Origin of the sequence: Kinneretia sp. DJ1R-11 (assembly GCF_025717595.1) — a bacterium.
In the GTDB taxonomy this organism is placed as follows: Bacteria; Pseudomonadota; Gammaproteobacteria; order Burkholderiales; family Burkholderiaceae_C; genus Paucibacter_A.
Genome location: NZ_JAJIRR010000003.1, coordinates 170,281 through 227,951 on the forward strand (window position 1 = coordinate 170,281; position 57,671 = coordinate 227,951).

Annotated in this window: 41 protein-coding genes and 2 pseudogenes (2 of these 43 only partly in view); 24 read left to right on the top strand and 19 right to left on the bottom strand. The window is 64.2% G+C overall.

From position 1 onward, the window contains the following. Together LNV23_RS07470 and LNV23_RS07475 are read left to right on the top strand one after the other, a co-directional pair. On the top strand, positions 1-999 hold the 3' portion of the coding sequence (locus LNV23_RS07470) for a DNA recombination protein RmuC (RefSeq protein WP_263562399.1). It extends 423 nt beyond the left edge of the window; 999 of the gene's 1,422 nt are visible here — the last part of the coding sequence; its start codon lies off the left edge, out of view; its stop codon occupies positions 997-999. A gap of 28 nt (positions 1,000-1,027) precedes the next feature. Further along, positions 1,028-2,272, top strand: coding sequence for an MFS transporter (locus LNV23_RS07475; RefSeq protein ID WP_263562400.1), 1,245 nt, complete (start codon positions 1,028-1,030; stop codon positions 2,270-2,272). A gap of 9 nt (positions 2,273-2,281) precedes the next feature. Here LNV23_RS07475 and LNV23_RS07480 read toward each other — a convergent pair whose 3' ends face one another. Both LNV23_RS07480 and LNV23_RS07485 read right to left on the bottom strand, forming a co-directional pair. Further along, the gene (locus LNV23_RS07480) at positions 2,282-3,028 is read right to left on the bottom strand and encodes a hypothetical protein (protein WP_263562401.1); all 747 of its coding nucleotides are present in this window, start codon (positions 3,026-3,028) and stop codon (positions 2,282-2,284) included. 126 nt (positions 3,029-3,154) lie between these two features. Next, positions 3,155-4,003 carry a PA4780 family RIO1-like protein kinase gene (locus tag LNV23_RS07485; RefSeq protein WP_263562402.1) on the bottom strand — a complete coding sequence of 283 codons (849 nt, stop codon included), beginning with the start codon at positions 4,001-4,003 and terminating at the stop codon, positions 3,155-3,157. A 111-nt stretch (positions 4,004-4,114) separates the two neighbouring features. Here LNV23_RS07485 and LNV23_RS07490 point away from each other — a divergent pair, with 111 nt between their 5' ends. Beyond that, complete coding sequence (locus LNV23_RS07490; RefSeq protein ID WP_263562403.1) at positions 4,115-6,940, top strand: M16 family metallopeptidase; 2,826 nt, start codon at positions 4,115-4,117, stop codon at positions 6,938-6,940. Positions 6,941-6,960: 20 nt separating this feature from the next. Here LNV23_RS07490 and LNV23_RS07495 read toward each other — a convergent pair whose 3' ends face one another. From LNV23_RS07495 to LNV23_RS07525, 7 genes and pseudogenes are all read right to left on the bottom strand, one after another. Continuing rightward, the gene (locus tag LNV23_RS07495) at positions 6,961-7,347 is read right to left on the bottom strand and encodes a copper-binding protein (protein WP_263562404.1); all 387 of its coding nucleotides are present in this window, start codon (positions 7,345-7,347) and stop codon (positions 6,961-6,963) included. A gap of 61 nt (positions 7,348-7,408) precedes the next feature. Continuing rightward, positions 7,409-8,851, bottom strand: a complete 1,443-nt coding sequence (locus tag LNV23_RS07500; protein ID WP_263562405.1) for a multicopper oxidase family protein — start codon at positions 8,849-8,851, stop codon at positions 7,409-7,411. An 18-nt stretch (positions 8,852-8,869) separates the two neighbouring features. Then, positions 8,870-10,315, bottom strand: coding sequence for a TolC family protein (locus LNV23_RS07505; RefSeq protein WP_263562406.1), 1,446 nt, complete (start codon positions 10,313-10,315; stop codon positions 8,870-8,872). A gap of 9 nt (positions 10,316-10,324) precedes the next feature. Next, positions 10,325-10,735 carry a hypothetical protein gene (locus LNV23_RS07510; protein ID WP_263562407.1) on the bottom strand — a complete coding sequence of 137 codons (411 nt, stop codon included), beginning with the start codon at positions 10,733-10,735 and terminating at the stop codon, positions 10,325-10,327. 127 nt (positions 10,736-10,862) lie between these two features. Then, entirely contained in the window at positions 10,863-11,228 is a 366-nt protein-coding gene (locus tag LNV23_RS07515; protein ID WP_263562408.1) for a hypothetical protein, read from the bottom strand. Between the two features lie 159 nt (positions 11,229-11,387). Beyond that, positions 11,388-14,123, bottom strand: a complete 2,736-nt coding sequence (locus tag LNV23_RS07520; RefSeq protein WP_263562409.1) for a beta strand repeat-containing protein — start codon at positions 14,121-14,123, stop codon at positions 11,388-11,390. A 207-nt stretch (positions 14,124-14,330) separates the two neighbouring features. Continuing rightward, positions 14,331-14,606: pseudogene (locus LNV23_RS07525) on the bottom strand (sterol desaturase family protein); the annotation flags it as partial. 401 nt (positions 14,607-15,007) lie between these two features. Here LNV23_RS07525 and LNV23_RS07530 point away from each other — a divergent pair. Next, on the top strand, positions 15,008-15,445 hold the full coding sequence (locus LNV23_RS07530; protein ID WP_263562410.1) for a response regulator transcription factor: 438 nt from the start codon (positions 15,008-15,010) through the stop codon (positions 15,443-15,445). Between the two features lie 120 nt (positions 15,446-15,565). On the opposite strand, the gene LNV23_RS07535 is transcribed toward LNV23_RS07530, so the two are convergent. From LNV23_RS07535 to LNV23_RS07550, 4 genes are all read right to left on the bottom strand, one after another. Continuing rightward, positions 15,566-17,587 (bottom strand): M3 family metallopeptidase, encoded by a 2,022-nt coding sequence (locus tag LNV23_RS07535; RefSeq protein ID WP_263562411.1) that lies wholly within the window; start codon positions 17,585-17,587, stop codon positions 15,566-15,568. Further along, positions 17,584-18,462 carry a bifunctional methylenetetrahydrofolate dehydrogenase/methenyltetrahydrofolate cyclohydrolase FolD gene (gene folD / locus LNV23_RS07540; protein ID WP_263562412.1) on the bottom strand — a complete coding sequence of 293 codons (879 nt, stop codon included), beginning with the start codon at positions 18,460-18,462 and terminating at the stop codon, positions 17,584-17,586. Before folD ends, LNV23_RS07535 begins: the two co-directional genes overlap by 4 nt. A gap of 164 nt (positions 18,463-18,626) precedes the next feature. After that, positions 18,627-19,250 carry a response regulator transcription factor gene (locus tag LNV23_RS07545; RefSeq protein ID WP_263518486.1) on the bottom strand — a complete coding sequence of 208 codons (624 nt, stop codon included), beginning with the start codon at positions 19,248-19,250 and terminating at the stop codon, positions 18,627-18,629. Continuing rightward, complete coding sequence (locus LNV23_RS07550; RefSeq protein ID WP_263562413.1) at positions 19,247-21,835, bottom strand: PAS domain-containing sensor histidine kinase; 2,589 nt, start codon at positions 21,833-21,835, stop codon at positions 19,247-19,249. Before LNV23_RS07550 ends, LNV23_RS07545 begins: the two co-directional genes overlap by 4 nt. A 259-nt stretch (positions 21,836-22,094) precedes the next feature. Here LNV23_RS07550 and aceE point away from each other — a divergent pair, with 259 nt between their 5' ends. From aceE to LNV23_RS07600, 10 genes are all read left to right on the top strand, one after another. Beyond that, positions 22,095-24,806, top strand: a complete 2,712-nt coding sequence (gene aceE, locus LNV23_RS07555) for a pyruvate dehydrogenase (acetyl-transferring), homodimeric type (RefSeq protein ID WP_263562414.1) — start codon at positions 22,095-22,097, stop codon at positions 24,804-24,806. A gap of 20 nt (positions 24,807-24,826) precedes the next feature. Beyond that, the gene (gene aceF / locus LNV23_RS07560) at positions 24,827-26,533 is read left to right on the top strand and encodes a dihydrolipoyllysine-residue acetyltransferase (protein ID WP_263562415.1); all 1,707 of its coding nucleotides are present in this window, start codon (positions 24,827-24,829) and stop codon (positions 26,531-26,533) included. 15 nt (positions 26,534-26,548) lie between these two features. Beyond that, a complete protein-coding gene (lpdA, locus tag LNV23_RS07565) occupies positions 26,549-28,357 on the top strand; it encodes a dihydrolipoyl dehydrogenase (protein WP_263562416.1) in 1,809 nt (602 codons plus the stop codon). A gap of 692 nt (positions 28,358-29,049) precedes the next feature. Beyond that, the gene (locus LNV23_RS07570) at positions 29,050-30,936 is read left to right on the top strand and encodes a M48 family metalloprotease (protein ID WP_263562417.1); all 1,887 of its coding nucleotides are present in this window, start codon (positions 29,050-29,052) and stop codon (positions 30,934-30,936) included. 755 nt (positions 30,937-31,691) lie between these two features. Continuing rightward, a complete protein-coding gene (locus tag LNV23_RS07575) occupies positions 31,692-32,072 on the top strand; it encodes a DUF805 domain-containing protein (RefSeq protein ID WP_263562418.1) in 381 nt (126 codons plus the stop codon). Then, positions 32,069-34,354 (top strand): FAD-binding protein, encoded by a 2,286-nt coding sequence (locus LNV23_RS07580; RefSeq protein ID WP_263562419.1) that lies wholly within the window; start codon positions 32,069-32,071, stop codon positions 34,352-34,354. Before LNV23_RS07575 ends, LNV23_RS07580 begins: the two co-directional genes overlap by 4 nt. Then, positions 34,354-35,406, top strand: coding sequence for a hypothetical protein (locus tag LNV23_RS07585; protein ID WP_263562420.1), 1,053 nt, complete (start codon positions 34,354-34,356; stop codon positions 35,404-35,406). The genes LNV23_RS07580 and LNV23_RS07585 overlap by 1 nt, the downstream gene beginning before the upstream one ends. Positions 35,407-35,771: 365 nt before the next feature. Further along, positions 35,772-36,836, top strand: a complete 1,065-nt coding sequence (locus LNV23_RS07590) for a hypothetical protein (RefSeq protein WP_263562421.1) — start codon at positions 35,772-35,774, stop codon at positions 36,834-36,836. Positions 36,837-36,988: 152 nt separating this feature from the next. Beyond that, positions 36,989-37,684: a LamG-like jellyroll fold domain-containing protein gene (locus tag LNV23_RS07595; RefSeq protein WP_263562422.1), complete on the top strand. Its 696-nt coding sequence runs from the start codon at positions 36,989-36,991 to the stop codon at positions 37,682-37,684. Between the two features lie 485 nt (positions 37,685-38,169). Then, on the top strand, positions 38,170-42,177 hold the full coding sequence (locus tag LNV23_RS07600) for a Kelch repeat-containing protein (RefSeq protein WP_263562423.1): 4,008 nt from the start codon (positions 38,170-38,172) through the stop codon (positions 42,175-42,177). Positions 42,178-42,640: 463 nt separating this feature from the next. Here the strand turns inward: LNV23_RS07600 and LNV23_RS07605 are convergent, their stop codons facing one another. Continuing rightward, positions 42,641-42,910: a hypothetical protein gene (locus tag LNV23_RS07605; RefSeq protein ID WP_263562424.1), complete on the bottom strand. Its 270-nt coding sequence runs from the start codon at positions 42,908-42,910 to the stop codon at positions 42,641-42,643. Positions 42,911-43,145: 235 nt separating this feature from the next. Here LNV23_RS07605 and LNV23_RS07610 point away from each other — a divergent pair. Beyond that, a pseudogene (locus LNV23_RS07610) lies at positions 43,146-43,372 on the top strand (oxidoreductase dimerization domain-containing protein); the annotation flags it as partial. Positions 43,373-43,531: 159 nt separating this feature from the next. Here the strand turns inward: LNV23_RS07610 and LNV23_RS07615 are convergent. The 3 genes from LNV23_RS07615 to LNV23_RS07625 all read right to left on the bottom strand — a co-directional run bounded on the left by LNV23_RS07615 (position 43,532) and on the right by LNV23_RS07625 (position 46,066). Then, the gene (locus LNV23_RS07615; RefSeq protein ID WP_263562425.1) at positions 43,532-43,792 is read right to left on the bottom strand and encodes a DUF3597 domain-containing protein; all 261 of its coding nucleotides are present in this window, start codon (positions 43,790-43,792) and stop codon (positions 43,532-43,534) included. 149 nt (positions 43,793-43,941) lie between these two features. Continuing rightward, positions 43,942-44,394, bottom strand: a complete 453-nt coding sequence (locus tag LNV23_RS07620) for a YidB family protein (RefSeq protein ID WP_505191013.1) — start codon at positions 44,392-44,394, stop codon at positions 43,942-43,944. Between the two features lie 430 nt (positions 44,395-44,824). After that, entirely contained in the window at positions 44,825-46,066 is a 1,242-nt protein-coding gene (locus tag LNV23_RS07625) for an alkaline phosphatase PhoX (RefSeq protein WP_263562426.1), read from the bottom strand. 316 nt (positions 46,067-46,382) lie between these two features. On the opposite strand from LNV23_RS07625, the gene LNV23_RS07630 reads away from it, so the two are divergent. From LNV23_RS07630 to LNV23_RS07640, 3 genes are all read left to right on the top strand, one after another. Further along, a complete protein-coding gene (locus LNV23_RS07630) occupies positions 46,383-47,390 on the top strand; it encodes a phospholipase C/P1 nuclease family protein (protein ID WP_263562427.1) in 1,008 nt (335 codons plus the stop codon). Between the two features lie 109 nt (positions 47,391-47,499). Continuing rightward, entirely contained in the window at positions 47,500-48,828 is a 1,329-nt protein-coding gene (locus LNV23_RS07635) for a hypothetical protein (RefSeq protein WP_263562428.1), read from the top strand. Beyond that, positions 48,821-49,450 carry a hypothetical protein gene (locus LNV23_RS07640; protein ID WP_263562429.1) on the top strand — a complete coding sequence of 210 codons (630 nt, stop codon included), beginning with the start codon at positions 48,821-48,823 and terminating at the stop codon, positions 49,448-49,450. The genes LNV23_RS07635 and LNV23_RS07640 overlap by 8 nt, the downstream gene beginning before the upstream one ends. 165 nt (positions 49,451-49,615) lie before the next feature. Here the strand turns inward: LNV23_RS07640 and LNV23_RS07645 are convergent, their stop codons facing one another. Next, positions 49,616-50,260, bottom strand: a complete 645-nt coding sequence (locus LNV23_RS07645; RefSeq protein WP_263562430.1) for a hypothetical protein — start codon at positions 50,258-50,260, stop codon at positions 49,616-49,618. Positions 50,261-50,386: 126 nt separating this feature from the next. On the opposite strand from LNV23_RS07645, the gene LNV23_RS07650 reads away from it, so the two are divergent. From LNV23_RS07650 to LNV23_RS07675, 6 genes are all read left to right on the top strand, one after another. Then, a complete protein-coding gene (locus tag LNV23_RS07650; protein ID WP_263562431.1) occupies positions 50,387-51,532 on the top strand; it encodes a hypothetical protein in 1,146 nt (381 codons plus the stop codon). A gap of 14 nt (positions 51,533-51,546) precedes the next feature. Then, entirely contained in the window at positions 51,547-53,214 is a 1,668-nt protein-coding gene (locus LNV23_RS07655) for a vWA domain-containing protein (protein WP_263562432.1), read from the top strand. Positions 53,215-53,225: 11 nt separating this feature from the next. Then, positions 53,226-53,912 (top strand): hypothetical protein, encoded by a 687-nt coding sequence (locus tag LNV23_RS07660; protein ID WP_263562433.1) that lies wholly within the window; start codon positions 53,226-53,228, stop codon positions 53,910-53,912. Further along, positions 53,909-55,117 (top strand): toxic anion resistance protein, encoded by a 1,209-nt coding sequence (locus LNV23_RS07665; RefSeq protein ID WP_263562434.1) that lies wholly within the window; start codon positions 53,909-53,911, stop codon positions 55,115-55,117. Before LNV23_RS07660 ends, LNV23_RS07665 begins: the two co-directional genes overlap by 4 nt. 87 nt (positions 55,118-55,204) lie before the next feature. Beyond that, a complete protein-coding gene (locus LNV23_RS07670) occupies positions 55,205-55,681 on the top strand; it encodes a VOC family protein (RefSeq protein WP_263562435.1) in 477 nt (158 codons plus the stop codon). A 181-nt stretch (positions 55,682-55,862) separates the two neighbouring features. Next, positions 55,863-56,417 (top strand): PEP-CTERM sorting domain-containing protein, encoded by a 555-nt coding sequence (locus tag LNV23_RS07675; RefSeq protein ID WP_263562436.1) that lies wholly within the window; start codon positions 55,863-55,865, stop codon positions 56,415-56,417. Positions 56,418-56,569: 152 nt separating this feature from the next. On the opposite strand, the gene LNV23_RS07680 is transcribed toward LNV23_RS07675, so the two are convergent. After that, positions 56,570-57,671 carry the 3' portion of an FAD-binding oxidoreductase gene (locus tag LNV23_RS07680; RefSeq protein WP_263562437.1) on the bottom strand. 458 nt of this gene lie beyond the right edge of the window, so only the last 1,102 of its 1,560 coding nucleotides appear in the window; its start codon lies beyond the right edge, outside the window; the stop codon is at positions 56,570-56,572.

Sequence of the window (57,671 nt, forward strand, 5' to 3'; positions counted from 1 at the left end):
CAGGACAACGAGAAAAAACTCGAACAGATGCGCGCCACCGTGGACGAAAAACTGCACGCCACGCTGGAGCAGCGCCTGGGCGAGAGCTTCAAGCAGGTGGCCGAACGCCTGGAACAGGTGCACCAGGGCCTGGGCGAGATGCAGGGCCTGGCGCGCGATGTCGGCTCGCTGAGCCGGGTGCTGGGCAATGTCAAAACGCGCGGCATCTTTGGCGAGGTGCAGCTGGCCGGGCTGCTGGAGCAGGTGTTCACGCCCGAGCAGTACGCGGCCAATGTGGCCACGCTGCCGGGCAGCGCCGAGCGGGTGGAGTTTGCGATCCGCCTGCCGGGCCAGCGCCAGGACGGCCAGCCGCTCTGGCTGCCCATCGACGCGAAATTCCCACGCGAGGACTATGAGCGCCTGCTTGATGCCCAGGACCGAGCCGACGCGCCCGCGGCCGAGGCCGCCGCCAAGGCCATTGAGCAGCGCCTGCGCACCGAGGCGCGCAGCATCCGCGAGAAATACATCGCCCCGCCGCACACCACCGATTTCGGCATCCTGTTCCTGCCCACCGAGGGCCTGTATGCCGAGGCCTTGCGCCGGCCTGGCCTGATGGAGGCGCTGCAGCGCGAACACAAGGTCATGCTGGCCGGCCCGACCACGCTGCTGGCCACGCTGAACAGCCTGCAGATGGGCTTCCGCACCTTGGCGCTGGAGAAGCGCTCGGCCGAGGTCTGGGAGGTGCTGGGCGCCGTCAAGACCGAGTTCGGCAAGTTTGGCGAGGTGCTGGCCAAGACCAAGAAAAAGCTGGATGAAGCCAGCCAGACCATCGATGCGGCCGAGACCCGCACGCGGGTGATGACACGCAAGCTCAAGAGCGTGGAAGCGCTGCCGGACGATGCCGCCCAGCAGCTGCTGCGCCTGAGCCTGCCGGGGGACGAGGAGCCGCTCCATGGCGGCGGGGCCGGTGCCGACGAGGCGCCGCGCGGAGGAGGAGAACGACCGCCTTCAGCTGTTTGAAGGCGGGATTCTTCGAAAGCATATTCCTTTGACCCACGAAGCTGAACCCACTGATCCAGACACCCAGGCCCACCGCGCCAGCGCGGCCGCTCTGCGCCGCGCCTTTCCCTGGCTGATCGCCACCCTGATCACCCTGCATGCCTGCATGGCCAGCACCCGTGTGGCGGCCAGCCTCTGGGTACTGGATCAAGGTTACGGTGAGTGGACCGTGGGCCTCTTGCTCAGCCTCTTTGCCGTGGCACCCATGGCCCTGGCCTTGTGGGCCGGGCGCCAGGCCGACCGCTATGGCTTCCACCGCCCGGTGGGCATTGGCGTCAGCATGGCCTTGTTCGGCGCCTGCGTGGCCCTGGCCTGGCAGGGCGTCTGGACGATTGCCTTCAGCTGCCTGCTCAGCGGCGGTGCGCTCAGCGTGGCGGCCGTGGCCATTCAGCGCGAGGCCGGGCTGATGGCTGATGACCCCTCGCAGCTCAAGCGCGTGTTCAGCTGGGTGGCCCTGGGGCCGGCGCTGTCCAATGCACTGGCGCCGGTGGTGGCGGGGGTGTTGATCGACCATGTCAGCTTCCGTGCGGCCTTTGCCCTGGCCGCCTTGCTGCCCTTGCTGTGCTGGCTCATGGCGCGGCGCGTGCCGCGCCACCCGCCCAAAGCCCAGAGCGCGGCCCAACGTGCGCGCCCGGCCTGGGACCTGCTGCGCCAGCCGGCCCTGCGCCAGCTCTTGCTGCTCAATGTGGTGCTGGCTGCGTGCTGGGATGCGCACAGCTTTGTCGTGCCGGTGGTCGGCCATGCGCGCGGCCTGAGTGCTTCCAGCATCGGCGTGGTGCTGGGCAGCTTTGCGGTGGCGGCCACGGTGGTGCGTCTGGCCATCGTGCGCTTCTCGCAGCATCTCGATGAGCTCAAGGCCTTGCGAAGCGCCATGCTGCTGGCCACCGTGGTGCTGGCCGGTTACTACTGGCTGCCGGGCACGGCCGGCCTGATGGCGGGCTCGGCCCTGTTGGGCCTGGCCCTGGGTTCGGTGCAGCCCATGGTGCTGTCCATGTTGCACCAGGTCACGCCGCATGAGCGCCACGGCCAGGCCCTGGGCCTGCGCATGCTGGCCACCAATGGCGCGACTGTGGCCATGCCGGTGGGCTTTGGCCTGCTGGCGGCGGCCAGCGTGGCGGCCGCACCGATGTGGTTGATGGCGGGTTTGCTGCTGCTGGCGCAGTGGCCGGCGCGGGCGCTGAGCCTCGAGATGGCGGAGGTGCCGGCGCCGGCACCCGAAGAGCAGGTGATTTAGCCCCTCAGCTCAACGCCCATCCTGCGGGCCGTAGAGCATGAGGCCGGCCAGCAAGCAGGCCATGGGCTCGCGCTGCTCGGCCGGCAGCTGGCGGTGCTGCCAGATGCGGCCCGGGTGCAGCACTTCGACCGCGGCCAGGCCGCCGCCGCGCAGGCTGTCGACCCGGTAGCCCAAGGCTGGGGATTGCAAGCTTTGCTCCACCACCATGCCGTTCTGGGTGCGGCGCTCGGCGATCTGGCTCATGCGGTACTCGGCGCCGCCGACGTGCATGCGGCCTTCCAGCGGCTTCCATTCGTCCTTGAGCTCCAGGCGCGCATCCTGGTCGCCATGCTGGCAGCTGCAGGACAGCGTGGCCTTGTTGTTCTCCAGCCGGACGCCGATCTTCAGGCCCTGCTCCTTGGTCCGGAATTCGCAACTGCCGTCCCAATCGCGCTGACCCTTGAAACGGTACTGGAAGCCCTGCTTGTGGGTTTTGTTGCTGAAGGGCCCCAGTGACAGGCCCTCGCTGCTGCCCCAGCCGCGCTTGACATGGCTGACCTGGTAGGGGCCCACCTGGAAGTCCTCGGCGGCGAACAGACCCGTACCCTTGGCGCGGGTGCCCACATCGAGCACCTCGGCCGTCTGGCCCAGATCGCCGGGCGCGGCCATGCGGGTGGGCGCGGTGACGCAGCCCGCCAGGGCCAGCAGGCCCATCATGGGCAGAGCGAGCCAGCGGCGCAGCAGGCGGGCGGAGGGCGGGGTGCGGAGCTTCTTCATGGTGCGAGGGGCCGTTCGGGTGTGAGGGCCGCAGTGTCGCTGAGGTCGCGTAAAACGCGCCCCAATTTAAAATTGTCACGAAAAAGTTCAGTGAAACGCGCTCAGTGGGCCTGATTCGATAGGCCTTCAGGGCGCTTGCTGCATGCGCAGGCGCCGGGCGGCGTCCTCGTCGCGCGCGTCGTCGATCTCGCGCAGCACGCCGCGCAGGTCGACCGGACGGTGCTGCTGCAGGAAGCGGCCGCTGAGCGGGCTGTCGGGCGTCAGATTGCCGCGCTCGAACAAGGCCCAGAGTTCGTTGCCAAAGTCGCTGGCCAGCAATTCGGGGGCAAAGCGGCCGAAGAAGTTGCGCAGATTCTCGACGTCACGCAACAGCATGCGCTTGGCGTGGTTGTTGCCGGCGGCGTCGACGGCTTGCGGCAGGTCGATGATCACCGGGCCGTCCTCGGCCAGCAGGATGTTGAACTCGGACAGGTCGCCGTGGACGATGCCGGCGCACAGCATGCGCACCACCTCGCGCACCAGGGTGGCATGGTGGCGCCGCGCCGCTTCCGGCGTGAACTGCACATCGTTGAGGCGCGGGGCTGCGTCGCCATTGGCATCAGCCACCAGCTCCATCAGCAGCACGCCCTCGAAGAAGTTGTAGGGCTTGGGCACGCGCACACCGGCCGCGGCCAGGCGGTAGAGCGCGTCGACCTCGGCGCTCTGCCAGGCGGCTTCCTGTTGTTCGCGGCCGAAGCGGCTGCCCTTGGCCATGGCCCGTGCCGAGCGGCTGTTCTTGACCTTGCGGTTCTCGGTGTAGTCCACGGCCTGGCGGAAGCTGCGCTGGGTCGCTTCCTTGTAGACCTTGGCGCAGCGGGTTTCCTCGCCGCAGCGCACGACGAAGACCTGCGCCTCCTTGCCGCTCATCAGCTGGCGAGCGACGCCGTCGATCAGGCCTTCTTCGAGCAGGATTTGCAGGCGCTTGGGTGTTTTCATGAGCCGATTGTCCCAGCCTCGGCCGAGCTCTGCCGCAGAATGCCGAGGTTTGCCGCCGTCGGCGGCGTGTCTTCCGTGTGTTTGTGCCCCTGGCTGATTGGTTGCCCCACCATGTTTCTGCCCGCCCCCTTCCGACTCTCCCTCGTGCTGCTGGCCTGCAGCCTGGCCTTGGCGCCGGTGCAAGCCGCCACGGCGCCGCCCAGCGCACGCCCGGCCAAGGCGGTGCCCGGCAAGGCCAAACCGGTGGCGCCGGTCGCAGCGCCTGTCGTGACCGCGGTGACCGCGCCGGTGCGCGCTGAGTTCGTGCGCGAGCTCGGCGGCATCGAGGAGTACCGCTTGCCCAATGGCCTGCAGATCCTGCTCTTCCCCGACGAGGCGCAGAGCACGACCACGGTCAACATCACCTACCGCGTCGGCAGCCGCCATGAGAGCCAGGGCGAGTTCGGCATGGCCCATTTGCTGGAGCACCTGATCTTCAAGGGCACGCCCACGCATCGCGACATTCCCGGCGCCTTCGCCGAGCGCGGCGTGCGCTTCAACGGCACGACGACGGCCGATCGCACCAACTACTTCGCCTCCTTCAATGCCAGCGAGGACACCCTGGCCTATGTGCTGGGCCTGGAGGCCGACCGCATGGTCAACAGCTTCATCGCCAAGTCCGACCTGGACAAGGAGATGAGCGTGGTGCGCAACGAGTTCGAGCGCGGCGAGACCGAGCCCATGCAGGTGCTGTTCAAACGCGTGCAGGCGGTTGCCTACGACTGGCACCCCTATGGCAACTCGACCATCGGCCCCAAGAGCGATATCGAGAACGTGCCGATCGAGCGCCTGCAAGCCTTCTACAAGCGCTTCTACCGCCCCGACAACGCCACCGTGCTGGTGGCCGGGCGCTTCGACAAGGCGGCCGTGCTGCAGCGCATCGCCACTCAGTTCGGCCCCCTGGCCCGGCCTGCCCAGCCCTTGCCCGTGCTCTACACCGAGGAGCCGGCCCAAGACGGCGAGCGCACGGTGACGGTGCGCCGCGTCGGCGGCCAACCGACCCTGCTGGCCTACTACCATGTGCCGGCCATCGCCCATGCCGACTCAGCGCCGCTGCTGGTGCTGAGCCTCTTGATGTCCATGCCGCCCAGCGGTCAGCTCTACAAGGAGCTGGTCGAGAGCAAGCTGGCCATCAATGCCGGCCTGTTCGGTCTTGGCAATGCGGCGCCGGGTGGCATCTCGGCGCTGGCGATTCCGGCCAAACAGGACGACTTCGACAAGGTCGAAAAACTGCTGCTCGACCTGGTCGAGGGCCGCAGCGCCAAGCCCTTTGAGGACAGCGAGCTGCAGCGCGTGCGCGAGGTGGCGCTGAACTCTTACCGCCAGCAGATGAAGAACCCCGAGGCCTTGATTCAGCAGATCTCGGGCTTGCTCGGTGCCGGTGATTGGCGCCTGCTGTTCCAGCTGATGGAAGATCTGCCGCGCGTGACCTTGACCGATGTCGAGCGGGTTCGCAAGGCTTACTTGCAGCCGGCCAACCGCACCCTGGGGCGCTTCGTACCGGCCAAGGAGGTGGCGCGGGTCGAGATTCCGGCCGCGCCGCCGCTCGATCAGCGCCTGGCCGAGCTTAAAGGCCCGCCCAAGGTCGAGGACGGCGAGCGTTTTGACCCGACGCCCGAGCATCTGGCCGAGCGCACGCGCAGCCAGACCCTGCCCAGCGGCATCGAGCTGCACACCTTGAGCAAGCGCACGCGCGGCAACAGCGTGCATCTGCAACTGGAGCTGCGCTGGGGCGAGCGCGACGCCACCTTTGCCCGCCGCGGCACCGGCCTGATCAGCGAGCTGATGCTGGAAGGCAGCCGCAGCCTGGACAAGCAGGCGCTGCAGGACCGGCTGATCCGGCTCAAGGCCGGGCTGTCGATCTCGGGTGCGGACCAGGGCGCCGTGGTCAACATCACGGCCGAGTCCGACAGCCTGCTGGAAACCTTGGACATCGTCGCTGGCCTGCTGCAGCAGCCGCTGCTGCCGGCCGATGCCTTCGATCGCATCGTCAAGCGGGGCATCTCTCGCCTCGAGGGTGCGCGCTCGGAGCTGGAGACCCTGCGCCAGGAGGCGGTGCGCGAGCATTACAACTTCGCCCTCGGCGTGGTCCAGGGCCAGCCCGATTACCAGCTCAGCATCGCGCAGCGCCTGGTCGAGCTGCGGGCCATCCGGCTTGATGATCTGCGCAGTTTCCATGCCGATTACTGGTCGGCCAATGAAGCGCGTGTCAGTGCCGTGGGCCCGCTGCCTGCCGGCCTGGCGGAGCGCATCGAGGCCCTGTTCGGTGCCTGGAAGAAGCCGGCGGCGCCGCGCTTTGTGCGCTATGAAGCGAAGCACATCAACATTCCGCCGGCGCGCTTCGATGTGCCGGCCAAGGACAAGGCCAATGCCATCCTGCGCATGCGCCTGGAGTTCCCGCTCAATGAGCTGGACCCCGACTACTTCCCCCTGGTCCTGGCCAGCCAGATCTTTGGCGCCGGCGGCATGGAGAGCCGCTTGGCCAGCCGCGTGCGCCAGCAGGAAGGCCTGAGCTATGGCGTCGGCGCCTCGCTCGGCGTGCCCCGCTGGGGCAATGACGCCACCTTGTCGATCGGCGGCAGCTTCGCGCCGCAGAACCGCGACAAGGTGCTGGCCTTGATCGACGAGGAACTGGTCAAAATGGCCACGGTCGGCGTCAGCGAAGCCGAGCTGGCCCGGGCTAAGAAAGACGTGTTGGAAGGCCGTCTGCAGGGCCGTGCCGACGACGGCCAGCTGACGGCCACGCTCAGCCATCTGGCCGAGCGCGGCGAGGGCTGGCCGGCCGTGGCCCAGCGCGAGGCGCAGATCCGCGCCGTCACGCTGGAGCAGGTCAACACCGCCTGGGCTCGCCACATCAAGCGCGAGACCTTTGTGATCTCGACCGCCGGCGATTTCTGATCGTACCGGCCGGCCCGGCCTCAGCGCCGGGCCGCTTCCAGCTCGGTGATCAGCAAGCTGGCACCCTGGCGCGTGACCTTGAAGCGAACCGGGTCACCGACCTTGAATCGATCGAGCAGTGCCGCCTCCTTGACCGTGAACACCATGGTCATGGGCGGCATGTCCATGCCGCTGATCTCGCCATGTTTGAGGGTCAGCTTTTTGCCGGCGCGGTCGATCTTGCGGACCTCGCCTTCGCCCTGGCCCTCCATCATGTCGGCCGCATGCGTGCTGTGCGCGCCATGTGCAGGCGCGCTGGCGGCCGGTGCTTGCGCTGCGGCCGGTAGGCTGAAGCAGGCCGCGACGGCGGCCAGCACTGCGGCCGAGAGGGTGGCGGTCGAGCCAGAGGCTCGGATCGATGTGTTCATGAGATGTCCGTGAAGAGTCGAATTGAAAGGGTGAAAAGGGTTGGAGCTCGTCGGCTGCGCATCAATGCCCCGAATGGCCGCTGGGCTTGCGGGCGCGCAGCTCAACGGCTGGGCCGGCAGAGGGCTGTTGAGGCTGCTGTTGCGCCTGCTTTTTGGGCAGCGCTGTTTCGGCCGCGAAGCGGGCCGGCTCGGGCAGGGCGCCGGTCCACTCGAAGGCGACTTCGCCGGGCGGGTGGCGGTACCAGCCCGGGTCGCTGTAGTCGCCGGCTTTCTGGTCCTTGCGCACCTTCAGCACCGAGAACATGCCGCCCATCTCGACGCCGCCGAAGGGGCCATCGCCGCTCATCATGGGCAGGGTGTTGTCGGGCAGGGGCATGGTCATTTCGGCCATATCGGCCATGCCGCGCTCGCCCATGACCATGTAGTCGGGCACCAGACGGGTGATCTGGCGGGCCAGCTGGCTGTGGTCGACGCCGATCATGGTCGGCAGGCCGTGGCCCATGGCGTTCATGGTGTGGTGGCTTTTGTGGCAATGGAAGGCCCAGTCGCCTTCCTCGTCGGCGATGAACTCGATCTGGCGCATCTGGCCCACCGCCACATCGGTGGTCACCTCGGGCCAGCGCGCCGTCTTCGGCACCGGGCCGCCATCGGTGCCGGTGACCGTGAACTCATGGCCGTGCAGGTGGATGGGGTGGTTGGTCATGGTCAGGTTGCCGACGCGGATGCGCACCCGGTCGCCCTTGCGCACATTGAGCGTGTCGATGCCGGGGAAGACCCGGCTGTTCCAGCACCAGAGGTTGAAGTCCAGCATGGTCATGATTTTGGGCGTGGCCGCGCCGGGCTCGATGTCGAAGGCATTGAGCAGGAAACAGAAGTCGCGGTCGACCGGTTCGATCAAGCCTTGCTGCTTCTTGGCCGCCGGCGCCGGGTGGGTGACCCAGAGGCCCATCATGCCCATGGCCATCTGCGTCATCTCGTCGGCATGGGGGTGGTACATGAAGCTGCCGGGCCGGCGCGCGACGAACTCATAGACAAAGGTCTTGCCCGGCTGAATTGACTTCTGCGTCAGGCCGGACACGCCGTCCATGCCATTGGGCAGGCGCTGGCCATGCCAGTGCATGCTGGTGTGCTCGGGCAGTTTGTTGGTGACGAAGATGCGCACCCGGTCGCCTTCGACGACCTCGATGGTCGGCCCCGGTGACTGGCCGTTGTAGCCCCAGAGGTGGGCCTTCATGCCGGGCGCCAGCTCGCGCAGCACCGGCTCGGCCACGAGGTGGAACTCCTTGACGCCCTGGTTCATGCGCCAGGGCAGGGTCCAGCCGTTCAGGGTCAGCACCGGCCGGTAGGGGCGACCGGTGCTCGGTTGCAAGGGCGGGGCGCTGTCGGCCGCGCCTTGCAGCACGGGCTCGGGCAGGCCGGCCATGGCCACGCGGCTGACGGCACTGGCCGAGACGGCCGCGGTCAAGGCGCCGGCGCCCTGGAAGAAATTGCGTCGGGAAAGCATGATCGATAACTCCTGAAATCAGTGGGCTGCTGCGGCGGCGCCAGTGGGCGCTGCGCCACTGCTGGCGGAGGCCGCGCTGTCAAGTGCGGGCTTGCCCAGGCGTGCCATCTCGAGGTCGGCCTGGGCCAGCCAGAAATCACGCAAGGCATCGATGGAGGCGCGCACGACGCCGATCTGGGCGCGTGTGTCCGCCAGCAGCTCGAACACGCTTATGAACATGCCGTTGTAGCGCAGCAGGTTTTGCTCGGAAATGCGCTTGGCGGCTGGCAACAGCTCGTCGCGGTGGTGGCGGGCGATGTCGTAGGCCGAGCGGTAACCCAGATAGGCTTCGCGCAGTTCCGAACGGGCGGCGATGGCAGTCTGGGCGGCGCGGTGCACGCTCTGCATATAGACGGCCTCGGCCCGCGCCACCCGTGCATCGCCCCAGTCGAACAGGGGCAGCTCGAAGCGGATGTCGTAGCCGGTTTGCACGGGCGCTTCGTTGGAACTGTTGCGCTGCGCGCCCAGCTCCAGCACGTTGATGAAACCGCGGACCCGGCTCAGCCCCAGGCTGCGTGCGCTGGCCTCGACCTGGCTGCGGGCCGCCTGCACATCGAGCCGGCTGGCCAGACCCGCCTGTTCGATCTCGGGCTGCTCCAGGGCGGCGGCCGGCAGCTCGGGCAGGCGCGCGGGCAAGGTGAGTCGCGCGGTCTGCGCACCCCAGAGGCCGAGCAGGCGAATCAGGCGCTCGCGAGTCGCCAGCCCCGCCGCTTCGGCGCGGGCGGTTTGCAAGGCGGCCTCGGCATAGAAGCCATGTTCGCGCGCTTGTTGCAAGGCATTCCAATTGCCGGCCTGGGCCATGCGCCGGCCGAGCTCGGCGCCGGCCTCGGCGGCCGCCTGGACTTCGCGCGCATAGGCCGCGCTTTGCTGGGCCGCCACAGCGAGGAGGTAGGCCCGGCGGGTGTCAGCGGCCAGGCTCAGCACGTCCAGCGTCAGCTGCTGCTGGCGTGCCGTCAGTCGCCGGTTCTCCAGTTCGCGCGCCCAGGGCAGACCGATCAGATGGCCCAGGTCAAAGGAGGCGCCGCGCTCGATCTCGCGTTCGTCGCCTCGCCGCGTCCGGCCCAGGCTGAAGCCGGGGTTGGGCAAGCGGCTGGCTTGCACGCGTTCGGCTTCTGCAATGCCCAGCTCCGCCAGGCTGGCTTGCAAGCCGCGGTTGTTGAGCAGGGCGATCTGCACAGCGGTGTCGGCGCTCAAGGGTGCGGCCAGCAGCTCGCCGACGCGTTCGGTCACGGCGCGCAAGTCCTCGTCGCTGTTGCTGGGCTGGACGCTGGCGCCGAGATGCTTGCGCGCGGCTTCCTGGACTGGCGCCAGGGCGGCCTCAGGTTGGAGGCTGGTACAGCCTGCCAGTGCCATGGTGGCGGCCAGGGTCAGCAGGCTGCCGATGCGGCGCCGGCCGGGATGATGTTTTTTTTGGCAGGGATTCATGGGCGCGGCTCAGTGGTGGTGGCTGTGGCCGCCGACCTTGGGGGCGGGTTCGGGTTTGGCTTGGCTCGCGGGCGCGCTTGCCTCTGCGTTGGCGGGGCTGGCGTTCGCTTCGCGTGCATAGGCCCGCCAGCCGCCGATGCGCTGGACGCGCTCGTTGCTGGCCTTCCAATCGCCCAACTCGGTGCCCAGCTCGGTGCCCGGATCGGCGCGGTAGCTTTGCAGGGCGGAGCGGTAGCGCAGCGCTGGCAGGGGCACGCTGGGGTCCAGCGGGTCGGCGCTCAGGCTTGTGTTTGGGCTTGGGCTGGTCGATCGTGGCATTTGGGCCGAGGCCGCGGGTGCCAGAGCCAAGGTCAGTGGCGCGCACAGCAAGGCGCACAGCAAGTGGCGTGGGAGCGCCTTGCCCGGTGCAGGAAATTTCATGGTGTTCTCGCGTGAATCAGCAAGGACCGGAGGGAGGCTCCGGGCGTCGACGCAAGCGTCGGGCGCCCCGGAGCCGGGCTGGGTCAGTGGGCTGAGAGTCCGGCACATGCGGTGCCGGCCCGGCCGATCAGCGGGGCGCGCTTCGCGGTGGACGTTCGAGCCCGCCCGGCAGCACGCGGGCGTGGCTGGCGATCAAGTCGCTGGCCTGGGGCAGTTCGCCGGCGACCGGCTCCAGCAGGGGCAGCACGCTCGGCGGCGCGACCGCGTGGCAGCAGGCGGCGCAGGCGCTGCAGCTGCCGGCATGGTCTGGGGAGCTGTCCTCAAAAGCAGCCGGGGCGGTGGGCTCGGCGGATTGCTCTAAGGCCTGCTCATGGCAAGCTGGGCTGGGCTGGGGCAGCGCCATGCACAAGCGCATGGACACAGCGGCCATGCCTTGAATCGGCATGGCCACGGCCAGCAGCCATGCCAAGGTGATGCGCCAGAAGATGCCCATGGCGGCAGTGTATGTCAGGGCCCGGATCGGCCGGACCTGGCTTTGGCCGCTCATACGGGACGGCGCCCCTGCCGCCCCCGACTGACAGGTTGCGGTGGTGCTGCGCCCTGGTTGCCGTGACGGAGACGCAAGCCGGGCTTGCCCGGCTTGCTGCCTCGGTCAGGCCTGGGCTTGGGCGCGCCGGCGGCGAGCGATGAAGCCGATGGCGCCGAGCCCGGCCAGCATCAGCGCATAGGTCTCCGGTTCCGGCACCGCGGTCACGGTGATCGTGCCATTGGTGTAGAGCTGGCTGTAGTCCAGCTTGGTGCCGGCGGCCAGGCTCAAGCCCGAGGCGTCGATGGTCTTGAAGGTGCCGCTGCTGCTGCCCCAGTCGAGCAGATCAAAGCTTTGGCCGGCTTGCGCCACAAAGCCGTTCCAGGATTTCAGCGTCAAGGTGCCGCCCATCCTCAGGTTGCCGCCGACCACCAGCTTGTCGAAGCTGCTGTCCAAGAGGGGTGAACCCAGAGCGCAGCTTTGTGCCGTGCAGGCCGAGGTGCCGCCGATCTCCGCTTCGTAGAAGTTGCTGGACGCGAAGACCACCGAGCCTTGGATGTAGCCGTAGCCCGGCGAGTTGCCGATGTTCAGGCCTCCCTCGAAGAACATCTTGCCGTCACCGTTGATATTGGATCCGGTGCGTTGTTTCACCAGACCGGCGAAGGTGGCGACCGAACCTTCTGAGACACGCAGCTCGGCGTCACTCATCACCTCGACGCTGCCGTAGAAGCTGGTGTTGCTCTGACCCGAGAGGATGATCTCGCTGCCGGCCTGGGCCACGATATCGGCGCGAACGGCCGAGGTGCCGCCGCTCAGCAGGATCTGGCCCTTGTTGCTCAGCGTGCCCGAGCGCAGGGTGCCGAAGCCGTTGATGCTGCCGCCGACTTCGTTGACCAGGGCCCGGCCGTTGTTGTCCAAGGTGCCGCCGCTCAGCTGGATCTGGCCGGCGTTGCTGGCCAGACCCTGGCTGATCAGCAGCTTGCCGCCGTCGCCTGCGGCCAGGATGCCGCGATTGGAGCCGACGATCTGGCCTGCCACGGTCAGCGTGCCGCCTTGGGCCTCGATGCTGCCGCTGCTGTCGGCCTGAGCCACGTTGTTGTTGATCTTGCCGAAGCCTTGGATCAGGCCGCGGTTGTCGATCTGGCCACCCGCCAGGTTGGCTGCATTGCTGTTCAGCAAGACCTGACCCCGGTTGACGAAGTTGGCGTCGATCTGGGTCCGGCCGGCGTCGACGATCAGGCTGCCGTTGTTGCTGAAGCCCGCGCTGATGCGGCCGCTGCCGCTGATGCTGCCTTGGGCCGCATTCACGACGGCAGCCGTGCCAGAAATGAAGCCGCCGTTCAGGTTGAGCTGGCCCTGGTTGTTCAGCTGGGCACCGCTGAGTGTCAACTGCCGCCCGGCCAGGAGGTTCCAACTGCCGCGGTTTTCGTTGACACCAGTGTTGCTGAGAATCAGATCGCCGCCGCTCTGGGTCAGCAGGCCGGCGTTGACAAAGCCGCCCGTGCCGTCGATGCGGCCATGGCCGTTCAGCTCGCTGACGTTGAACAACAGGCCGGCGCCACCCAAGCCACCGCCGGCCAGTTGCAGGCTGCCAAAGTTGCTGAGGCGGGTGGTGCTGGCAAGGGTACTGCCTGGGCCGACGATGACCTGACCCGAGAGATTGGCGCTGCCGACCTGCAGCTGGCCGCCGGCCAGGCTGAGCACGCTGCTGTCGCTCTGGGTCAGCAGGCCGTCGACGCGCAGGCTCATGGCGCCGGTCAGCGTGGTGTTGCGGGCCAGCAGGCTGGCGTCGGCAAAGCTGGCGTCGCCGCTGAAGTGCAGGAGACCGCCGGTCCAGACGAAGTTGCCCGCCTTGATGGAATCGGCGCTGTTGACCAGGTTCAGTGTGCCGCCGGTCTGGGTGAAATCGCCGCCGGCCGTGATGCTGAGGTTGCCTGCGCTCAAGGTCCCGTCGTTCAGCGCATAGCTGCCTGCCTTGCCGACCAGCAAGCGGCCCGCCACCTGGTGGGTGGTGTTGCCCGATTGCGTGAAGCTGCTGGCGCCGCCTCCCACGCCGATATCAACCCAGCGGCTGCTGAGACTGGCCGCGCCGTCATTGCTATTGAGCGTGTAGCTGCCCTTGCCCAGGCTGTCGCCCTGATAGCCCAGCGTCAGCCCGCTCAGGGTGGCACTGCCGCCACTCTGGCTGAAGCTGCCGCTGCCGAACACGCCTATCGTCGTCTGAGCGCTGACGTTGAAGCTCCCGCCCTTGAGCGTTACGCTGCCCGAGGCCTGGGGGTTGTAACCCGCGCGAAACTGGCCGAGCACCGTGGTCGTGCCAGCGCTTTGATTGAAGGCTCCGACGGTGCTGCCACCCCAGCCGATGTCCACATCACCGGCCACGGCGGCGGTGCCGACGTTGAGCGCCCCGCCGCTCAGGTTGTAGACACCCGCGCCCGCGCCCTGATCGCCGACGAACAGCCGGCCGGTGGTGTTTGACCCACCGGACTGGTTGTAGGTGGAGGTCTGCGCCTGGGTGCTGCCAATGCTCTCGGTCTTGGCGATCATCGCGCTGCTGGCCAGGCTCTGATTGAGGGTGGAGCCGTAATCCAGGCTCAGCGAATTCAGGCCAGCGCCGCTGATCACGGAGGCAAAGCTTGCTGTCTTGCTGGCGGCGCCCGAGCTGCCAATCACCACATCGTTGCCGTTGACCGGCACGACTCCGCCGGCCCATGAGCTGGTAGCGCTCCACAGTGCACCGTTGGCGCCGGTGAAGGTGACCGTGGCAGCCTGTGCCTGGCCGACGGCGCCGGCTGCCAGGGCCAGGCTGATCGCCACATGCAGTGGCAGGCGACGGAAGTTTGCTGAGGCAGAGCGATTCATAGGGGCTGGTCCTGTTGAGTGTTTACTTACTGAAAGTAGACAAAATCTTCTCACTCTCTATGGAGTTTTCCTGCGACGTAATGCGACGTAATGCGACAGCACTGTCTCAGTCAAATCAGCTCATTCACAAGCACCCGTTTGTCGAATTGGAAGGATTCAAAGTTTTGGCTTGCCAGCCGGAGGCCCAAAGAGAATTTTTAAACCCTCCTAGCAAATACCAGCTCGCCAAAAGTCGCGGGCCAGCGCCACCCAGGCGTGCGTCGCAATATGCAGCGGGTTGTGGCTGAGTAATGGGGTACTCAGCCCGTAGCGAATCTCAATATCGCTGCGTTCTTCGACAAAGCTGCCGAACAAACGGTCAAAAAGAATGAGCACACCGCCGAAATTGCAGTCGAAATACTCGACATTGCTGCCGTGATGCACGCGGTGGTGCGAAGGCGTGTTGAAAACCCACTCCAGCAAGCCTAGCTTGGGTATCCAGGTTGCGATTGGGTGAACTTATCGCGCCAAGGTGAATGCCCGCAAAGGGCACTTTGCTGCCGCACGGACGCCGGTCGCGACCGTCAGCACCCGCTGCATAGGCGGCACGGGGCACGACAACCGGCTTGAAAAGTTCAGACTTGAATGAACGAACTCCGTAAAAGTTCAGAGCTGAATGAGCAAGGGGTTCAGGACTGGCCGAGCAAGCTCTTCCCAAATACTTGATCTGCCAGTGGGTTGAGTTCAGAACTCAATGAACTTCGACATCAGTACAGCGCATCGCAGTTTCCGAAGATTCGTGCTCGGCGTGTGCGACATAACGCGACGATTCATGACAGCGGCGTCGCATCGGCTGCAGGAAAGTCATGCAGGGATTGCAGCCCAGCGTCTTACGATCGATGGCCTTGTTCACCTCGGCGCGCGGCCGATTTCTTCCAGATCTTTCCAAGGCGGTTTTGATGCCCCGGTCCTCCTTGCTCCTTGTCGACAGTGATGTCGAGCTCTGCGACATGCTGCAGCGTCTCCTGCAGGCTGAAGGGTGGTCGGTGCGGGTGGCTCACAATGCCAAGCAGGCTGAACAGGCCCTGGCGGCGGACCTGCCGGCGGTCGTGCTATTGGATGTGATGCTGCCGGATGCCAGTGGCATGGATTTGTGCCGACGCTGGCGTGACGCTCACCCCGGCTTGGCCATCCTGATGCTGATCGCGCGGAGCGATGCCTTCGACAGAATGGCGGTCTTGCAGGCAGGCGCCGACGACGCGCTGGCCAAGCCCTTCGAAAAGCGCGAGTTGGTGGCGCGTTTGCGGGCTTTGCTCCGGCGACTGGCACCCCCGGGCTGCTGAAGCGTGGGGGGCGGCCCTCAGCGGAGCGCCGCTCCGCGTGAAAGGCCCATCGCTGTCCACTTGAATGCACGCACCAGGCCAGACGGCCTGGGCTGGGGGGCATTGTGCGCCCCCAGAAGATCAGCTCATGCCTTGATGCCGCAGCAAGGCATCGATCTGCGGCTCGCGGCCGCGGAAGGCCTTGAAGCTGTCCATGGCCGGGCGTGAACCGCCGACTTCCAGGATGTTCTGCAGATAGCGGCGGCCGGTCTCGGCGTTGAACACGCCTTCCACCTCGAAGGCGCTCCAGGCATCGGCGCTGAGCAGTTCTGCCCATTTGTAGCTGTAGTAGCCGGCCGAGTAGCCGCCCGCGAAGATGTGCGAGAAGCTGTGCTGGCTGCGGTTGAACTCGGGGGACTTCATCACGGCCACTTCGCTGCGCACCTCGTTGAGTACGGCCTGGATCTGCGCCGCGCTGCCGGTCTCGGCATGCAGGCGCATGTCGAACAGGGCGAACTCGATCTGGCGCAGGGTCTGCATGCCGCTCTGGAAGTTCTTGGCCGCCAGCATCTTGTCGAAGAGCTCGCGCGGCAGGGGCTCGCCGCTGTCGACATGGGCGGTCAGCTGCTGCAGCACCTCCCATTCCCAGCAGAAGTTCTCCATGAACTGACTGGGCAGTTCGACGGCATCCCACTCGACGCCTGAGATGCCGGAGACGCCCAGCTCGTCCACCTGGGTCAGCAGGTGGTGCAGGCCATGGCCGAACTCGTGGAACAGGGTGGTGACGTCGTCGTGCGTCAGCAAGGCTGGCTTGTCACCGACGGGCTGTGTGAAGTTGCAGACCAGCTGGGCCACCGGCGTTTGCTGTGTGCCCTCAGGCCGGGCCCAGCGGCTACGCACCTCGTCCATCCAGGCGCCGGGGCGCTTGCCCGGGCGGGCGTAGCGGTCGAGATAGAACTGGCCGACCAAGGCGCCATCCCGCTCCAAACGATAGAACTTGACGGACTCGTGCCAGACCTCGGCCGGCTGCTCGCTGATCGTCACCTGGAACAGGCGCTCGATGATGCTGAACAGGCCGGCCAGCACGCGCGGCACCGGGAAATACTGGCGCACCGCTTCGTCGCTGAAGGCGTAGCGCGCTTCCTTGAGCTTCTCGGAGGCGTAGGCCGTGTCCCAGGCCTGCAACTCGGCCAGGCCCAGCTCGCGAGCGGCGAACTCGCGCAGCTCGGCCAGGTCTTTCTCGGCAAAAGGGCGGGCACGGCGGGCCAGGTCACGCAGGAAATCGAGCACCTGCTGCGGCGAATCGGCCATCTTGGCAGCCAGCGAAGCTTCCGCGAAATTGGCGAAACCCAGCAGCGCCGCTTCTTCCTGGCGCAGCTGCAGCAGCTCTTGCATGACGGCGCTGTTGTCCTGCTCGGGCTTGTCGCCCAGCTCGCTGGCGCGGGTCACATAGGCGGTGTAGAGCCGCTGGCGCAGGCCACGGTGGCTGCCGTACTGCATGACGGGCAAGTAACTGGGGAAATGCAGGGTCAGTTTGTGTCCGTCTTTGCCCTCTGCCTCGGCAGCAGCGCGCGCAGCCTGCACCGCATCGGCCGGCACGCCGGCCATCTCGTCGGCGCTGGCGTAGTAGGCATAGCCGTCGGTGGCGTCGAGTACATGCTCGGAAAAGGTCTGCGCCAGCTCGGCACTGCGTTCCTGGATGGCGGCGAAGCGGGTCTTGGCCTCGCCCTGCAGTTCGGCGCCGGAGAGCACGAAATCACGCAGCCAGAGCTTGAGCGCCTGCTGGCGCGCTGGGTTCAGCGTGGCCGCAGCCGGGCTGGCGGCGATGGCCTTGTACTTGGCGTAGAGCCGCTCGTCCGAACCCTGGCGGGTGAAGAACTCGGTGATGGCCGGCAGGGCGGCGTTGTAGGCTTCGCGCAACTCGGGCGTGTTGGCCACGGCATTGAGGTGGCCGACCGCGCCCCAGGACGCACCCAGGCGCTCGGTGGCCACGCCGAGGCTGGCGGACAGGGCCTCGTAGTCGGCCGGTGTGGCCTCCGAGGTGGCCAGGGCCAGGGCGGCATCGGCCTCTTTCAGCAGCTGTTCGACCGCCGGGGCGATGTGCTCGGGGCGGATGCTGGCGAAGGCCGGCAGGGCGGCGGTGGACAGGAGCGGATTGCTCATACGGCGCCTGCGGCTTGGGTGGCAGCGGCGGCGCGCTCGGCCGACTCGAGGGTGTTGACCAGCAGCATGGTGATGGTCATGGGGCCGACGCCGCCGGGCACCGGGGTGATCCAGCCGGCCACGTCCTTGACGCCCGCGAAATCAACGTCGCCGCAGAGCTTGCCTTCGTCGTTGCGGTTCATGCCCACATCGATGACCACGGCGCCGGGCTTGACCATGTCGGCGGTCAGCACATCGCGCTTGCCCACGGCGGCCACGACGATGTCGGCCTGGCGGGTGTGCTGGGGCAGATCGGCGGTGCCGCTGTGGCAGACCGTCACGGTGGCATTGGCCTGCAGCAGCATCATGGCCATGGGCTTGCCGACGATGTTGGAGCGGCCGATCACCACGGCATGCTTGCCGCGCAGGTCCTTCATGCCGATGCTTTCCAGCATCTTCATGCAGCCGTAGGGCGTGCAGGCCTTGAAGCCGGTCTCGCCGACCATCAGCGCGCCGGCGCTCTCGATCGCGAAGCCGTCCACGTCTTTGGCCGGCGAGATGGCCTCGATGACCTTGTGGTCGTCGATGTGCTTGGGCAGGGGCAGCTGCACCAGGATGCCGTGGATGGCGGGGTCATTGTTCAGGGCCTCGACGCGGGCCAGCAGTTCGGCTTCGCTCATGGTCGCTTCGTACTTTTCCAGCACCGAGTGCAGGCCGGCGTCGGCGCAGGCCTTGACCTTGTTGCGCACATAGACCTGGGAGGCCGGGTTGTCGCCCACCAGCACCACGGCCAGGCCCGGCTTCAGGCCCAGGGCCGTCAGCGCCGCAGCGCGTTGCGCCACTTCGGCGCGGACTTGTTGGGACAGGGCGTTGCCGTCGATGATTTGTGCGCTCATGGCTGCTCCGTTGAAATGCAACCACAGAGGCACAGAGGCGCAGAGAGTTTCCAAGCCAGTTCTTGAATTGCTCTGTGCCTCTGTGACTCTGTGGTTGCCTTTTGAATTCTTAAATTGAAAAGGCCGCTGATTACGCAGCGGCCTTGGTCGGGGTCAGATGAGGCTCAGGCCTTGGCCGGTGCGCCCAGGGCGATCTTGAGCAGATCAGCCACCGTGTTGGCGTTCAGCTTTTCCATGATGTTGGCGCGGTGCGCTTCCACCGTCTTGATGCTGATGCCCAGGTCGTCGGCGATCTGCTTGTTCAGGCGGCCGGCAACGATGCGCTCCAGCACCTGGGATTCACGCGTGGTCAGGCGCGAGAGCAGGGCGTCGCGGCTGGCGGCTTCTTGGTGGGTGGAGAAGGCGTTGCGGGCTTGGTCCAGCATGCGCTCGACCAGGGCCACCAGTTCTTCTTCCTTGAAGGGCTTTTCGATGAAGTCCATCGCGCCCTTTTTCATGGTCTGCACCGCCATCGGCACATCGCCGTGGCCGGTGATGAAGACCACCGGCAGGGGGCTGTGGCGCTCGATCAGGCGGTCTTGCAGCTCCAGGCCGCTCATGCCTTCCATGCGGATGTCGGCGATCAGGCAGGCGACTTCGCGGGGGTCGTAGCGGCTGAGGAAGGATTCGGCGGAGTCGAAGCACTTGACCCGGTAGTCCTTGCCTTCGAGCAGCCATTGCAGCGAGTCGCGTACGGCCTCGTCATCATCGACGACGTAGACATTGCCCTTCTTCGGAATCAGACTCATGGTGTCGCTTGTTTGTTTACTGCGGATCCTTCGGATCCTGTCGTCGGCCCGAGTGGCCCATTCGCTAGAGGCGGGTCAACTCGGGAGATGTCTACCGGGATGCTGAAGGCGAACCTGCAGCCTACAACAGCCTCGCCATTGTATAAGTTCTCAGCACGGATCCGACCCTGGTGAGACTCCACGATAGACCGGCATAACCCTAGGCCGATGCCCAATCCATCGGCCTTGGTCGAGAAGAAAGCCTCGTACATCCGGGAGATCACCTCCTCGGGCATGCCCGGGCCCATGTCGGTGACGCTGAAGTCGATATGGCCCCCGAGTTCGGGGGTGTGCTTGGGCACCACCCGCAGTTCGATGTGACGGCGCGACACTGGCAGGCCGGCGTTGTCAATCGCCTCGGCCGCGTTCTTGAGCAGATTCATCAAGACCTGCTCGATCAGGATGGGGTCCACCATCAGGGTCGGCAGGCGCTGCGCGATGTAGGTGTGGATGGCCACATTGCGGCGGCGCAGTTCGATGCCTGCCAGCTCGACCGCATCTTCGACGATGTCAAAGGCCTGGGCCGCTTCTCGCTTGGGCTCGCTGCGTTTCACGAAGTTGCGGATGCGGTGGATGATCTGACCGGCGCGCTGTGCCTGCTTGGCGGTCTTTTCCAGCGCGGCCAACAGATCGTCCTTCTGGATGCTGTCATTGCGCACCCGCGAGACCATGCCGTTGCAGTAGTTGGTGATGGCGGTCAGGGGCTGGTTCAGCTCGTGGGCGACGCTGGAGGCCATCTCGCCCATGGTCATCAGGCGGCTGGTCATCTGCGCCTTCTCGGCCTGGTTGGCGGCCTGGGCTTCCGCATGGCGGCGGGTGGTGATGTCGGTGGCGATCAACATCTGCGCCAGGCGGCCGTCGGTCCACTGCAGATAGCGCGAGCGCACGTCGAACCACATTTCCAGCGACTCGACATACACCTCGCGCGGGTCCGAGCCCATTTCGGTCAGGGCCTGGGCGGGCAGGCCGCTGTAGTCGTCCACCTCTTCGTCGGCGTCCGGCCCGCTGCTGCGGCCCAACTGGCTCCCCGAGAGCAGGGCATGGCCGGCCGGGTCGGCGCCGAACCAGAGCCGGTAGCTGCGGTTGGCGAACAGCAGCTCGCCCTGCTGCACCGAGAGCACCGACACGGCGGCGTCCAAGCCTTCCAGCACCGTGGTGAAGCGCTCATGCGAGGCGGAGAGCTGGTCGCGCACGCGCTTGGCCTCGGTGATGTTGGTCATCGAGGTCATCCAGCCGGTCTGCTTGCCCTTGCTGTCCACCAGGGGCGAGATGTAGACGCGGCCGTCGAAGATGGTGTGGTCCTTGCGCAGGATCTTCACCTCGACGCCGCCGGCCGGGCTGCGGCCCTGCAGCTCTTGCTGCAGCAGGCGGGCGTTTTCCTCCAGGCGGTCGGGCGGCCAGAAGGGGAAGGGTGGCTTGCGGCCGATCAGCTCGGCTTCCGAGAAGCCGGTCATGGCGCAGAAGGCTGGGTTGACATAGGAAATGCGCGACTCCATGTCCATGGCGCGCATGCCGGTCAGCATGGAGTTCTCCATGGCGCGGCGGAAATTGGTCTCGCTGGACAGCGCGTTCTGGATGTGCAGGCGCCGGCGCATGTGCTTCCATGTGCCCAGCAGCATCCAGACGGTCAGGACCGAGAGCGCCACCACCATCCAGAACAAGGTGTTGCTGATCAGGCCGATGGAGGTGCGGTAGCCCTCGCCGCGCAGCACCAGGCCGTTCATGGCCGGGGCCAGCGGCACCTCGTGCTGGATCAGGGCGCGCTTGGGGCGCTTGCCCGGCATCTGCGTGACGGTGCTGGCGACGATCTGCTCGCCGGCGTCGAGGATGGCCACCACATGGCGGGTCGCCACCTCGCTGGGCACGTAGTAGCGCAGCAGGGCCTCGATCGAGTACTCGGCGATCAGCACGCCGGCAAAGCCGCTGCGGTCGATCAGGGGCACATGGATCTGGAACACCCGGGCGCCGATGTTGTCGGCAAAGGGCGGAGAGTAACTGGGCTGGCGGCGTTCGCGCGCGGCCTGGAAGGCCAGCTCGGCGGGGTTGCTCTGGTTGGCCAGGGGCATGGAGGGGTCATGGCCCTCGGCCGACATCAGGGATTCGTCCTGGAAGCCGGCGCCGCTGACGCTGGCGCGTGCCTCGCGGCGATTGCTCAGCCAGGTGATGTGGGTGATCTCGGGCCGGTCGCGGGCGAAGGCCTTGGCCTGGGCGCTGAACTCCTGGGTGTCGACCGCGCGCGTGACGATCTCACGGGCGATGCGCAGCAGCTGTTCCTGGTTGTCATTCAGGCGCACGCGGATTTGCTGCTGGGCGATCTCGCTGTCGCGCTTGACGGCCTCCGACTCGCGCTCGATTTCCTCGTTCCGCAGGTACCAGAAGGCCAGGATGATGGCGGTCAGGAAGAGCAGGACGGAGATCAGCGGGCCCAGGGTGGCGAAGCGGTCCTGCCGCGAAGGCGACTGGCTGAGCCACCAGCGCACCAGCACCCGGCGCAGGGGCTGAACCATCTGGCGCGCAGCGCCTTGGAGATCGGTAAGAAAAGACATAGCGGGCGATTATCCGGGTGCGGCTGCGGCTTTTTGGCTGACACTGCGCGGTAACTTGTTTCGCAATATGAAATGCATTCGCACCATTTGAGAGTGGGCAAATCTTGTGAGACACTCGTCGCAAACGCACACGACGTTCAAGCCGTTGCTTTGTCCGGAGCTTTGTCCGGGCAAGGTTTTTTAGCCTGGGGACGGGCAGTGAAGCTGGCGCAAAACCAGCCGCTGCATGCCCCTCGAGTCAAATCTTCGGAGACAAGCCATGTCCGCGCAGCCCCAGTCCTTTCTAGGCGCAGCCGCCAATGACACCGATTCGCTGGAAACCAAGGAATGGCTGGACGCTCTGTCCGCCGTCATTGGTGAAGAAGGTGGTGAACGTGCCCATTTCCTGCTGAACACCCTGATCGAGCATGCCCGCCAGTCCGGCATTGACGTGCCTTTCTCGGCCACCACGGCCTATGTGAACACCATTCCTGCCGAACAGGAAGCGCGTTGCCCCGGCAATATCGAGATCGAGAAGCGCTTGCGCGCCTATATGCGCTGGAACGCCATGGCCATGGTCGTGCGCGCCAATCGCCTGAACCCGGCGGACGGCGGCGATCTGGGCGGCCACATCGGCTCCTTCGCTTCGCTGGCCTCCATGCTGGGCGCCGGCTTCAACCATTTCTGGCATGCCGAGAGCGAGGGGCATGGCGGTGATCTGCTCTACATCCAGGGTCACAGCGCCCCCGGCATTTACGCCCGTGCCTTCCTGGAAGGCCGCCTGAACGAGGCGCAGCTGGACAACTTCCGCCAGGAAGTCGACGGCAAGGGCCTGTCCAGCTACCCGCACCCGAAGCTGATGCCCGAGTTCTGGCAGTTCCCGACCGTGTCCATGGGCCTGGGCCCCTTGATGGCCATCTACCAGGCGCGCTTCCTGAAGTACCTGCATGCGCGCGGCATCGCCAACACCGAGAACCGCAAGGTCTGGGCTTTCATGGGCGACGGCGAGATGGACGAGCCGGAATCCTTGGGCGCCATCGGCCTGGCCGCACGCGAAGGCCTGAACAACCTGGTCTTCGTCATCAACTGCAATCTGCAGCGCCTGGACGGCCCGGTGCGCGGCAACGGCAAGATCATCCAGGAACTCGAAGGCGAGTTCCGCGGCAGCGGCTGGAAGGTCATCAAGCTGATCTGGGGCAAGGGCTGGGACGAGCTGCTGGCGCGCGACAAGAGCGGCAAGCTCAAGCAGCTGATGATGGAAACCGTGGACGGCGACTACCAGGCCATGAAGGCCAATGACGGCGCTTACGTCCGCAAGCATTTCTTCGGCAAGTACCCCGAGACCGCCAAGCTGGTCGAGCACATGAGCGACGAAGAGATCTTCGAGCTGCGCCGCGGTGGCCACCAGCCCGAGAAGGTCTTCGCCGCTTTCCATGCGGCTCACAACAATGACTCCAAGCAGCCGACCCTGCTGCTGGTCAAGACCGTCAAGGGCTACGGCATGGGCAAGGCCGGTGAAGGCAAGAACACCGTCCACCAGACCAAGAAGCTGACCGACGAGGACATCAAGTACATCCGCGACCGCTTCGGCATCCCGATTCCCGACAGCGAGCTGCCCAAGCTGCCCTACTACAAGCCGGCCGACGACACGCCCGAGATGCGCTATCTGCACGAGCGCCGCAAGGCCCTGGGCGGCTACTTGCCGCAGCGCCGCGTCAAAGCCGACGAGAGCTTCAGCGCACCGCCGCTGGACACATTCAAAGCCGTGCTCGAGCCGACCGCCGAAGGCCGCGAGATCTCGACCACACAGGCCTATGTGCGTTTCCTGACCCAGTTGCTGCGCGACAAGGACCTGGGCCCGCGCGTTGTGCCCATCCTGGTCGACGAGGCCCGCACCTTCGGCATGGAAGGCCTGTTCCGCCAGATCGGCATCTACAACCCCGCAGGTCAGAACTACACCCCGGTCGACAAGGACCAGGTGATGTACTACCGCGAGGCCAAGGACGGCCAGATCCTGCAAGAAGGTATCAACGAAGCCGGCGGCATGGCCAGCTGGATCGCTGCGGCCACGAGCTATTCGACGAACAACCGGGTCATGATCCCGTTCTACGTCTACTACTCGATGTTCGGCTTCCAGCGCATCGGTGACCTGGCCTGGGCGGCCGGCGATATGCAGGCGCGCGGCTTCCTGCTGGGCGGCACCTCGGGCCGCACCACGCTGAACGGCGAAGGCCTGCAGCACGAAGACGGCCACAGCCACATCCTGGCCGGCACGATTCCGAACTGCATCAGCTATGACCCGAGCTTCGCGCACGAAGTGGCGGTGATCATGCAGCACGGCCTCAAGCGCATGGTGGAAGATCAGGAAAACGTCTACTTCTACATCACCCTGCTGAACGAGAACTACGCCATGCCCGGCCTCAAGGTCGGCACCGAGGCGCAGATCTTGAAGGGCATGTACCTGCTGGAAGAAGCCCAGGCCGGCACGGCCCTGACGGTCAATCTGCTCGGCTCCGGCAGCATCCTGCGCGAAAGCCAGGCGGCCAAGGTCTTGCTGGAGCAGGAGTGGGGCGTGGGCGCCCATGTCTGGAGCTGCCCGAGCTTCAACGAGCTGGCCCGCGACGGCCAGAACGCCGAGCGCTGGAACCTCTTGCACCCGACCGAGCTGTCCTGCGTGCCCTTCGTGACCCAACAGCTGAGCCGCACCAGCGGCCCGGTCGTGGCCTCGACCGACTATATGAAGAACTACGCGGAGCAGATCCGCGCCTTCATCCCGGCCGGCCGCAGCTTCAAGGTGCTGGGCACCGATGGTTTCGGCCGTTCGGACTTCCGCTCCAAGCTGCGCGAGCACTTCGAAATCAACCGCCACTACATCGTCGTCGCCGCGCTCAAGAGCCTGGCCGATGAAGGCAAGATCCCGGCCGCCAAGGTGGCCGAGGCGATTGCCAAGTACGGCCTCAACGTCAACAAGATCAACCCCCTGTACGCTTGATCGCGCTCGCGGAGACAGACATGGCATTGGTAGAAGTGAAAGTTCCCGACATCGGGGACGTCAAGGACGTGGCGGTGATCGAGCTGCTCGTCAAGGTGGGCGACACGGTGTCCGTGGAGCAAAGCCTGATCACCGTCGAGAGCGACAAGGCCTCGATGGAGATCCCCAGCAGCCACGCTGGCGTGGTGCGCGAGATCAAGGTCGCCTTGGGTGACAAGGTCAATGAAGGCAGCCTGGTGCTGCTGGTCGAGGCTGCGGGCTCGGCGGCGGTGGCCGCTCCTGCTGCGGCAGCTGTTGCTGCACCGGCTCCGGTCGCTGCCCCAGTGGTGGCGGTTGCGCCGGTGGCCGCAGTCCCCGCATCAGCGAGCAGCCTGGTCGAAGTGTTCGTGCCCGATATCGGCGACTTCGAGTCGGTGGCGGTGATCGAGGTCTTCGTCAAGGTCGGTGACAGCATCAAGGTCGAGCAAAGCCTGATCACGGTCGAGAGCGACAAGGCCTCGATGGAGATCCCGTCTTCGCACGCCGGGGTGATCAAGGAATTCAAGGTCAAGCTCGGTGACAAGGTGGCCAAGGGCTCGCTGCTGGCGCTGGTGGAAGTGCAGGGCGCTGCTGCTGCGGCACCTGTGGCACCTGTGGCCGCTGCGCCTGCCGCAGCTGCACCTGCTGCTGCGCCCGTGGCTGCTCCGGCTGCTGCAGCCGTGGTGGCCGCGCCGGCGGCTGCTGCAGTTGTAGCCTTGCCCGCTCACGACCCGAGCGTGCTCAAGGGCAAGCTGCCGCACGCCTCGCCCAGCATCCGCCGCATGGCGCGTGAGCTCGGCGTGCCCCTGGACGAGGTCAAGGGCACGGGCCCGAATGGCCGCATCCAGGAGCAAGACCTGCAGGCCTTCGTCAAGGCCGTGATGGCCGGCGCGCTGCAGACCGTGGCGCAGAAGGCTACGGCACCTGCTGCCGCACCCGCTTCGGCTGGTAGCGGACTGGCTGGCCTGCTGCCCTGGCCCAAGGTGGACTTCGAGAAGTTCGGCGCCATCGAGCGCAAGGACCTCAGCCGCATCAAGAAGATCAGCGGTGCCAATCTGCACCGCAACTGGGTGGTCATCCCGCATGTGACCAACCACGACGACGCCGACATCACCGAGCTCGAAGCCTTCCGCGTGCAAACGAACAAGGAAAACGAGAAGAACCCGGCGGCGGTCAAGGTCACCATGCTGGCCTTCATGATCAAGGCGGCTGTGGCGGCGCTCAAAAAATTCCCCGAGTTCAATGCCTCGCTGGAAGGCGAGGGCGACGCCCAGAAGCTGGTGTTGAAGAAGTACTTCCACATCGGCTTTGCGGCGGACACGCCCAATGGCCTGGTGGTGCCGGTGATCAAGGATGCCGACAAGAAGGGCATCTTCGAGATCAGCGCCGAAATGGGCGAGCTGGCCAAGAAGGCGCGCGACGGCAAGCTGGGGCCGGCCGAGATGAGCGGTGGCTGCTTCACCATCTCGTCCCTGGGCGGCATCGGTGGTCGTTACTTCACCCCCATCATCAATGCGCCGGAAGTGGCCATCATGGGCGTGTGCAAGAGCCAGATCGAGCCTAAATGGGATGGCAAGGCTTTCCAGCCGCGCCTGATGTTGCCGCTGAGCTTGAGCTGGGACCACCGCGTCATCGACGGCGCGGCCGCGGCGCGCTTCAATGTCTACTTCGCTTCGCTGCTGGCCGATTTCCGCCGCATCGTGCTCTGACCGGAGAACCCTGACATGGCATTGGTTCAAGTACAAGTTCCCGACATCGGCGACTTCAAGGATGTGGCCGTCATCGAGCTGCTGGTCAAGGTCGGTGACACGGTCAAGGTCGAGCAAAGCCTGGTGACCGTGGAGTCCGACAAGGCCTCGATGGAGATCCCGTCCTCGCATGCCGGCGTGGTCAAGGAAGTCAAGGTCGCCCTGGGTGACAAGATCAACCAGGGCACGCTCTTGCTGGTGCTGGAGTCCGAAGCGGCTGCGGCGCCTGCGCCTGCTGCTGCTCCTGTTGCCGCCGCCCCTGTGTCGGCCCCCGTGGCCGCACCCGCTCCCGCCTTCGTCCCCGCCGCCGGCAGCTACAGCGGCCCGGTCGATCTGGAAGCCGATGTCTTGGTGCTGGGCGCCGGCCCGGGCGGCTACTCAGCCGCTTTCCGCGCCGCTGACCTGGGTTTGAAGGTCGTGCTGGTGGAGCGTTATGCCACCCTGGGCGGTGTCTGCTTGAATGTGGGCTGCATCCCGTCCAAGGCCTTGCTGCATGTGGCCGCGGTGATGGATGAGGTCTCGCACCTCGGCGATCTGGGCGTGGACTTCGGCGCCCCGACCGTCAACATCGACAAGCTGCGCGGCCACAAGGAAAAGGTGATCGGCAAGCTGACCGGCGGCCTGGCCCAGATGGCCAAGATGCGCAAGGTCACCACCGTGCGTGGCTACGGCAACTTCCTCGACGCCTTCCATGTGGAAGTCGAAGAAACCGCCGGCGAGTCCCAGGCCAAGACCGGCGCCAAGAAGGTGGTGCGCTTCAAGCAAGCCATCATCGCGGCCGGCTCGCAAGCGGTGCGCCTGCCCTTCTTGCCGCAAGATCCGCGCATCGTCGATTCGACCGGCGCGCTGGAACTCAAGGGCACGCCCAAGAAGATGCTGATCATCGGCGGCGGCATCATCGGCCTGGAAATGGGCACGGTCTACTCGACCCTGGGCGCACGCCTCGATGTGGTCGAGATGCTGGACGGCCTGATGCAAGGCGCCGACCGCGATCTGGTCAAGGTCTGGCAGAAGATGAACGCCAAGCGCTTCGACAACATCATGTTGAAGACCAAGACCGTCGGTGCCGAGGCCACGCCTGAAGGCATCAAGGTGCAGTTCGAAGGCCTGGACGGTGTCAATAGCGAAGGCGTCTACGACTTCGTGCTGCAGGCCGTGGGCCGCACGCCCAATGGCAAGAAGATCGCCGCCGACAAGGCCGGCGTGGCCGTGACCGACCGTGGCTTCATCAATGTGGACGTGCAGATGCGCACCAATGTGCCGCACATCTTCGCCATCGGCGATGTGGTCGGCCAGCCCATGCTGGCGCACAAGGCGGTGCACGAGGCCCATGTGGCGGCCGAAGTGGCCGCCGGCGCCATCCTCGGCGATGCGCACCTGAGCAAGAGCCAGTTCGACGCCCGCGTGATCCCCAGCGTGGCCTACACCGACCCGGAAGTGGCGTGGGTGGGTCTCACCGAAGACCAGGCCAAGGCCCAAGGCATCAAGGTCAAGAAGGGCTTGTTCCCCTGGTCCGCTTCGGGCCGCGCGATTGCCAACGGCCGCGACGAAGGCTTCACCAAGCTGCTCTTCGATGAAGAGACCAACCGCATCGTCGGCGGCGGCATCGTCGGCACCCACGCCGGCGACATGATTGGCGAGATCGCTCTGGCCATCGAGATGGGCGCGGACGCGGTCGACATCGGCAAGACCATCCACCCGCACCCGACGCTGGGCGAAAGCATCGGCATGGCGGCGGAAGTGGCACATGGGTCTTGCACGGATTTGCCGCCGGCAAGGAAGTAAATCGTTACGGCGCGGACTCAAGAGCCCTGGACGGGAGACTGTCCAGGGCTCTGTTTTTGCCATTTGGGGATTCCTTGGCCCCAGCAGATTCCTCATGTGCCTACAAGGCGCCCGGGCCAGTTCTCCCAAAGCGTCTGGTGCACCACCTGAGAGCAGTGCTGCTGCTGAAATCGCCGCGAATGCTGCGGCCAGATGCGTGTCATGACCGCTATCGCCTGCATGGCTGGAAATCGTCACATCCAGTCGCGCATTGGGCTGCGGGCAATGCCACCGTGCATTGCCGCGCGAGCCGAGCCCGGCTGCGAGAAGGCGGCGATGCACCAAGCAGCGAAGCTGCGGGGGTGGCGTCGCCGGATGGGGCGAAGCGGTGTAAGCGGTACCCGATGTCGAGGGCATTCAGCGCATGACTTGGTGGACCAAGGGCTGGGGCCGGTTGTCTCCGCCACTGCTCCGTGGTCGCTAGGTCGGAATGCGACTGACTCAGGGCGCCCAAGAGGCGCTTCAGGCGGATCAGCGCCGTGGCCTTGGGTCGACCCTAACCCGTGACATACTTGTATTCGAACGGCCGAAAGGTTTGGCTTCTGCGGCCTCTTGTTCGACGCTGGAGCTTGCTGCGTTTTGGGGCTCCAACGAGAATGTCGGCGATCGGGGCACAGACCCCATGAAGCGCAGAGATCTGGAGGAGGCTTTCAATGGAGATGGCGCAGTTTGAGCGCATGGTGGCGCGCCTCGAGGCGACCAGCCAAGAGCGCCCCTGGCTTTACATGGCCCAGGTCATCGGCTTGGTGCTGCTTGGCTTTGTGATTGTGCTGGCCTTGGCAGGCTTGGCCGGGCTGGTGCTTTTGGCCGCTGTGGGAGGTTTGATCTGGATGGTGGTGGCTGGGCCTGCTGCGGTATGGCTCTTGGTGGCCAAGTTGGGCAAGTTGGTGATCTTGGCCATCATTCCGGTGTGGATGCTGGTGAAGCACTCCTTCAAGGCCTTGTTGATCCGCCTGCCGGCTCCGCAAGGGCGCGAGTTGACTCCGCAAGATGCGCCTCCACTGTTCAAGGCTTTAGATGGCATGCGCCAGCACATGCGTGGTCCCCGCTTTCATCACGTACTCTTGGTTGACGACGTCAACGCCGCCGTGGTGCAGCGCCCAGCCTTTGGGTTGATGGGCTTTCCACGCAACTATTTGCTGCTGGGTCTGCCCCTGCTGGAGGCGATGAGCCCGAATGAGGCCATGGCCGTGGTCGCCCACGAGTATGGCCACTTGAGCGGTGCACATGGCCGTTTTGGCGCCTTCATCTACCGGCTGCGCCTCACATGGTCCACCGTGCAACTCCATCTGGGCGCATGGCAAGGCCATCTAGGCAAGTTACCCAGCCGCTTGGTAGCTTGGTATGTGCCCTATTTCAACGCCTACACCTTTGTTCTGGCCCGACGGCAGGAGTACCAAGCCGATGCCGCAGCGGCCGAATTGGTGGGCATTCCTGCTGCGCAAAGCGCGTTGAAGCGCAGCAATGTCGCCATGGCCTGCCATTCGGCCTTCATGGACAAGACCATCGACACCGTCCGCCTGCAGGCGCTGCCCCCGAGCGACCTGGCCGTGCGCTGGGCTCAGGAGGTGGCTGCAGAACGAGTCACCGATCTGCGCTGGCTCAGCGATGCCTTGGATCGCCAGCCCAAGCCGCTGGACACCCATCCCACCCTGCGCCAGCGTTTGCGCGCCCTGGGCATGCCAGACGAAGCCCTTGGCCACAGCCCAGGCTCCTTGGAGGGGCCGTCCGCTGCCGAGGTGTGGTTGGGTCCTCAACTGACACAGTTGCGCGAGGCGCAGCAAGTGGCCTGGCGGGAGTCTGTGCAGGAGGGCTGGTCTGAGCAGCACCAAAGCTGGTTAGAGCGTCGCAAGGCCCTGGCTGACTTGCGTGCATTGGAGTCACGTAGCAGCGACCAAGAGTTGGAGATGCTGCGCCTGACCTTGAACCTGGACCCTGAGTCTGACCATCGAGAGGGCCTGGCTGCCTTCAATGCTGCGCACCCCGAACATGCACTGGGGCAGTTTCTGGAAGGAGTTGCCCGCCTAGACCAGAAGGACGACAGCGGCCTGGCCCACCTAGAGCGCGCCATCGCCCTGGATGCAGAAGCCACCAAAGGTGCCAGCGAGAAGGCCTGGCGCTATCTGCTCGGCCGGGACTCCGTCGCGGCCGAGGCCTGGGCCCAGCGCTGGCGAGACCGGGACGACTGGGAGCAAGAGCGTGCGCGGCAGGTGGACAACCTCAATGATCAGGAACCGCTGTTGGCCCCCACGCTGAGCCCTGATGCACGCGCGCAAGCCACCACTCTGATGGCGCGCCACACCCAAGGCGTGAAGCGGGCTTGGTTGGTGCGCCGCCAGATCGCTATGGATCCGAGCTTTGAGACCTATGTCATCGTGTTGGAGTTGACGGCATGGGCCTCCCTTCGTAGCAAGGGTCCAGAGATTGTGCAAGCCCTTGCGAAGGAGGAATGGCCCTTTGCAACCCACTTGTGCTTGTTGAAGTCTTTCCCCGGGTACAAGGCCAAGTTGGATGTGGTGGGCGACGTCTTGTTGCGCTAGGCAGGGCCAGGATTTTGCCCAAGAAAGCCGGCTTCTGAGTTGGCAGACATAGCCACGCTGACGACAAGAGCAAAGGCCGCCAGCAAAGTCGTGGATGAGAATGTGCTGATGCACAGCACCCCTCCAGCAGATGGCCGAATCAGGGGCTGAGTTTTGAGCGTCCATGGCAAGCAGAGGAGCAAAGTGAAGTCGGTGTCATCAACCTGCCTTTGCCCCTGCCAAGTTGCCTGGCTTTGGACAAGCTGCGAGAACGCCAAAATAGACCGCACTCGCTACCCGGCGTTCTTCGATTTGTCCTGACCCATTGGGCGCGCCATATGAACATGAGAATTCGTGCCTTGGGCTATAGGTGCGGCCTTCGAAGTCGGTGCGGCTCACCCATGCATTTGTGGCCGGCGTGGAAGTAACACTGCATCCGAGCGCCATGAAAGGCCCGGTCCGGACACGGGCCGGGCTTTTTCTTTGCGACTCTGCCCTGTAGATTTTGGCCTGCAAATGCGGTGATTTCGCGCGCTATTCAGCGCTCGGATCGCATCAATGCGCGGCATCATGCGATGGCCGGCAGCGGAGGTAAAGGCGCACCGATCGAAGCGCTGAAGCTGGCGGCATGCTTGAGGTTTTCAGGGCCTGTTTGCACCACAGTAAGTGAAAACTAGCTGGGCCTCTTGTGTCGGACTTCAGAGGCCTCGGCACAGCCAGTTGGCGCGAGTGAGAACGGCCTTTGGTTGACTTGGCCATTGAGGAAGAATGTAGCTATGCAATTGCTGTGGGAATTCAGTACCGCCGGACGTTTGGGACGTGGCGGGTTTTGGCTTCGCCACCTGACCGTGCTGCCCGTGGGCCTCTGGCTCCTTGTATCTGTCGAAGAGATCGCGGGTTCACCGTTTGATCTGATTGCTTCTGCAATCTTGCTGCTGATGCTGGTATCAATCTGGGGGCGGCGATTGCATGACAGGGGGCATTCCGCCTGGTGGATTCTGCTGGTCGCCGTGCCTGTCGTAGGGGCGCTTTTGCTTCTGGGCGAATGCGGTTTGCGTGGCACTTCCGAGCATGCCAAGCGCTTCGGTTCAAGGTGCAGCCAACACCTGGATTACTTCACTGTGCAGACCGACCGTCCCAGGAGTACCCAGGCATGAGCACGCACCACACCATCAACGACGTCACGCAGCTCAATCCAGTTCGGGTCATGGCCATCGTGGCGCCGAGTTCCGTCGACGAAGTCCAAGAGGCTTTGCGCCGCACCAATGGCCCCGTGTCCATAGGTGGGGGGCGATTCAGCATGGGTGGGCAGATCGCGAGCCCGGGTAGCTTGCACTTTGACATGCGGGCGCTGAATCAAGTTGTTTCGTTTTCGCCCTCAGACAAGACCATCCGCGTGCAGGCTGGAGTGCGCTGGTGCGATGTCCAGCGCTTTGTTGATCCTCATGGTCTGGCGGTGAAGATCATGCAGACCTATGCCAATTTCACTGTAGGTGGATCCTTGGGTGTGAATTGCCACGGCCGCTACGTTGGACTGGGGCCTTTGGTCTTGTCGGTGCGAGCCATCAAGCTCGTGCTGCACGATGGCTCAGTGATGGAGGCAAGCCGCGACCAGCGACCGGAATTGTTCTTCGGCGTGATTGGCGGCTATGGCGCGCTTGGGGTTGTGGTGGAGGTCGAACTTGATCTGGCTGAGAACAAGCGGGTGAAGCGCGTTGATCAGCTGATGCCGTTGGCGGACTATTGGGAGTTTTTCAAAAACACCGTACGAGGCAACCCGAGGGCCGTCTTTCACAACGCGGACATTTATGCGCCGCGCTACGGCGCGGTTCGCTCGGTCACCTGGGTCGAGACTGAAGACGGTGTGACGACCAAGGAGCGTTTGCAAGCGCTGCGCCGAAGCTACCCGTTACACCAGTACTTCATCTGGGCGATCTCAGAAACTCCGTTCGGCAAGGAACGGCGCGAGAAGTTCATCGATCCCTTGGTGTACATGGGCAAGAAGGTTCACTGGCGCAACTATGAGGCTGGCTACGACGTTGCTGAGTTGGAGCCGCCTTCGCGCTCTGATCGAACGTATGTGCTGCAGGAGTATTTCGTGCCCGTAGAACGGCTCACCGAGTTCGTGCCCGTGATGGCTGCGATCTTGAACCGGCATCGAGTCAATGCGCTGAACATTTCAATTCGGCATGCCATGCCCGATGAGCACACATTGCTCAACTGGGCACCGACCGAAACCTTTGCCTTTGTGCTGTACCACAAACAGAGAACGCGCGAAAACGCCAAATCGCGCGTGGGTGTTTGGACCCGCGAACTCATCGATGCGGCGTTGTCGGTTGGCGGTACCTATTACCTTCCTTACCAGCCTCACGCCACGGTCGAGCAGTTTCACCGTGCATACCCAAAGGCGGGTCAGCTCTTTGCGCTCAAGAGTGAGTTGGATCCACAATTCCGGTTTACCAATGTCTTGTGGGATAAGTACTACCGGGCTTGGCGCCAGAAGGAATCCAGCAGTGCTAACGATGAATCGACGTTGACCGATTTCCATCGGGTATTCGGCGATGTGGTGCTTTCGGATGCGTTTTATCGCTTCCTGCAAAACGTCTTCCGCACCATGCCGGAAGACCGGCTCCATCATCTGATCGGCGAGTCCTGCAAGCTCCACCGCAGCGAGGAGGACATCTATCGACATCTCCAGCGAGAGATCCGCTCAATCAAACCATTTGCAGCGGATCTGGTCTACGCCTTGCCAGCGCTTTTCAAGCAGAAGGCGGAAATGGCGCGGCAGACACTGGCGTTGCTGGCGAGCCTGGGGCGAACCTCGTTCAACGGCTATGTCGAAATCGGCTCCAAGGGCCGCTACTACCGAGGCTTGGCTGCTGCGCTTTCATTGACCGGGCCGCAGGTATTTGTCGATGCCGAGCCACCGACGTATGCGCCGATTGACATGCTGGAACGTGGGCAGGTCAGGCTGCTTGGCGCTCATGTGGGTCTGGCCGAGTTTGCGCCATTGCCGACTTCAGAACTGGCGGACGCAAGCTTTGATTTGGCCACCTGCTATATCGGCTTGCACCATATGAGCCCGGAAACGCTGCTTGGCTTCTTGAATTCGGTGCATCGGATCCTTCGTCCGGGCGGCATCTTCATCGTACGAGACCATGACGTGGGCACGCCTCAGATGCGTGCCTTGGTGTCGCTGGCGCACACGGTGTTCAATGTCGGACTGGGTGAGAGTTGGGAGGTGAATCAGCGTGAACTGCGCTACTTCGAGTCGGCCCCGGCCTGGGTGGAACGCTTGGATGCCGCCGGCTTTGATGACAGCCGCGAGCGCCTCCTGCAAGACAACGATCCAACCAATAACACTCTGTTTGCTTTCATCAAACGCGGGGCTCCCCGACTGGACGCCTTGGTGGTGAGAAATGATGGAGAGACAGCCTGATGCGTCGCCAATGTTCACTGGGCCTGTGTTTCATATTGATCTGGCTGGGCGCGATCTCTAGTGTCGCTGCTCAGGCGCCGAGCGGCGAGGTTCTGGCGCCGGCGGAGCACCGTCGCTCGCCGGACCAGACCTTTCTCACTTTCCCTGAGTGGTATCTGGTGCACAGCCCGGCGGAATATGCGGGTTTCATTGCGTCGGCTGAGCATCCCAGTCGCTTTCCCTTGTATGCACACATCGGACAGTTTTGGCAGTCCTATGCAGCCGTCAACAAGGAGATTGCGAAGTACCCCTTCAATGCTGGCTATCACCTGATGGTGATGGTGATCGGCCTCAGCACGACGGTGGAATATGCCCTCAAGGCTACGTATGAACACACCATAGGGCGACTGGCTGAGGCCACCAAGTCAGCGCGGCAAGTGCCCGAAGAAGGATTCGCCGCGCGTTACGCTCAGTCCTATGTGGACTTCATCCGCGTGGATCCTTGGTACAAGTTTGATTTCTTGGCCCAGCTCAAGCTGCTTTGGCAAGACGCGCCCAGTGCAGGGCCGGATTTGATTCGTCGTTGGGAGCGGCGCTTTGCCTTGACTTCAGAGTTGCTGGTGAAAGAGGGCTATGCCCGCCTCATCAAGCTGGGTTCGCAGACTGTTTACGACGCTCCGGAATCAACTACCGCCATTGTGTTGAGTGCGGCGGCATCGCCTGCTGCAGCCTACCCGGACTTGCAGCCATTGGGCCTCAGTCGCAGTGACGGCGCTGTGCTGGCCACGATTCCGCGCTACGAGGGCTTTACCCACTACAGCCAGTGGCTTGCTTCGCAGGGACTGGACTTTGTCGAGATCGCCGGAAACAGGGGCGAGGTACTGGTCAGCCAAATCGGGCCTGAGTCCTGGTCACCTGGTCGTGGTCGTGTTCTGTTTGAGCAAGCGATATTGACTCAGCCCGGACGCAAGCGCGTAGTGTTTGCCGTACCGATTGCTGGGCTGGCCCATGCTTTGCGTGAGACTTCGGCGACGCGTGACGCTGTCGTCCTTGAGCATGTGTACGACTTTTGAGATGCCTGCCAAGCGAGTGTCGAGTGCCAACTGGCGATAGCGTTCGATGCCTTTGCTTGAAGTGTTGACAGGCACCATTTTGGCCGACTGAATAGGCAGAGCCCGATTCGGAAGCGCCCCGAGCTTTTTCTTTGCTGGCCCAAGATGCGCTGATCCAGCGCTTTGCTGCCTTCCTGTTACTCATGTGCGAATTGTGATGATGCGCGCGTGTTACCAAAACGAACATTTGAAAACCGCGCGCCACCTATCATCGCCAGCGAATTTTCGACTGAGAAGAATTCGAATTGATCTGTCCGCAGGGGGGAATGAATATGAGAGCCACAGTTTTGAAAATGGCGCTGTGCGCGCTGCCTTTAAGTTTCAGCGTGTCCGCGCAGGCACAGGAACAACAACAGCAACAACAGCAGCAAAGCGAGAGCTCGGGCGGTTTTGGCTCCATGCTGATGAACAGCGTCAAGAAGGCGCTAAATAAGAACGGGCTGACCGGGCAGGATGGCACCGCCAACCCGAATGACAAGGCCGGCGCGAGCTATCAAAAGCTGACCGACACCAAACTCAAGGATTTGTTCAAGGCGCACCCGGTGCGCAATGACATGAATCCGCCGGCGTTTCCGAAAGTGGCGATTCGCATCCTCAGCCATTCCAAAAGCCTGGGTCAGTGGGAAAACCGCAGCAACACGCCCAATGAGTGCGTCAATTACCAGGTGACCTTGTGGACCGATGAGAAAACCAGCGAGAAATTCGAGAATCTGCGCATGTGCGCGACCGACCTGGCATTCAATATCAGTTTCACCACGGTGCGCAGCCCCTGGCCGGTGAAGTTCAATTACAACAAGAATTCGGGCCAGGTCCGTGATGATGGCCCGGTGGCGCCGAAGCAGCCCTATCCGACCGACCCGGTTGCACGCAATCTCATGTACGGCGGCGGTGTGTTCTACATCGGCTCCATGTTTGTGCAACTGGGCTACGAGTGGGAGTACCCGCACGACACCATGCGCGTCTGGGTTTCGGGTGTCAGCGCCGACGGCAAGATCGCGCCGGCTGTGGCGCCCGCGCTAGATGCCGGGCACTCCGCCGGCGGCAAGCCGGACAGCGCGCCTGAGCCGGGCGCATTCATCAGCACGCCAGCACCGGGGCAGTACGACGGCAGCGATCGCAACTTCGACCGCAGCCTGCTCGTCAAGGCCAATGGCGGTTTTGAGATCAAGGTGAAGAGCAAGTCCGGCGCTGCCCGTGCTGGCTCTGGTGAGGGCCAACTCAGCGATGCGCCAGGCGGCTGGAGCCACAGCGCCGGGCGTTGCACGATGACGCTCATGCGTGCCGCCGGCGGCGTGCGCTTGAAGGCCGAAGGTTGTGTTGAGGCCTGGGGCGATGTGCCTTTTGACGGCCGCTATCAGTTCAAGAGTGCAGTTGCAGCGACTCAGCCCTGAACGCCAACAGGGCGCATGCGCTTGGTGTTCTGTGACCAAGCACACGTGCCGCTCAGGCAAACCCCCTGTATCGGTGGGCTGGAGCACGCGCTCAGCCGGCTGCTTGGCCTCATAGTTGCGCTTGCGCATCCAAACTCAAAGTCAGAACCCTCGTGATCAATAAGACTGCCATCGCCCTGACCCTGTCGCTGCTCGCCATCGGCTCCCATGCCGCCACGCCCAGCCACCTCTACCTGCTCAACGGCAATTTGCGGGACGCGATGGGCGGTGCCGACCTGATTGCCAGCCCTGGCGCTTCGCTCGATGCCAGCGGCGTCAGCTATCAAGCCAATCAGGGCCTCAGCTTTGCCGGCGCCTTGGGCGGCAGCTACACCATCGACTTCAGCTACGAGGCCTATGAGTTGAGCGGCTACCGCCGTTTGCTCGATTTCAAGCAGGGCGCCACCGACAACGGCCTCTACAGCCGGGATGGCGTCCTGAATCTCTATGTGTTCGGCTCCAACCCCGGCCCGACGAGCTTCAACACCCACGAATTCAACCGCGTGACCATCAGCCGCGACGCCAGCAGCCAGCAGGTCTACACCTACCTCAACGGCCAGCTGCAGCACAGTTTCTTGGATACCGGCAATCAGGCCGTATTCGTGGATGCGGGCGCGCGCTTTTTCATCGATGACGGCGGCGAGGCCGGTGCCGGCAAGGTGGACTACATCGCCTTCTACGACCAGGCCTTGAGCAGCGCTGAGATCGCCTCCCTGACGCCGGCCGTGCCCGAGCCCAGCGGCTATGCGCTGATGGCTGCCGGTCTCTTGGCCGTGGGCGCGATGGCGCGCCGCCGCAGCACGCGCTGAGCCCACCGCTCTGGCAGGCCTGCTCACTCGAGCCCTTCTGCTGCTTGAAGCAGCTCGGGAGTCTTCGAGTTTGGCTGGTAATCAGGTTGAGAGGCATTGGCGCTGCGGCTGTGCGCTCGGCATGTGGTCTCCATTCGCTCGAACTTGACGATCCCATTTTGCTGCTCGGCACTTGAAGCAAGCGATCCCACGGACGCAGTCGACCTTTGGTGCCTGAACGGAAGCCTCTCGCCATGGCTTGAGAGTTCGCACCGCCGCTTCAGCCTAGGCTCGGTAGATTGTTCGACCGCGAAGCTCCGCCGCTTGGGTCATTCCGTTGACGCGCCGCGTGTATTCGGTGCACCCAGTTAGGGGGGGGCGGGTGCAATGAGTGGCCTTTCTCACGGGTTCCCCCTGATTAAGGGGGCGGTCAAAAAAAGCCGGATGACTTACGCTTCTCAAGTTGCCCGGCGTGCCGGGCTTTGCCATATTTCAAGGGATTGCCTATGTACAAGGTATCAAGGACGGCGACTACGCTTTTGGCCCTCAGCTTAGCTGCCAGCTCCTCCTGGGCTGCTGCTATCGTCGCCACGTGGACCAAGAAAGCGCCATTGGCTGCATTCCGTTCCCCGCTCGATCCCGGTCCACGCAGTTGGACCACACTGACCTTCGATTCGCTCAATGGCAAGTTGGTGTTTTTCGGGGGCAGTGCGGGAGCCAATTTTGTCTCTGACATTTGGCAGTACGACACGCTGGCTGACAAGTGGACTGCGGTCGAGTACCCCGCTGAAAACTGCCCCGGGACTTTTGGTTTCTCGGGGCCGGACGGCCGGGACACGCAGACCGTGGTTTACGATGAGTTCAACCACCTGTATTGGTCGCTTTCGGGGGGCGGCCACAAGTGTTCCGGTACCGCTGCAGCCATCAAAACTGCGCAGGCCGGTACTAACTCGACCACGATCGTCGATGCAAGTTTGCCCGGTGACGTGACGTCTGACTATTTCAAGGACTGGACCGTCACGACCAGCGGCGGTAAAGCGTTCATCTCGTCCTACGACTCAACCACCAAAACCATCAAGCTTGCCACCTCGATTGCTGGACTCAATCAAGGCGCAACGTACCAAATCAAAGTTTGGACTGACGGCGGGTCCTGGTACTACTCGCCTGAGAGTCGGCAATGGGGCAGGTTGCAGCTTGAACATTGGGGCTATACCGGGCCGACTCCTCATGTGGGCTACGGGTCGAACACACCCGCAGCCGCTTACTCAAACGCTGACAAGACCATCGTCATGTTTGGTGGTTCGATCAACGGCGTTACTTTGAATGACACTTGGGCATTGGATACAACGACCAAGACTTGGGTTCTGAAGAAGCCCAATGCAGAGGTTGGACCGTACAAGCGCAGCGAAATCAACAGCGCAATGGTCTATGACTCGGTCAATGACGTGTTCATTTTGTTTGGCGGTCGGTGTGACGGTTCCGACAGCCGTTGCCCGGGCGGACGTGGCCCACTCGGCGACACCTGGGCATACAAGCTTTCCACCAATACCTGGACGCAGATGATCACGCCGGTCAGTCCTCCTGCCCGGATGACCCACCAGATGGCTTTTGACCAAGAGCGAGGCGTGGTAGTGATGTTCGGTGGCACTTCGGTGAAGGACATCTACTCCGTCAATCCGACGGAAGCGACTCTGTTTCGTGATTTGTGGATCTACGACTACGCGAAAAACATCTGGACCGATGTGACCCCGACCGTGACGCCGCCGGGACGTTACATCGGCACCATGGCCTATGACCCCATTGCCAAGGTCAGTGTGTTGTTCGGCGGTCGCGAACCCGGACAAGCCATTCAGGGCGGAATCTGGACTTTGCAACTGACTGAGTCCGACAGCAATGTCAACCAAGTGCCCATTGCGGCTGCAATTGCGACGCCGGCAAGCGGCTCCCTCGAAACTACGTTTTCGTTTGATGCAAGCGCCAGCAGAGATAGCGATGGGGAAATCGTGTCCTACCTCTGGGATTTTGGTGATGGCAGCACAGCTTCGGGCCCGAGCGCGAGCCATCGCTTCGCTAGCGCAGGCAGTTTCAATGTGGTTGTGACGATCACCGACGACCGTGGGGCGACTGCGCAAAAAGCGCTGATGGTCCAAGTTTCAAACGGCGACGTCACGCCGGATGCGTTCTCCTTTGCAGCGGTTTCCGGTGCTGCGTTGAATACATGGGTGGTTTCTGGCCCCGTGACCGTGGCCGGTATTGATGGCAGCGTGCCGGTATCGATCACCGGCGGTGAATACAGCATCGACGGTGCCCCGTTTACCGCCCAGGCTGGAGTCATTGCAGCAGGACAAGCAGTGCGAGTACGGGTGTTGAGCAGTGGCGCAAATTCGTCGCCCCGCAGCGCCACCCTCTCGGTGGGCAGCGTCGCGGCAAGCTTCAATGTGACGACGCTTGCAGTGAGCGGTGATGTGAAGCCGTTTGCGTTTGTTCCAGAAACCAAGGCCTTGTTGAACACCATGGTGATTTCCGGAACGGCGACGCTCAGCGTCAATACGCCGACAGCGGTTTCCATCACGGGTGGTGAGTACAGTGTGAATGGCGGCGTGTTCACGACGGCGCCGGGACTGGTTTCTAACGGCCAAGGTATCCGGGTTCGTATGCTGAGTGCATCAACCTTTGCGACGACCAAGACGGCCATCGTGACGGTCGGATCTGTCAATGCGGCCTATACCGTCACGACCGTTGCCGAAGACATCACGCCTGATGCATTCGCTTTTGCGGCCGTGAGCAACGTAGCCTTGAACTCGCCCATTATTTCTAACGGTGTTGGTGTGTGGGGCGTCAACACGGCAACCCCGATTAGCATCACAGGAGGCGAGTACAGTGTGTCGGGTGCGGCTTACACATCGGCACCTGGAACCGTCGAGAAGGGGCAAACTGTCCGGGTCCGTTTGACAAGTAGTGCTGAATTTGGCGTGAAGAGCAGTGCGGCCTTGACCATTGGAACGGTCACTTCGGTGTTTGATGTCACGACTGGCAGCCTGGACGCAGTCCCTGATGCCTTTGCATTTCCCTCGGTCAGTGGAGTCGCAGTCTCTTCGGTTGTGGTTTCTGCCGGGGTAACCGTGCGGGGCATCAACAGCGCGGCCCAGATCAGCGTCAGTGGCGGTGAGTACAGCATCAATGGCGCTGCATTCACCAGTGCACCCGGGGTTGTTTCCGCAGGGCAGTCGGTTCGCCTGCGCTTGACCAGCAGTGCGAGCTACGGCGGTATCAACACGGCGGTGCTCACCATTGGCGGTGTATCTGCCAGCTTTGCAGCGACGACGGTTGGCATGGATACAACGCCGACGGCATTCGCTTGGTCGAGCCTGAGCAATGCTGATTTGGCAAGCGTGATCACTTCACCTGCAGTCAGCATCACAGGGGTCAACGCCGCGACGCCTGTCAGCGTGGCGGGTGGTGAATACAGCATCAACAACGCCGCGTTCACGAGCGCACCAGGAACCATTCTCAATGGTCAATCTGTGCGCGTTCGAGTTGCTAGCAGCGCTCAGTACTCGAGCGCCAGCACGGTCTCTTTGAACATCGGTGGTGTCGTTGGAACCTTCACTGTGGTGACGGCGGCGCCCAACGGCACGCCCAAGCCCTTTACCTTCCTCGCGAACACTGTGGCCCGGCCGAGTACGGTCGTCACTTCGGAAAGTAAAGTTATTTCTGGTATCAACACGGCGGCCGCAATCAGTGTGGCGGGGGGTGAGTACAGCATCAACGGTGGGGTATTCACTGCAGCGCCGGGCACTGTCAGCAACGGACAAAGCGTCCGCGTTCGTTTGACCACAGGAGCTGAGTTTCAGTCGACCCAAAGCGTCAATCTGATGGTTGGCTCCTACACCACTCGCTTTGACGTGACTACCGTGGCTGCTGATCGCATTCCCAACGCATTTGCGTTTGCTCCGATTTCAGGGGTGTTGCTCAACTCTCAGGTGGTGTCGGCGACGCTCACAATTGGCGGAATCAACGCAGCCACGCCGATTACGATCGAAGGTGGCGAGTACAGTGTCAGTGGTGGGGCTTTCACCAGTGCTCCTGGTACGGTGCTGGATGGTCAGGGTGTTCGAGTTCGTGTCACGAGTAATTCTGGCTTCTTGAGTACCAAGCGTGCCGTTGTGACCATCGGTGGGGTCAGCGCCAACTTCGATGTCACCACCGTGGCTGAGGACCCGGTGCCTGATGTATTTGCCTTTGCCGAAGCCACCAACGCTGCTGTTGACACCCTCGTTGTGTCCTCTTCGGCCGGCATCTGGGGTATCAACACGGCTGCCCCGGTCAGTGTGGAGAACGGTGAGTACAGCATCGCCGGCGCAGCTTTCACGAGTGCGCCTGGCACCATCACCAAGGGTCAAACGATCCGCGTGCGTGTGCGCAGCAGCAATCTACCGCTGACCACCACGACAGGCACGCTCAATGTTGGCGGCTTCCAGGTCCCCTTCAAGGTGACCACGCGTAGCCAGTGAGGACGGCGCCCCGGGATTCATATCCCGGAGCTCCGCGAGTCCCTGGTTCGCTGAGGCTGTGAACCAGCGAACACGCCAGCAAGAGTGGATAGGGTCCGGTTCCATCAGGAGTCGGGCCTTTTTTTATAGCAATGTACCGTGCGCCGGTTAGAGGGCAGGGGCAAGACTTGCTCCCCCGAAGCTTGTTTGAGATGCAGCGTCAGCCCCGAGATGCTGTTGTAGGCCCGAAGAACGATGTGGATGGCCTCTCCGTCACTGACCGCCTGCGTATGTTGGCGATCAAATCCAGCAAGTACGCGCATTCCTCCAGCTCATCGGCCGCGTCGTCCGCCGTTTGCAAGGAAACCGCGAACAGTACCGAGCGTGGCTGGCGCTTTCTTTGTCTTGCTCCCAGCCATGCGGCAAGGCGTAACTTATGACCTCGGCCCGGGTCTGGCAATAGGCCGCGTGTTCGGCCAATAGGTCAAACTCCGGCGTACTCAGTTGCAGAAGCCGCGTCAGCAGCAAACCGGTTGCATCGGCCACCAGGGCGTTGGGCTGTTTTTGCAGCAAAGCTTGCAAGGCCTTTCTGGCCCAAGACCTCGTCCATGCGATCACCAATACGGAAGGCATCTGCCCCCAGCGCCTGCATGGCTTCGGCCAGCATTGCAATCGCCTCGCGCTTTCTGAAAAAGTTCAGCAGCCGCTTGCGGGCCCGGTTCCAGTCGATCAAGAAGACGATGCGCGAAGCCACGTTCTCCGGTATCCGCAAGAGCTGTGCCTCGGCCACAAAGCAGGCGGTGCCTATCTGACAGGCTTCGCCCCGATTTATGCAGAGCTTCCCTAACTTTCAGATGACCGATCAGGATCTCATGCATCCATTGCCTTTGGCCATCTGTCATTGCTGTTGGCCCGCATGCTGACTGAGTGGCTTCTCGATTTGGAGCGAGCCAAGGAGACAGCGCACGGTCGAGATCGACCTGTCTTCCTGGGGCGTGGCAGACCGCGCGAGTGCCCAGGTCCACGACGGCAGCTTCACCAGTCTGCGTTTCGATGAGGAAATCGATGTCATATGCGGCGGCATCGTTGGCACCCACGCCGGCGACATGATCGCCGAGGTCGGCCTGGCCATCGAGATGGGTGCTGACGCTGTGGACATCGGAAAGTCCGTTCACCGCACCCCACGTTGGGCGAGAGCGTCCGCATGGCGGCGTAAGTAGGGCATGACTCTCGCAAGGTTTTGACGCCGGCTCGAAAGTAGGGCGTTCAGCCTCGCTCAACAAGGCTGGGCCAAAAAGACAAAGTCCCGGGTCCGTGGGCTCAGGCTTTCTTCTGGGTTGCGTTTGCGCCTACAAGGCGGCGCATTGCGCCGAACTCAGAGCAGCTCTGTCGGGATATCGCCGCCGTCCTGGGCCAGCTTTTGCAGCACGGTCTTTTGCAGCCACATATTCATTTGCGCCGACACCTTCATCTTGTCCGCCGGGCAACCCAGTTCCTTGCGAGCGGCAAGGCTGCTGTCCAGGCCCAGAAGCTTAATCAAACCCACGATGGACACTTTCCAGCTGAGCTTGTCAGCATGGGCCGAGGCCAGGGCCGCTAGCTTGCTCACCACATCGACCTCGCTGACGGCTTGCACGGCAGGGGCCGCTGCTTCCTGGGCGGGCGTGGCTGGCTCCTGTCGCCGTGGGTATCGCGGTCTCTACCGTGTCGGCGCCAAAACCGAGTTTGGCTCAAATCGTGCTCAACATCCCCGTGGAGTTTTTCCTTTGCTTCGTACTTGCTTGCTCAGCGTTGCAACAGGGAGCCGAGTGCGTCCATCAGATCGCCGGCATTGCCAAGGCCGCCCGAGGGCTGCTGGCCGCCCGGAGTGAGCCGGTCTACCAGTCCCGGCAGAATGCTGGACAACTGGCCGGCCATGTCCGCCGGCTCCAGTCCCAGCTTGCCCGCCATGCCCGCGATCGCATCGTTGCCCAGCACTTGCTGCAGCTGATCGGCGCTGATGGGCTGGTTCTGGCCGCTGCCTATCCAGGAGGCAATGACATCGCCCAGGCCCGCCGCGCGGAACTTGTTCGACAGGCCGTCGAGCCCTCCCGCGCTGCCGTCATTGCCCAGCAGGCTGGCCGCCATCTGCAGCAGCTCGGGTCTGGCGCTGACCATGCCGATCAGCGCGGAAAGCCCGCCTCCGTCTTGCGCCGTGTTTTGGCTGACGGCGCCCAGCAGTGAATCCAGCAAGCTCATGAAATTCCCCTTCAGTTGAGAAGTGCCAAGTTGGACATGCGAAGTCGTGCCGAGTTTGGCCCTCTTGTGTGACAGCCAGCATGGCCCACTTCATCTGCGTTGCGAAGCCTCATCGAGTGCCCGGTTCTGAAAAGAACCGGTCCTTCTTTGGGACTGGGCCCATGTGAAGCGATGGCGTTGGCATCTGTCCCCAGCGTCTGTGGATAAGTCCGTGAGCAAGCTGCGGGCGGGCCCGGCAAGTGCTTGAGTGCGCAGGCGGAATCCTGGCTTGCTACGAAAACGGGCGGCCAGCGTGGTCCGGGCTGCTGACGGTTTGCTGATGTGATCCATCGTCACGTTGCGTGTGCTGCCATGCAGGTAGTTCTGTGCCGGCTTGATGAGGATGCTCTCGCGACCTTCAGACGGCGGGGCGTGTTCCGCCCCGCAATCCTCAAATGCCCAGGAAGGGCCCTCGCACTTCAAAGCTCACGCCGTTGGCGCCGCTGCCCGTCGTGCCGCGCTGAGAGCTGAAGTACAGGCGGCTGCCATCGGGGCTGAAGGCGATGCCGGTCATTTCGCTGGCGTTGTGGCCTTCCAGCTTGACGATGGGCGCCACCTCACCACTGGGTCGGATCACGCAGATCTGCATGTCGCCGCCGTCCTCTGCCACATAGACATCGCCCAGGGCCGAGACAATGACGTTGTCCACTCCGGTCAGCACCGGGTTGCTGGCCGTGTTGTCGTCGTAGAGGATGCTCAGCTGGTTGGCTGCGGTTTCATAGGCCCAGACCCGGTTGTCGCCCTTGGTCGTGAAGTACACGATGCCCTTGTGGAACCAGCAGCCTTCTCCGCCATTGAAGCTGGAGCTGGCGCTCACCTGCTTGCGCGTGCGCGTGCCCGAACTGCTGGGGTTGGGTGTGGGAACGCTCAGCCATTGCAGCGAGTAGGGCGCAGCCGAGCCGACGCGCCGGGCGACTTCCAAAGTGCCTGAGCTCAGGTCGTTTGCCCGTGCCGGGCGGAAGCGGTAGAAGCGTCCGTCGCTCTTGTCCTCGGTCAGGTAGACATAGCCGGTCCTCGTGTCGAAGGTCAGTGCCTCGTGGTCGAACCAGCCCAGGGCATTGCGCAGCACCGGCGCCTTCTGACCGAAGGGGTCGCACTCCACCACACGACCGCGGTCGACTTCCTCGCAGCTGAGCCAGGTGTTCCAGGGGCTCATGCCGCCAACACAGTTGCGGCTGGTGCCGCTGCAGATGGAGTAAGCGCTGGTGATGCTGCCCGTGGAGTTGAATCGAATGGCCGAGACGCCGCCTTTGCCACCATCGAGCTCGCAATTGGACAGATAGATCCAGCCGCCGTCGCCACTGGCCAGACAGGCGCCGCCATCCGGCGTGCTGTGCCAGGTGTAGCCGGTCGATGCGACTTTCTGCCCGCTGCGTGCGATCACCCGCGAGCTGAAGCCCGAGGGCAATCGGAGTCCATTGACGTCAGGCGCCTGCAGCGGCCCCACCGCCGCCAGTGAGGCAATCGCCTGCAAGCCTTCGGGTCCATGCGGGTTGGCTGGAACGGCCGGCAAGCTCTGGGCCCAGGCGCTCGTCGGCCCCACGGACACCAGGCCTGCGCCGATCAGGCTACGCCTTAGGAAGTCCCGGCGCATTTCCAGGGGCGAGGCGGGATGTGCAGCGGTCTCACTCATCGAAAGTCTCCTTTTAGTTGCTTATTGGCATCGAACCGAGCCGCAAATGAGTATTCCTTTGAACGATGACATCCGCGCAAGCGATAGTAAATTTCATGGAGTGCGAACCAATGGTTATGCGTAGTGGATTTGGTTCTTGCCTCGTCACAGTGGCTTAGATACCTTTCCATCAGTGCAGGCCGCGAACGCGATGTGGCCCAGTGACTGCGAATGGCCCGCTCTTGAAAGGGGAGTCTTTTGGATTGCTTCACCCTTCATGACGATGTCATGAATGCGGGCGACCATCAACTTTTTAAATTCCTTGGTGTCGTCGCATATGAAAGCTCTGTTGATTGCAGGTCTGTGCTGCGTTTTGGCCGACCAAGCCCACGCCTTCGCGCAGGAAACGCACAAGCGCATCGCCATGGATGCCGTGGCTTATATGCAGCGCAATCCGAGCAGCACCAATTTCGTCAAGCTGCAAGCCGGCCTGGTCAAGGCTGGCTATACCGTCGAACAGTTTGCTCAACAGTTGGGCCAAGGTGCCTACGATGTGGACGACTTCGCCGACACCTATATCTGTGGCGCAATCACCGGTGATTGCCAGCTGGCGCCGGTCTGGGGTTTGGGCAAAGGCATCGTCAACTACACCTCGTACTGGCATTTCCAGAACCACACGCAAGGCCCGGACGTACACGGCAACCCCTTCGGTGGTTACAACTATGCCAAGCTGACCGTCAAAGGCGACATTGACGAGCTCGCCGCGACCTGGCTGGTGGGTGATCACTTGGACGACGGCCGTGGCGGCATGAAGGGTTGGTTCAGTGACGGCAGCAAGTACAACACCTATGGCATCACCGAACGCAACTACCGCCAGGGCAGCACTTCGACGCCGGCGATGTATGCAGATTTTGAAAAAATGCCTTTCCAGCCCATCGACAACCTCGGCCAATACTGGTGGAGCCAGTTTCTGGCCAAGCCGACGGTGCAGAGCTTGGGCTTTGTGATGCACACCACCGATCTGCTCCAGCCGCACCACACCTGGACCACTTCGGCACGCAATCACACCGGCTGGGAGACCTGGGTCAAGGACTATTACGACCAGGAGCGTCTGAGCGAAGACGCGCTGGTGACGGAGGCCTTGGGCAGCTTCACGCCGCTGGCGCCGACGGCGACGGACATCCGCCCGCTGCTGCGTCAAGGTGGCGCGCTGTCTTACGCACGCGGCGGCATCGTGCTCAGCAGCACCGACCACAAGGACCGCAAGACCGTCGGTCGCGTGGTGGTGCCCCATGCCATTGCCATGGTGGTGCATCTCTTGAACCGCGCCGCCGAGCGTTTCTGAGCCCATGGGCGAGCGACGCGGCTGGCGAGGCCGGTGCCGGACTGGGCTGGCTTTGGTCTTTGGGCTGTGGACAGTCTTGCACGTTTCTGTGAGTGCTCGAGCGGCTGCAGTGGCTTCGGCGCCGCTGGCTGATGTGGTGGTTGAGGGAGTGACGCTGTCGGCCCATGCACAGGCGGCCTTGTGCCAGCTCGCGCAGCGCCAGGAGCCCGATCTGCCCTGCGAGCGGGTGGCGCAGCAATGGCTGCGGGATTGGGTGGTGGGGCGCCAAGTCGCACAGGGCATTTCGGCCGAGCGCTTGTTCCCGGCTCGGCATGTGGCCTATCCGCTTGAGATCGAGGTCGAGCGGGTCTGGATCCATCTGCTCACACAGCTGAGCGGGCCCGCTTTCTCGCAAGCCTGGGCTGCGGAACGCAAGCGCCTGGGCTGGCAGGCCGTCAAGCCGGGGGCGACGCACCGCGCGTTTCTCGCCGCAACGCCGGCATTTCGCCTCGATGACCGCTTGTCGCCGGCGCAACAGCGTCTGGCGGCCCGGCTACCCGTGCTGCGGCAATGCGTTCACTCTGCTTGCACTTCCTTGTCCTTGAGCGAACTCTGGGGGCGCATGAATGTGCAGTCGCGCACCGCGGTGCTGGACGGCGATTGGCGCCCCGTGCAAGCGGCTGGCGACGAACTGCTGCAAGCGCGCTTCGCCGACCGTTGGCTGCCCAGCCAGCCCGGCTGGCAAGCCCAGGATGTGGCGGCGCTGCGTGGTGGGCTGCAGGCGCGACTGCAGCGCGCGGCTTGGGTGCGGCTCCGTGGTCTGGATGGTGATCCGCATGGCCCGCGCGAGGGCTGGGCCGAGCTCAGCGCCACCCTCACGGACGTGGACATCGAGGCTTATTACCGCGCCCACAGCGATGACTTCGCTCGCATCGAGTCGCTGCAGGGCTGGCGCGGCCGATGCGCGACGGCGCTTTGCGCCCAGCAGATCGAGGCGCGTTTGCGGGCCCTGCAAGCGCCGGCACAGCTCAGCGCACTGGCTGAGGCGCCGGTGGCGGGCTGGCAGCTGGAGCCCGTGCATTGGCGCCTGGGCGATTCAGAGGCCAAGCAGAATGCGCGTGAACGCTGGTCGCTCAGCTTGCTGATGGCGGCGCAGCCTGGCGAGCCGCCCTTGGGCGTGCGTGCACCGGGCGTGGACAGCCTCGGTTGGGAGTGGGTGCAGCTGAGCGCGCGCAGCATGGGCGTGCATCCTTTGAGCAGCGAAACCGTTCGCTACCAGTCGCGTCTGGCGCTGACCCTTGAGCGCATGCGCGAGGGCTGGGCACAGGCCCAGGTCCAGTGGCTGCAGGACGCGGACATTCGCTGGGGCGACGGCCGGCGCGGCTGGCCTGCATCTGGGTCCGCTGCAGTGCTGGCCTGGCCCGACGCGCAGCAGGGCCATGGGCATTCACATGACTGATCCTAGGGCGCGCTCGCAGGTCGCGTCGTTCTGGTCGAGCCAACAGGGCGGTGCCCGCAGTTCTCTGCTAATGGTCAGCGCCCTGGTCGCGGCACTGGTGCTCGCCGGGTGGCTCATGCAGCCCGAGCAGGCGCCACCGGCCGAGGTCGCGCGGGTCCAGCGCCAGGCGCCGGCGGCTTCTGCGCCGGATCCGCAGCCCGCGCTTGCTTCGGCCTCGGCAGCAGCTCCGGTGCCGGTGCCACCGGCCACGTCAGCTGCGCTTTCTTCGCCCCTGGCCTCCGATGCACTGCAGCCTGCCCAATGGAGCATGGCTGACGCTCGCGTGAATGGCGATCCGCGCACACCACCCTTGCACCGCCCCGCGCCGGAAGCTCATACCCCGGTCTGGCAGCTCAGCGATCACGAAGGCCATCTGCGTCGCGAGCTGGATGAGCACCGCGCCGTTCAGCAGGCTTTCGTTGAAGCTGCGAACGCCGAGCTGCCCAAGCTTGAACAATGGCTGGCCCTCGGTCGCGCGCAGGGTGTGTCCGCCGAGCAATTGGCGGTGGCGGAGGAAAAGATCCGACGCCTCAAGGCCCAGCGCGAATTGACCCTGAGGGGTCTGGAAGGCACGAAGCCCTGAGCCTTGTGGCTCTGGTGCGCCAGCCTTCGGCGCGCTCATGCTGCGAATCGGCAGCTTTGTCCCCGTCCTCTGTGGATAAGTGCGTGCGCAAACTGCGGGCGACGCGCTCAAGCTGTTGATTGCAAAGGCTTGTTTCTGGCTTGCTGCCAAATGAGGCAGGGGGGCTCAGCGTTCGGTGCCTGAAACGTGGGCAGGGGGCGTAGCTGGTGGCAAGCTGGCACAGTCGGCCACGCCGTAACGGTCCACCTGCACGCGGTAGTGGGCTTGCGCTGGCCGCGCCTGCCATTCCTGCAAGTTCTGGCGGCAGCTCCACTGGCGGCCGTCGTCCGCCTGCAGTTGCAGCTCATAGAAAGCCTGGCGCTTGCCCAGCCGTTCGGCCCCGAGAGCCTGGCCTTGCGCGTCGTCCAGACGCAGCTCGGGATGCGGCCAATGAGGCGCGGCCGGCGCCTGCCCCTGGCTTTGCGCCACATAGCTGGTGCGCCACTGCGGCGAGCGGTAATGGCAGTGTTCAGAGGGGCCCTGGCGTTGGCCGCTGGGGTCGCTGTCCAGGGTGCGACGGCTCAGCACCAGCGCACCCACCGGCAGTTCATCGCACCAGCCGCTGCCAGTCTCCAAGACCCGGCGCTCCACCTCGATTTCCAGCCGCCAGGTCTTGGCGACCTGTTCCACCATCAATCCATGGGGCCCGAACACCCAAGCTGCCAGGGCCAGAACCGGGCCCGAAGCCATTGCGGCGGCCAGCCAGTGCTTCCTGGCGCGCTGCTGTGCCGGGCTGCGGACTGATTTGGAGGCGGTGCCGGTGTCGCTCATGACCAGATTGTCGGCCAGGCCGTAAGCCCGCTGTGGTACCAGCGGCTCATGCGGCCGGTATGACTGCAGTCCAGGAGCCTGCTTTGCGTCTATATTTGCGCGCAATCCAAACAGCAAGGGAGGCCTGTGGCTGCGATCTCAAAGAGCAAGCGCGCATTGATCACGGTGGCGGTGGCGGCAGCCTTTGGCGGCAGCCTGTACGTGGCGCTGCGAGGGCAAAAGCAAGAGGCGCAAGCCCAGCTGGAGGCCGCCGAGCAGGCCGCCGTGGTGCAGCTCAAGGGCCTGATCGCGCTCGATGTGGAGGCCTTCTTCAAGGACCCGCGCGTGATCCAGCGTCTGGCCGCTGCACGCTTGCCGGTCAGCGTTTCCCGGGTCGGCAGCCGGGACATGGCGGCCAAGCTCGACGGCGCGAGCCGCGAGAGTGCGCCCGATTTCTTCTTCCCTTCCGGCGTGGTGGCCGCCAACCAGGTGGTCGACGCCGCCCGCAAGGCCAATCTGCCGGTGGCCCAGATCGCTCCTTTCCACACACCGATGGTGATCGCTTCTTGGGAACCGGTGGCGCGCATCCTGGTCGCCAACGGCCTTGCCAAACCACTTTCGCCCAAGGTCTACGGCCTGGACATGGCGGCGCTGACCCAGCTCATGCTGGCCAAGAAGAAGTGGAAAGAGCTCAAGGACGCCGGCGCCTACGAGGTCAGCCGCAGCGTGCTGGTGTCCACCACCGATCTGCGGCGTAGCAACTCGGGCGCCATGTATCTGGCCCTGACCAGCCAGGCCTTGAACGGCGATGTGGTGACGGACCGGCCAACCGCCCGCGCCACCGCCCTCAAGCTGGCCGAGCTGTTCAAGCGCCAGGGCTACCAGGAAAACTACGTCAACGGCAACTTCGACGACTACGTGGCCATTGGCATGGGCAAAACGCCGCTGGCCTTCATCTACGAGAACCAACTCGTCAGCCACGCCCTGGCCAAGAAAGGCGTCAGCGCTGACATGGTGCTGCTCTACCCGCAGCCCACCATCGTCAACAAGGTGGTATTTGTGTCGCTGAATGAGCGAGCCAAGGCCTTGGGCGAACTGCTGGCCAGTGATGCAGAGCTGCAGGGCATTGCGGTCGAGTACGGTTTCCGCATCGCCGACACGGCCCGCTTCGTCAAGACCGTGCAGGCCACCGGCCTGGGGGTGGAGCCGCGCCTGACCCAGGTGGTGGACCCGCCCTCGTTCGAGCTGATGGCCGAGATGATCGATGTCGTGGCCCAGGAGATGGCGCAATGATCCGCTTGAACACCATGCGTTTGCTTCGAGGCCTGGGCCTGGCGTCCTTGAGCGCGCTCTTGCTGGCCACGGCCGGCTGCGGACGCAAGGCCGAGCAGGCGCCGGCCGCCGGCACGCCCAAGCTGGAGTCCGCCCAGGAGGACTTCACCGTGCTCGCCACCAGCGACCTCAAGGATGTGGAGCCGCTGCAGGAGATGGTGCGCAAGGCCACCGGCGTGCGCCTGAAGCTCAAGTTCGGCGGCACCATGGAGAGCACCGAGGCCGTGCTCAGCGGTGAGGCCAAGAGCGACGCCGCCTGGTTCGCCAATGCCAAATATCTGCTGTCCAGCCCGCAAGGCCAGGGCCGCGTCAAGCTGCAGGAAAAAATCATGCTCTCGCCGATCGCCATCGGCGTCAGCGAATCCGAGGCCCGCAAATATGGCTGGGATCGCCCCGATCTCAAGCTGACCTGGAAAGACATCGCCAACGCTGCCAAGGCCGGCCAGCTGAAGTACGCACTGTCCAACCCCGCCACCTCCAACCAGGGCTTCATGGCCTTGATGGGCGTGGTGGCCGCGGCCAGCCAAAAGTCCGAAGCCCTCAGCGCCGCCGATGTCGACCGCGGCGTCATTGCCGACTTTCTGAAGGGCTACAAGCTGCCCGGTGACAACTCCAGTTATCTGTCCGAGCAGTTCATCCTGCAGCAAGGCCCCAAGGTCAATGCCTTCATCAATTACGAGAGCTGGCTGCTCAGCCTCAATGCCTCGGGCAAGTTGCACGAGAAGCTGACGCTGATCTACCCGCATGAGGGCGTTAGCACGGCCGACTACCCCTTCATGCTGCTCAACGAGGCCAAGCGGGCCGACTACCTCAAGGTGGCCGAATACCTGAAGAGCGAACCGGCCCAACTCTGGCTGGCGCGCCAGACCCTACGCCGACCCATCAAACCCGAGCTGAACGAGCGCGTGGCCGATCTGCTGCCGCGCCAGGGCCTGCAGGTGGAGCTGCCTTTCTCGCCCGACCGGGCCCTGGCCGACGGCCTGATCGCCGCCTACCTCAACGAGTTCCGCACGCCCATCGCCTCGACCTTTGTGCTAGACACCAGTGGCAGCATGGCCGGTGGCGGCCGGCGCCAGCAGCTGATCGACGCCATGCATTACATCGCCGGAGCAGACGCCTCGCTGACCGGCCGCATCGCTCGCCTGAGCAACCGCGAGCGGCTCTGGTTGCAGCCTTTTGCCGATCAGCCCTATGGCTTGCAGTCTTTTGAGCTGCCGGCCGCCGTGAAGGCGCAGCGCGGCGTGGCCGAGCTGGCCGACAGCGAGGCCAAGCAGCAGGTGCTGGCCCAGGTGCGCCAGACCGCCGACGAGCTGCGCATGAAAGGCGGCACCGCCCTCTACGACGCGGTCTATGAGGCACTCGCCCACATGCTGGAGCAGCGCGGCAAGAGCCCCAACTACCAGTACTCGGTCGTGGCCTTCACCGATGGCGAGGTCAACAAGGGCCGCTCGCTGGACGCCTTCAAGCGCGACTACCAGGCCTTGCCTGAAGATGTGCGCGCGATTCCGGTGTTTGTGGTCGTCTTCGGCGAGGCCAATGAGGCGGAGCTCAAGGAGCTGGTCAAGACCACCGGCGGCCGTGTCTTCGATGCCCGGCGCACGCCGCTGTACAGCGTGTTCAAGGACATTCGGGCCTACCAATGATGATGGGGCGAGTGTTTCGTCTGCTGACTTCGCCGGCCAACTGGTGCGGTCTCGGGCTGGCCAGTGCGGTGCTGCTGCTCAAGGCCGCAGGCCTGCTGGGCGGCCTGGGCCTGGGTGTGGCCGCGCTTGGCTACGCCGCCGGTTTCGTCATCGGCGGGCTCTGGCTGGGTTTCCCTTCGACGCAGGAGCCGGCCTGGGAGGCCTTGCAGTTCAGCGACGAGGGCGATGCCCGCGAGGCCATGGAGCGGGCTCTGCACGGCGTGCGTCAGCTGACCGAGCACAACCCCGAGCGCCGCATTCCACCGGCCTTGCAGGCGCGCGTGCTGGCCCTGTGCGCCGCACTCGATGGCCTGCTGCAGCAGTGGGAGCGCAGCAAGGGCAGCCTCTCGCTGCAGGACAGCTTCCATGCCCGCCACATCGCCATCAGCTATCTGCCCGAGGCGCTCAACACCTACCTGTCCATTCCGGCGGCCTTCGCCAGCGGCAAGATCCTGGACAACGGCAAGACCGCCCAGGCCACTTTTGCCGACACCCTGGCTGAACTCGAGACCAAGGTCGGCCAGCTCGGCGAGGACCTGGCGGCGCAGGACGCGCATGCCTTTCTCGTTCATTCCAAATTCCTGAGCCAGAAGTTCGGCCCGCAAGGGCTGGACGCCCCCGCACTCAACAATATCGCCGCCGAGGAGCGCAAGCCATGAACATGCCGTCCAACACGAGCACCACCGCAACAGCCGCTCCGGCCTTCCAGCTGCAGCCGCCCGAGGTCATCCACCCGGTGGCCGCTGAGGCCACGCGCGAGGCCGTGCCCTTGAAGCCCGAGCTGGCCCAGCAGGTCGACGCCCAGGTGCTGCGCTTCATCGACGCCCTGGCCAGCGAAGACCTGCATTCCGACGCCTTCAAGCAGCGCCTGGACAGCGCTTTTGCCCTGGGCAAGGAGGAAATCTCCAATGCGTCCTCGCTGATGCAGGGGCGCTTCATGAATCGCAATTTCGCCGGCATCGAGGACACGCCGGCCTACAAGGCGATTGCCGACATCCGCGCCCAGCTCGATGAATTGAACCCCGGCGCCGACGGCGACCTGCTGCAGCCGCGCAAGCTGCTGGGCATCATTCCCTTCGGCAACAAGCTGGAGGCTTACTTCCGCAAGTACCAGAGTGCGGCCGAGCAGCTCAAGACCTCGATGGGCCAGCTCTACGCGGCCCGCGACGATATGCAGAAGGATGTGGTCGACATCGAGGCCACCCGCGCCAAGCTCTGGGATGCGATGCAAAAGCTCGCCGCCGCTGCCCGCTTCGCCGGCGCCCTGGACAGCCAGCTGGCCGACAAGGTTCAGGCCCTGGAGCTGAGCGACCCGACCCGCGCCCATGCCTTGCGCCAGGAAGTGCTGTTTTACGCGCGCCAGAACCTGCAGGACATCCAGACCCAGCAAGCCGTCTGCGTGAACGGTTATCTGGCCCTGGATGTACTGAAGAAGACCGGCCGGGAAATGATCAATGGCTGCACCCGTGTCGCCACCACCGGCATGAGCGCCCTGGCCGTGGCCCAGACCGTGGCGCGCGCCACCGGCAATCAGATTCAGGTGATGGAGATGCTGCAAGGTGTCAACGCCACCATCGGCAATCTGATCAGCGAGACCGGCCGTGCGCTGAACCAGCATGTCGAGCAGACCACCCAGTTCGCGCAGAACCCCATGCTCGGCATCGACAAGATGAAAGAGATGTTCAACCAGACCTTCCAGGCCATGGACGCGATGGACAACTTCCGCGCCAAGGCCATCGACGTCATGGGCCAGAACAATGCCATCCTGAAAACCGAGCTGGCCCGCGCCGAGACCTATGTGGACCGCGTGCGGCAGCAGCGGGCGCGGGAAGCGGCGGGGGGCGGTGGGGAAGTGAATGGGTAAGCAAGTGAACGAGTGAACAAGTGAAATTGGCCCAACCTTTCGCTCACCCGCTCACCTGTTCATTTCACCCAGTCCAAGGAGCTTGCCATGAGCACACTCGCCACCTGCCTCTGGTTCGACGGTCGCGCTGAGGACGCGATGAACTTCTACCTCAAGCTGTTCCCGAACAGCCGCGTGGTGGACCTCATGCATTGGGGCGAAACCGGCCCCGGCACGCCCGGCAGCCTGCTGATGGCCCGCCTGGAGATCGAGGGCATGAGCTTGCAGCTGCTCAACGGCGGGCCGCATTACCAGCTCAGCCCGGCGGTGTCCCTGTCCTTGGAGTGCGAGGACCAAGTCGAGATCGACCGCCTTTGGGGCCAGCTGCTCGACGCCGGCGGCACGCCCATGCAGTGCGGCTGGATCACTGACCCCTTTGGGTTGAGTTGGCAGATCGTGCCTCGCCAACTGCCAGCGCTCTTGCGTGACCCCGATCCAGCCGCTGCCGCTCGCGTCATGCACGCCATGTTCGGCATGGTCAAGTTCGAGATCGAGCCCTTGCTGCAAGCCCATCGCGGCGTCTGAGCCTAGGGTTTGCCAGTCCCTGTTTCGCGTGACGCTGGCGCCGGAGCTGAGGTTTTGTGCGGGCGCGTGCTGCCGGCATGCCGCTTTAGTATGAAGTCAGCATCCCGGGCTATGGGGTGGCTGTCCTTGTGCTGCCGGCGTGGCCGGCCACTCCCACGCAAGACTGACCTGGAGTTCCCTCATGCAAGCGAACGTATCTTGTTCCTCCCTGTTTCGCCCGCTCGCGCTGGCCGCGGCTCTGCTGTGTGCGGCCTCGGCCCAAGCGGAAACCTTTGCCGGTGACACCACGGCTGGGGCGACCTGGAACCGCCCCTTCGCCAGCTTCTCTGGCCTGTCGGTGGCCGGTACCGGTGTCAAGTATGAAGTGCTGCCTTTCACGGTATCGGCTTCAGGCTCCTATGTCTTCCAGAACACGGCAGTCGGTGGCTGGGACAACTTCAGCTTTTTGTACAAGGACACTTTCAATCCGGCCACACCGCTGGTGAACGGCGTGGTCGGCAATGACGACAACCCCAGCATTGGCCTGTCGGGCTTCACCAGCAGCCTGACAGCAGGCACCAGCTACTTCTACGTCGCCACCGGCTTCGATCCGACCGAGTTCGGCGCCTACAGCCTCAGCATCAGCGGCCCGGGCAGCGTCATCACCGCCGCAGTGCCCGAACCCGCCAGCTATGCCTTGATGGCCCTCGGCCTGTTCGCCGTGGGCGCGGCCGCGCGCCGCCGTCGTCAGGGCTGAGCCTGCGTCTGCGTCGGTGCTTGACCATGGGCAGCCTGAGGGCTGCCTTTTTTTCGGACGCGGGCAGTTCAGTTCGGGGCAAAAAGCCGCCTTATGTCCGTCTCCATCGTTTGAGCCCCTGGGCGCTGAAGCGTGTCGGGTATAACGCCATTTCACGAGGGCAACGCCGCCGTTTCGTTCGGTCCGGCAGCGGGTTCGATGGACTGCGCGTGCCGTATCAACAGGCCCGGATCGTGGCGTGCCTTGATGGCGCGCAGCCGAGGCAGGGCGGCACCGTAGTAGGCCTGGCCCCAGTCTTCCAAGTCGGTTTCGGCGAAGCCCTGGTAGACATGGCCGTTGCCGAAGGGGGCAATGCAGGCCCGGGATTCGTTGGCCCAGGCGCGTGCTCGCTCGCGCTCGACGGTCTGCGCGGCCGGGCCCAGCACCGTGGTGTGACGCACCATGAAGTGAGCCTGCCGGTGCACAAAGGCACTGCCCGAAGCGCCACCAAGCTGGGCATAGGCACCGGCCCAAGGGATGAAGGACAACTCGCGTTGCTGGGCCGCCGGGCGACCGGTGGCGAACTGTTCGATCAAGCCGGCCATGGCGGCGCGCGACAAGGCCTGTTCGAAAAAGCCGGAGCGGGTGAACTGGTAGCCATGGGCCGGGAAGGGCGGGTCCGCTTGCCAGGCCGGTTCACAGCGTCGGTCCAGGCGGCCGCAAAGATAGCTGGCCGCCGCTGCGGCAGGCAGGCGCCACTCGCATAGTGTCTCGGCCAGCCGGCCCAGGGCGCGCTGCCATGGGGCCAGCAAGGCCGGCACCTCGGCCGCTTCGGCCAGCACCGCACCGAAGAGTTCGACCTGGGGCTGGCCGCTGGCAACGCCATGCCCGACCGGCCGGCCGGCAAGAATGGCCAGTTGCAGATTGACGCGCGGGTCGGCGCCCGGCGCCAGCTCCTGCCACAGGGCGATCAGCGCGGCCGCCTCGGCCAAGGGCCAGCAGCCGTGAACCACATTCATGGCCTGGGCCGTCTGGGTGCGCAGATGAAGCTCGGTGACGACCCCGAACTGGCCCGCGCCCGCGCCGCGCAGGGCCCAAAACAGGTCGCGGTTCTGCTCGGCATTCACCTCCAGCAGTTCGCCGCCGGCTGTGACCATACGTAGGGCCTGGACCTGGTCGCAGACCAGGCCGTCCCGCCGCCCCATCAGCCCGAAGCCGCCACTCAGCGCCTGGCCGCCGAGGCTGACGGCGGGGCAGTTGCCGCTGGGCAGGAGC

Bases quoted from the DNA above. Each gene is read 5' to 3' on its own strand.
- LNV23_RS07480 (WP_263562401.1), bottom strand. From the start codon at position 3,028: ATGAAGAAGCTCCGCACCCCGCCCTCCGCCCGCCTGCTGCGCCGCTGG.
- LNV23_RS07485 (WP_263562402.1), bottom strand. From the start codon at position 4,003: ATGAAAACACCCAAGCGCCTGCAAATCCTGCTCGAAGAAGGCCTGATC.
- LNV23_RS07490 (WP_263562403.1), top strand. From the start codon at position 4,115: ATGTTTCTGCCCGCCCCCTTCCGACTCTCCCTCGTGCTGCTGGCCTGC.
- LNV23_RS07495 (WP_263562404.1), bottom strand. From the start codon at position 7,347: ATGAACACATCGATCCGAGCCTCTGGCTCGACCGCCACCCTCTCGGCC.
- LNV23_RS07500 (WP_263562405.1), bottom strand. From the start codon at position 8,851: ATGCTTTCCCGACGCAATTTCTTCCAGGGCGCCGGCGCCTTGACCGCG.
- LNV23_RS07505 (WP_263562406.1), bottom strand. From the start codon at position 10,315: ATGAATCCCTGCCAAAAAAAACATCATCCCGGCCGGCGCCGCATCGGC.
- LNV23_RS07510 (WP_263562407.1), bottom strand. From the start codon at position 10,735: ATGAAATTTCCTGCACCGGGCAAGGCGCTCCCACGCCACTTGCTGTGC.
- LNV23_RS07515 (WP_263562408.1), bottom strand. From the start codon at position 11,228: ATGGGCATCTTCTGGCGCATCACCTTGGCATGGCTGCTGGCCGTGGCC.
- LNV23_RS07520 (WP_263562409.1), bottom strand. From the start codon at position 14,123: ATGAATCGCTCTGCCTCAGCAAACTTCCGTCGCCTGCCACTGCATGTG.
- LNV23_RS07535 (WP_263562411.1), bottom strand. From the start codon at position 17,587: ATGAGCAATCCGCTCCTGTCCACCGCCGCCCTGCCGGCCTTCGCCAGC.
- folD (WP_263562412.1), bottom strand. From the start codon at position 18,462: ATGAGCGCACAAATCATCGACGGCAACGCCCTGTCCCAACAAGTCCGC.
- LNV23_RS07545 (WP_263518486.1), bottom strand. From the start codon at position 19,250: ATGAGTCTGATTCCGAAGAAGGGCAATGTCTACGTCGTCGATGATGAC.
- LNV23_RS07550 (WP_263562413.1), bottom strand. From the start codon at position 21,835: ATGTCTTTTCTTACCGATCTCCAAGGCGCTGCGCGCCAGATGGTTCAG.
- aceE (WP_263562414.1), top strand. From the start codon at position 22,095: ATGTCCGCGCAGCCCCAGTCCTTTCTAGGCGCAGCCGCCAATGACACC.
- aceF (WP_263562415.1), top strand. From the start codon at position 24,827: ATGGCATTGGTAGAAGTGAAAGTTCCCGACATCGGGGACGTCAAGGAC.
- lpdA (WP_263562416.1), top strand. From the start codon at position 26,549: ATGGCATTGGTTCAAGTACAAGTTCCCGACATCGGCGACTTCAAGGAT.
- LNV23_RS07570 (WP_263562417.1), top strand. From the start codon at position 29,050: ATGGAGATGGCGCAGTTTGAGCGCATGGTGGCGCGCCTCGAGGCGACC.
- LNV23_RS07575 (WP_263562418.1), top strand. From the start codon at position 31,692: ATGCAATTGCTGTGGGAATTCAGTACCGCCGGACGTTTGGGACGTGGC.
- LNV23_RS07580 (WP_263562419.1), top strand. From the start codon at position 32,069: ATGAGCACGCACCACACCATCAACGACGTCACGCAGCTCAATCCAGTT.
- LNV23_RS07585 (WP_263562420.1), top strand. From the start codon at position 34,354: ATGCGTCGCCAATGTTCACTGGGCCTGTGTTTCATATTGATCTGGCTG.
- LNV23_RS07600 (WP_263562423.1), top strand. From the start codon at position 38,170: ATGTACAAGGTATCAAGGACGGCGACTACGCTTTTGGCCCTCAGCTTA.
- LNV23_RS07620 (WP_505191013.1), bottom strand. From the start codon at position 44,394: ATGAGCTTGCTGGATTCACTGCTGGGCGCCGTCAGCCAAAACACGGCG.
- LNV23_RS07625 (WP_263562426.1), bottom strand. From the start codon at position 46,066: ATGAGTGAGACCGCTGCACATCCCGCCTCGCCCCTGGAAATGCGCCGG.
- LNV23_RS07630 (WP_263562427.1), top strand. From the start codon at position 46,383: ATGAAAGCTCTGTTGATTGCAGGTCTGTGCTGCGTTTTGGCCGACCAA.
- LNV23_RS07640 (WP_263562429.1), top strand. From the start codon at position 48,821: ATGACTGATCCTAGGGCGCGCTCGCAGGTCGCGTCGTTCTGGTCGAGC.
- LNV23_RS07645 (WP_263562430.1), bottom strand. From the start codon at position 50,260: ATGAGCGACACCGGCACCGCCTCCAAATCAGTCCGCAGCCCGGCACAG.
- LNV23_RS07655 (WP_263562432.1), top strand. From the start codon at position 51,547: ATGCGTTTGCTTCGAGGCCTGGGCCTGGCGTCCTTGAGCGCGCTCTTG.
- LNV23_RS07665 (WP_263562434.1), top strand. From the start codon at position 53,909: ATGAACATGCCGTCCAACACGAGCACCACCGCAACAGCCGCTCCGGCC.
- LNV23_RS07670 (WP_263562435.1), top strand. From the start codon at position 55,205: ATGAGCACACTCGCCACCTGCCTCTGGTTCGACGGTCGCGCTGAGGAC.
- LNV23_RS07675 (WP_263562436.1), top strand. From the start codon at position 55,863: ATGCAAGCGAACGTATCTTGTTCCTCCCTGTTTCGCCCGCTCGCGCTG.